The organism is Phocaeicola sartorii JCM 17136 = DSM 21941 (assembly GCF_054653615.1).
On sequence record NZ_BAAIFW010000006.1, the window covers coordinates 1266723 to 1315537 of the forward strand.

At 44.0% G+C, this 48815-nt stretch carries 37 protein-coding genes and 1 pseudogene (1 of these 38 only partly in view); 24 read left to right on the plus strand and 14 right to left on the minus strand.

Features of this window, described 5'->3' with window-relative positions:
- The 3 genes from ACYQ0C_RS22125 to ACYQ0C_RS22135 form a co-directional block, all read right to left on the minus strand.
- On the minus strand, positions 1-141 hold the 5' end (the start) of the coding sequence (locus tag ACYQ0C_RS22125) for a SusC/RagA family TonB-linked outer membrane protein (RefSeq protein WP_016275017.1). 2991 nt of this gene lie to the left of the window's left edge; only the first 141 of its 3132 coding nucleotides appear in the window; it begins with the start codon at positions 139-141; the stop codon falls past the left edge of the window.
- 325 nt (positions 142-466) lie between these two features.
- On the minus strand, positions 467-1579 hold the full coding sequence (gene dprA / locus ACYQ0C_RS22130; protein ID WP_016275018.1) for a DNA-processing protein DprA: 1113 nt from the start codon (positions 1577-1579) through the stop codon (positions 467-469).
- Positions 1576-1983 (minus strand): acyl-CoA thioesterase, encoded by a 408-nt coding sequence (locus tag ACYQ0C_RS22135; RefSeq protein ID WP_016275019.1) that lies wholly within the window; start codon positions 1981-1983, stop codon positions 1576-1578. The genes dprA and ACYQ0C_RS22135 overlap by 4 nt, the downstream gene beginning before the upstream one ends.
- 57 nt (positions 1984-2040) lie before the next feature.
- Between ACYQ0C_RS22135 and ACYQ0C_RS22140 the strand changes: the two genes are divergently transcribed.
- From ACYQ0C_RS22140 to ACYQ0C_RS22165, 6 genes are all read left to right on the plus strand, one after another.
- Entirely contained in the window at positions 2041-2958 is a 918-nt protein-coding gene (locus tag ACYQ0C_RS22140; protein WP_016275020.1) for a tRNA-dihydrouridine synthase family protein, read from the plus strand.
- Between the two features lie 247 nt (positions 2959-3205).
- The gene (locus tag ACYQ0C_RS22145) at positions 3206-4021 is read left to right on the plus strand and encodes an SPFH domain-containing protein (protein ID WP_016275021.1); all 816 of its coding nucleotides are present in this window, start codon (positions 3206-3208) and stop codon (positions 4019-4021) included.
- A gap of 104 nt (positions 4022-4125) precedes the next feature.
- Positions 4126-5280 (plus strand): lactaldehyde reductase, encoded by a 1155-nt coding sequence (gene fucO, locus ACYQ0C_RS22150; protein WP_016275022.1) that lies wholly within the window; start codon positions 4126-4128, stop codon positions 5278-5280.
- 203 nt (positions 5281-5483) lie between these two features.
- Positions 5484-8687 (plus strand): TonB-dependent receptor, encoded by a 3204-nt coding sequence (locus tag ACYQ0C_RS22155; RefSeq protein ID WP_025077067.1) that lies wholly within the window; start codon positions 5484-5486, stop codon positions 8685-8687.
- Positions 8688-8714: 27 nt separating this feature from the next.
- Positions 8715-9479, plus strand: coding sequence for a glycerophosphodiester phosphodiesterase (locus ACYQ0C_RS22160; RefSeq protein ID WP_016275024.1), 765 nt, complete (start codon positions 8715-8717; stop codon positions 9477-9479).
- An 89-nt stretch (positions 9480-9568) separates the two neighbouring features.
- Positions 9569-10225 carry a hypothetical protein gene (locus tag ACYQ0C_RS22165; RefSeq protein ID WP_016275025.1) on the plus strand — a complete coding sequence of 219 codons (657 nt, stop codon included), beginning with the start codon at positions 9569-9571 and terminating at the stop codon, positions 10223-10225.
- Positions 10226-10297: 72 nt separating this feature from the next.
- On the opposite strand, the gene ACYQ0C_RS22170 is transcribed toward ACYQ0C_RS22165, so the two are convergent.
- On the minus strand, positions 10298-11563 hold the full coding sequence (locus ACYQ0C_RS22170) for a DUF2851 family protein (RefSeq protein WP_016275026.1): 1266 nt from the start codon (positions 11561-11563) through the stop codon (positions 10298-10300).
- An 83-nt stretch (positions 11564-11646) separates the two neighbouring features.
- Here ACYQ0C_RS22170 and dapB point away from each other — a divergent pair, with 83 nt between their 5' ends.
- The 6 genes from dapB to uxuA are packed head-to-tail and all read left to right on the plus strand — an operon-like array spanning position 11647 to position 17433.
- A complete protein-coding gene (gene dapB / locus ACYQ0C_RS22175) occupies positions 11647-12402 on the plus strand; it encodes a 4-hydroxy-tetrahydrodipicolinate reductase (RefSeq protein WP_016275027.1) in 756 nt (251 codons plus the stop codon).
- 3 nt (positions 12403-12405) lie between these two features.
- Positions 12406-13830, plus strand: coding sequence for a signal peptidase I (gene lepB, locus ACYQ0C_RS22180; protein WP_016275028.1), 1425 nt, complete (start codon positions 12406-12408; stop codon positions 13828-13830).
- Between the two features lie 51 nt (positions 13831-13881).
- A complete protein-coding gene (gene lepB / locus ACYQ0C_RS22185) occupies positions 13882-14745 on the plus strand; it encodes a signal peptidase I (protein WP_025077068.1) in 864 nt (287 codons plus the stop codon).
- A complete protein-coding gene (locus ACYQ0C_RS22190) occupies positions 14745-15401 on the plus strand; it encodes a WbqC family protein (protein WP_016275030.1) in 657 nt (218 codons plus the stop codon). The genes lepB (ACYQ0C_RS22185) and ACYQ0C_RS22190 overlap by 1 nt, the downstream gene beginning before the upstream one ends.
- 4 nt (positions 15402-15405) lie before the next feature.
- Positions 15406-16218, plus strand: a complete 813-nt coding sequence (locus ACYQ0C_RS22195; protein WP_016275031.1) for an SDR family oxidoreductase — start codon at positions 15406-15408, stop codon at positions 16216-16218.
- 39 nt (positions 16219-16257) lie between these two features.
- Positions 16258-17433, plus strand: a complete 1176-nt coding sequence (gene uxuA, locus ACYQ0C_RS22200; protein WP_016275032.1) for a mannonate dehydratase — start codon at positions 16258-16260, stop codon at positions 17431-17433.
- Positions 17434-17646: 213 nt separating this feature from the next.
- On the opposite strand, the gene ACYQ0C_RS22205 is transcribed toward uxuA, so the two are convergent.
- Complete coding sequence (locus ACYQ0C_RS22205; RefSeq protein WP_025077069.1) at positions 17647-20100, minus strand: glycoside hydrolase family 95 protein; 2454 nt, start codon at positions 20098-20100, stop codon at positions 17647-17649.
- Between the two features lie 115 nt (positions 20101-20215).
- Positions 20216-21436: a M16 family metallopeptidase gene (locus ACYQ0C_RS22210; protein WP_025077070.1), complete on the minus strand. Its 1221-nt coding sequence runs from the start codon at positions 21434-21436 to the stop codon at positions 20216-20218.
- A gap of 104 nt (positions 21437-21540) precedes the next feature.
- Between ACYQ0C_RS22210 and ACYQ0C_RS22215 the strand changes: the two genes are divergently transcribed.
- The 4 genes from ACYQ0C_RS22215 to ACYQ0C_RS22230 all read left to right on the plus strand — a co-directional run bounded on the left by ACYQ0C_RS22215 (position 21541) and on the right by ACYQ0C_RS22230 (position 24804).
- Positions 21541-22074: an LOG family protein gene (locus tag ACYQ0C_RS22215; RefSeq protein WP_025081611.1), complete on the plus strand. Its 534-nt coding sequence runs from the start codon at positions 21541-21543 to the stop codon at positions 22072-22074.
- An 18-nt stretch (positions 22075-22092) separates the two neighbouring features.
- Complete coding sequence (locus ACYQ0C_RS22220; RefSeq protein ID WP_016275036.1) at positions 22093-22695, plus strand: SIS domain-containing protein; 603 nt, start codon at positions 22093-22095, stop codon at positions 22693-22695.
- Positions 22696-22803: 108 nt separating this feature from the next.
- Complete coding sequence (locus ACYQ0C_RS22225) at positions 22804-23724, plus strand: carbohydrate kinase family protein (RefSeq protein WP_016275037.1); 921 nt, start codon at positions 22804-22806, stop codon at positions 23722-23724.
- A gap of 42 nt (positions 23725-23766) precedes the next feature.
- Positions 23767-24804, plus strand: a complete 1038-nt coding sequence (locus ACYQ0C_RS22230) for a glycoside hydrolase family 18 protein (protein WP_016275038.1) — start codon at positions 23767-23769, stop codon at positions 24802-24804.
- Between the two features lie 5 nt (positions 24805-24809).
- On the opposite strand, the pseudogene ACYQ0C_RS22235 reads toward ACYQ0C_RS22230, so the two are convergent.
- The 3 genes and pseudogenes from ACYQ0C_RS22235 to ACYQ0C_RS22245 form a co-directional block, all read right to left on the minus strand.
- A pseudogene (locus ACYQ0C_RS22235) lies at positions 24810-27334 on the minus strand (M1 family metallopeptidase).
- A gap of 3 nt (positions 27335-27337) precedes the next feature.
- Entirely contained in the window at positions 27338-28465 is a 1128-nt protein-coding gene (gene mnmA / locus ACYQ0C_RS22240) for a tRNA 2-thiouridine(34) synthase MnmA (RefSeq protein WP_025077074.1), read from the minus strand.
- Complete coding sequence (locus ACYQ0C_RS22245; protein ID WP_025077075.1) at positions 28465-29244, minus strand: 4Fe-4S binding protein; 780 nt, start codon at positions 29242-29244, stop codon at positions 28465-28467. Before ACYQ0C_RS22245 ends, mnmA begins: the two co-directional genes overlap by 1 nt.
- A 593-nt stretch (positions 29245-29837) precedes the next feature.
- Here ACYQ0C_RS22245 and ACYQ0C_RS22250 point away from each other — a divergent pair.
- The 3 genes from ACYQ0C_RS22250 (at position 29838) to ACYQ0C_RS22260 (ending at position 34717) form a co-directional block, all read left to right on the plus strand.
- On the plus strand, positions 29838-30320 hold the full coding sequence (locus ACYQ0C_RS22250) for a helix-turn-helix domain-containing protein (protein WP_278702245.1): 483 nt from the start codon (positions 29838-29840) through the stop codon (positions 30318-30320).
- A 61-nt stretch (positions 30321-30381) separates the two neighbouring features.
- The gene (locus tag ACYQ0C_RS22255) at positions 30382-33513 is read left to right on the plus strand and encodes a PL29 family lyase N-terminal domain-containing protein (RefSeq protein ID WP_016275044.1); all 3132 of its coding nucleotides are present in this window, start codon (positions 30382-30384) and stop codon (positions 33511-33513) included.
- 88 nt (positions 33514-33601) lie between these two features.
- Positions 33602-34717, plus strand: coding sequence for a clostripain-related cysteine peptidase (locus ACYQ0C_RS22260; protein WP_016275046.1), 1116 nt, complete (start codon positions 33602-33604; stop codon positions 34715-34717).
- A gap of 291 nt (positions 34718-35008) precedes the next feature.
- Here the strand turns inward: ACYQ0C_RS22260 and ACYQ0C_RS22265 are convergent, their stop codons facing one another.
- Entirely contained in the window at positions 35009-37612 is a 2604-nt protein-coding gene (locus ACYQ0C_RS22265; protein ID WP_016275048.1) for a PL29 family lyase N-terminal domain-containing protein, read from the minus strand.
- A gap of 61 nt (positions 37613-37673) precedes the next feature.
- The gene (locus ACYQ0C_RS22270; RefSeq protein WP_244964618.1) at positions 37674-37901 is read right to left on the minus strand and encodes a helix-turn-helix domain-containing protein; all 228 of its coding nucleotides are present in this window, start codon (positions 37899-37901) and stop codon (positions 37674-37676) included.
- 291 nt (positions 37902-38192) lie between these two features.
- Between ACYQ0C_RS22270 and ACYQ0C_RS22275 the strand changes: the two genes are divergently transcribed.
- Positions 38193-38519: an AAA family ATPase gene (locus tag ACYQ0C_RS22275; protein ID WP_016275062.1), complete on the plus strand. Its 327-nt coding sequence runs from the start codon at positions 38193-38195 to the stop codon at positions 38517-38519.
- Here the strand turns inward: ACYQ0C_RS22275 and ACYQ0C_RS22280 are convergent.
- Positions 38498-39808: an ATP-binding protein gene (locus tag ACYQ0C_RS22280; RefSeq protein WP_016275061.1), complete on the minus strand. Its 1311-nt coding sequence runs from the start codon at positions 39806-39808 to the stop codon at positions 38498-38500. The genes ACYQ0C_RS22275 and ACYQ0C_RS22280 overlap by 22 nt on opposite strands.
- 1142 nt (positions 39809-40950) lie before the next feature.
- Between ACYQ0C_RS22280 and ACYQ0C_RS22285 the strand changes: the two genes are divergently transcribed.
- Positions 40951-42561, plus strand: coding sequence for a VapE domain-containing protein (locus ACYQ0C_RS22285; protein WP_016275059.1), 1611 nt, complete (start codon positions 40951-40953; stop codon positions 42559-42561).
- Positions 42562-42682: 121 nt separating this feature from the next.
- On the opposite strand, the gene ACYQ0C_RS22290 is transcribed toward ACYQ0C_RS22285, so the two are convergent.
- A complete protein-coding gene (locus ACYQ0C_RS22290; RefSeq protein ID WP_016275058.1) occupies positions 42683-43999 on the minus strand; it encodes a FimB/Mfa2 family fimbrial subunit in 1317 nt (438 codons plus the stop codon).
- The gene (locus ACYQ0C_RS22295; RefSeq protein WP_016275057.1) at positions 43996-44991 is read right to left on the minus strand and encodes a fimbrillin family protein; all 996 of its coding nucleotides are present in this window, start codon (positions 44989-44991) and stop codon (positions 43996-43998) included. The genes ACYQ0C_RS22290 and ACYQ0C_RS22295 overlap by 4 nt, the downstream gene beginning before the upstream one ends.
- A gap of 784 nt (positions 44992-45775) precedes the next feature.
- Here ACYQ0C_RS22295 and ACYQ0C_RS22300 point away from each other — a divergent pair.
- The 3 genes from ACYQ0C_RS22300 to ACYQ0C_RS22310 form a co-directional block, all read left to right on the plus strand.
- Positions 45776-46003 carry a helix-turn-helix domain-containing protein gene (locus ACYQ0C_RS22300; RefSeq protein ID WP_244964618.1) on the plus strand — a complete coding sequence of 76 codons (228 nt, stop codon included), beginning with the start codon at positions 45776-45778 and terminating at the stop codon, positions 46001-46003.
- A gap of 61 nt (positions 46004-46064) precedes the next feature.
- The gene (locus tag ACYQ0C_RS22305) at positions 46065-47507 is read left to right on the plus strand and encodes a hypothetical protein (protein WP_016275066.1); all 1443 of its coding nucleotides are present in this window, start codon (positions 46065-46067) and stop codon (positions 47505-47507) included.
- 111 nt (positions 47508-47618) lie between these two features.
- A partial coding sequence (locus ACYQ0C_RS22310) for a hypothetical protein (RefSeq protein WP_459976911.1) occupies positions 47619-48815 on the plus strand: 1197 nt, incomplete at its 3' end.

A 48815-nucleotide genomic window follows, 5' to 3' on the forward strand; every position in this document is an offset into this window, starting at 1 on the left:
AACCAGTATGGAGGCACCAATGACGGGTTCGCCATTATCTTCCGACACAACTGTACCATTAACAGTGATTGTTTGCTGGGCAAATGCAGCATAAACTCCGATAAGGAGCATCGTAATCAATGTGAATAATCTCTTTTTCATAAATTCTGTTACTTGGTTTTCACTATATATTTGTCTCTCGGTATTTATTGGCAATATCGTTTGGCGATCGTATTTTACATAGCTTGGAGGCAGGTCTTTTTAGCGTGCTTTATTCTTTAAAACGAAAGATAGATTAACATACCATTCCTTTATTTTGGCTTAGTAAACCAACGTTAACGAATTAGACGCGCCGTAAATATACATATATTTTTTATATTTTAAAGATAATAAGCAAAAAAAAGAGAGATTATGTGAAAAAAGACTGTGATTTTACATATAAATGCAAAATTGTTGAGTTTTAACTGTTGTAAAAAACTGTAAAGGATTAAATGATGCGGTAGATTCCTCCTGCCAATGCGCGAACGACTCCTTTCATCTCCAGTTCGAACAGCAGGGCACTCATTTTATGAACAGGGATATTTGTTTCTACTACTAATGTATTTATTTGCAATCCGTCTGGTATTTTCTGCAATAAGGTGACGATGGCTGTCTCTTCCGCGCTTAAATCAGGGAACAATTCCCGTTGCACCGTTTTCCCGGTTCCGGATTTGCCTTCCCATCCCATCGCTTTCACCAAGTCCTCGGCCGATGTGATGAGCATGGCTTGGTTTTTCCTGATCAGATTGTTGCAACCGATGGAATATTCATCGTTGCATCGTCCCGGGAAGGCGAAACAGTCCCGATGATAGCTTTCTGCCAGTTCGGCCGTAATGAGTGCCCCTCCTTTGGCGGCGGACTCGATGACGATGGTGGCGTCGCTCATGCCCGCCACAATGCGGTTGCGTTTCACGAAGTTCTGCCGGTCGGGGTTGGTTCCGCTGGCGAATTCGGTCAGCAAGCCTCCTTGTTCCAACATGCTGACGGCTGTCTTCCGGTGTTCGGCGGGATAAATGCGGTCCAGTCCGTGGGCCAGTACGCCTATGGTCTTGAACCGGTTCTGCAGGGCGGCGCGATGCGCGTGGATGTCAATGCCGTAAGCCAGTCCGCTTACTACCAGGGCGTCCGGACACAGTGCCGACAGGTCGGCAAGGAAACGGGCGCAGATATCCTGTCCGTAGGGTGTGGCGTGGCGGGTCCCCACCATGTTGATGACATGTCGTGCGTTCAGGTCGGCATTTCCCCGGTAGAACAGGGCCAGCGGAGCATCGTCACATTCGCGCAGACGGGCGGGATAACCTTCGTCATTTAAGGTGAGGCAGCGGATGTGGTTTCTCTCGCAGAAGATTAATTCCTGCTCGGCGCGCCGGAAGGCCTCCGGGTTATTCAAAGCAGTGACGACCTTGGTACTCACTCCGGGAACCAGTTGCGACAGTTCCTTGCGGTGCTCGAAGACGCGGGTGGCGCTTCCCAGGCTGCTGACTAATCTGAACGCGCCTGTCAGCCCCAGCCCCGGTATCCGGGTCAGTGCCAGGCTGCAAAGTTGTTCGTCTTGTGTCATTCGCTCAGGTAGGGTGCGAAAGTCTCGTCAAACAGCGCGCTGTCTCCCAGTCTGCCGTTTACCACGCATACGGATTCCACAGTGGCTTTGATAGCGACTTTCATATCGGGCAGCCGGAAGATATCCTGATAGAACACATATTTGATTCCTTCCTTTTTCAAATAAAGCTTGGATACAAACTCGTCACCGCTGCGCAGCGGAGTCTTGAACGCCATGGTGAGCCGCGCCACTACCGGATCGATCCCTTCTTCGTGCAGCCGCGCGAAGCTGACGCCTGCCGAGGTGAGAAACTCATGGCGCGTATGTTCCAGATAATGCTGATAGTTGGCGTTGTTCACAATGCCTTGAAGGTCGCATTCATAGTCGCGCACCTTCATCTTCAGTTCATAAATATACTTTTCCATAAGGCAAAGGTATAAGAAAAATGTGTTACTTTGCAGCTAAACTTAAAAAAGAAACGAATGAAATTGTATGCCGCCCCTTTGCAAGGCTTTACGGAAGCCCCTTGGCGAAACCTTCATCAGGAGGTTTTCGGTGGGATAGATGCCTATTATACTCCTTTTGTGCGGATAGAAAGAGGAGAGTTCCGTAACAAGGATGTCCGGGAGATTGCTTCCGGCAACAATACCGTGTCCCGGCTGATCCCCCAGCTGATTGCTTCCACACCTGCCGAACTGGAACGGCTGGCGGGCCTGTTCATCGAGAACGGTTACAAGGAAGCGGATGTCAACATGGGCTGTCCTTTTCCGTTGATTGCGGGAAAGCACAAGGGAGCGGGCATATTGCCCTATCCTGCTGAGGTGGAGGCTTTGCTGAGAGAACTGGTGCATTATCCCGAGCTGAGCTTTTCCGTAAAGATGAGACTGGGCTGGGAGCGTGCGGACGAGTGGCGCGTGCTGCTGCCTTTGCTGAATGCTGCCCCCTTGCGGCAGATTACGCTTCATCCGCGCATCGGGAAGCAGCAGTACAAAGGAGAAGTGGATAGGGAGTCGTTTGCCGCTTTCTATTCGGAATGCGCTCATCCGTTGGTGTATAACGGTGACTTGCTGACGGTGGATGATATCCGGAAGGTGGAAGAGGCATATCCTCGTCTGGAGGGCGTCATGCTGGGGCGAGGCTTGTTGGCCAATCCTGCCTTGGCCCGGGCGTTTGCTGACGGAACCCCCCTTTCTTCCCGGGAACTACTGGATAAGGTAAGGGTGTTTCACACGCGTCTTCTTCACTATTATGAAGCTCACTTGCAGGGAGAGGTGCAACTGCTGGGCAAGATGAAGCCTTATTGGGAATACCTGTTGCCCGATGCGGACAAGAAGATAAAGAAAGCGATCAAGAAGGCTACGACGATGGAGAAGTATCTGGCTGCGGTGAGCCGGCTGTAAGGATGGAACAGGGTCTCTGTACCTGGAAATCGGGCTTCCCTTCAGTCCGTTCGGCTCATCCAACCGTCTGTAAACTAGAGGTGTATTCTGACAGGAAACTGAAGGAAGATACGTGAAATGCGGCAGGGAGTGACATTTTGGGATTTCTGTCGTCTGTGTCAAGGGAATATGGTTACTTTTAGTCCTGACATTTGGTAAAACCGATTTTATTTCCGTTATTTACAGTTCTAATCAAAACGATAAATACATGAACACGTCAAAGACCAAAACAGGATTGAGAGTAGGAATTGGTGGAATTGCCGTCATCGGCATTCTCGTATTGTTTATCATGATGTTTGCCGTAGAGCGCATTGACTCCGGACAGACGGGGATCATTGTGAACCTGGCAGGCAGCGAGCGCGGTGTGGATGACGCCAAAGTGGAGACCGGATGGGTGATGTACAACCGTTTCACCAAGCAACTCTTCGAATATCCCGCCTTCGCACAGATTGTGGACTATGAGCCTTTTGATATTCAGGACAAGAAAGGAACGATCTTCCAGACTGATCCCACGATTGAATATTATATTGAACGCGAGAACGCCAAGGTAGTTTTCCTCCGTTATCGTAAAACGACAGAGGAACTGGAACAGTCCGTCATCTTGACCGAGGTGAAGAATGCCTACAAGGATGTGGCGGGTATGTACGAGACGGACTCGCTGATCAATAACCGTCCCGCTTTCGAAAAGGAAGTGGAAGTGTTGTTGAAAGAACGTTTGAGCCAGCGTGGTTTTACATTTACCAACATCCAGTCGTCTGTGAAGCCGAATGAGGTGCTTCAGGCGGCCATCGACGCTAAAAACACCGCTGTCCAGAACGCCCTGAAGGTGGAGAACGAGAAAAAGGCCGCTATAGCGGAGGCCGAGAAAGTGGTGGCTGCGGCCAAAGGAAAAGCGGACGCCAACCGCATTCTGCAACAATCCATCACTCCGGAACTGATCCAGCTCAAGGCAGTGGAGAAGTGGGACGGGAAATTGCCGCTTTCCACCAGCGGGAATACGTTGCCGTTCTTGCAATTGAAATAAAGCGCGGAATGCCAAAAAACATACGATAAGGATCTTTTTAAAGAGCCGTTTTCTCAGGAATTTGTGCTAAGTTTGCAGCAAAACCATATAATTGAAATAAAACCATGATTAACAGATTTGTATTGAACGAAGTATCTTACTTCGGCCCGGGTGCGCGTGAAGTGCTCCCACAAGAGATCAAACGCTTGGGTTTGCACAAGGCGTTTGTTGCCACAGACAAGGATTTGATTAAATTCGGTGTGGCCGATAAAGTGTTGAAAGTATTGGAGAATGCAGGTATTCCCTACGAAATATTCAGTGAAATCAAACCGAACCCTACTGTAAGCAATGTAAAGGCAGGTGTTGAGGCCTTTGCAAAATCGGGAGCGGACTTTATCCTGGCTATCGGTGGCGGTTCGTCTATCGATACTTCGAAAGCGATTGGCATCATCACCAATAATCCTGACTTCAGTGATGTGGTGTCATTGGAAGGGGTGGCTCCCACAAAGAAAAAATCAGTGCCTATCATCGCATTGCCCACTACCGCCGGTACTGCCGCCGAGGTGACCATCAACTATGTAATCACAGATGAAGAGAACCACAAGAAGATGGTTTGTGTAGACCCGAATGACATACCGGCCATTGCCATCGTGGATGCGGAACTGATGTACACCTTGCCAAAGGGCTTGACCGCTTCGACAGGTTTGGACGCACTGACCCACGCCATCGAAGGGCTGATTACCAAAGGTGCTTGGGAAATGAGCGATATGTTCGAGATTAAGGCTATCGAGATGATTGCCCGTTATCTGGAAACCGCTGTTTTCGAACCGACTAATGCGGAAGCGCGTAACGGTATGGCCGTGGCACAGTATATTGCAGGTATGGCCTTCTCTAATGTAGGTCTGGGCGTGGTTCACGGTATGGCTCATCCGCTGGGAGCTATCTTCGATGTTCCTCACGGTGTGGCCAATGCCTTGCTGTTGCCTGTCATCATGGAATTTAATGCTCCGGCTGCTTTGGCCAAGTATGTGGATATAGCCAAGGCGATGAATGTGTACAAGGACGGTATGAGCCAGGAAGAGGCTGCGAAGGCGGCTGTCGAGGCGGTGAAAGCCTTGTCTGTCAAGGTGGGTATCCCCCAGCATTTGTCCGAACTGGGCATAAAGGAAGAGGATTTGCCTCGTCTGGCCGCTTCGGCTATCGCCGATGTCTGTACGCCGGGCAACCCTCGTGAGGTGACGGAAGAAATTATTCTGGAACTTTACAAGAAGGCGTTCTAAGCGTCATTCTTTTGTAATAAAGACACAGGCGGTGTGTGGATGTGCGGGGCATATCCACACACTTTTTTTATCTCTTTGCCGTTGAAACAGCATTGTCATTTGCAGGCAATCTGTTCGTAACCCGTTCAGTATTCTTTTGCACTTGCAAATTAAATTTAATGAAAAGCAGGTATGATTGTAAAACTGTTATCAACCATTTGAACATGAAAACTCTTATGAAGGCAAAAAGATTGTTGTTGTTATTATGCTTATCGCTATTTGTGGCAGGATATGTATCCGCACAGGATTATCGGGCGATTGTAAAAGGTATTGTGACCGATGAAACCGGAGAGGGGGTTATCGGGGCCACGGTGATGGTGAAGAACGAATCTACCGGTTTCAGTGCCGGATCAATAACCAATGAAACGGGGGAATACATTGTGAAGCAGCTTCCGCTGGGTTCTCCTTACTCTGTCACCGTCAGCTATATAGGCTATGGCGACCAGAAAAAGACAGGATATACGCTGAACCAGGGTGATGTGCTCCGTCTGGATTTCCGGTTGAAGGAAGAAAGTGTGGTGATGGAGGCCGTACAGGTGGTGGCTAATTCATTGAAGAATTCTATCGCCACTACGGGGGCCGCTACTTCGGTGACGGCCAATGACCTGAACAAACTGCCGGTGAACGGGCGTAACTTTACTTCGCTCATTGACCTGTCACCGCTGAGTACAGGCTCCAGCCTGTCCGGCCAGCTGGCTTCTTCTACCAATTACACCATTGATGGCATGAGTGCCAAGGGGCCTACTTCGGGGGGAAGTACAACCAGCCGCAACGGGGTGCCATACGCCATTTCGATGGAGGCTATCCGTGAGTTCAAAGTCGTGACAAATGAATATGATGTGACTAACGGCCGTGCCGGAGGAGGTACGATCAGTACGGTGACCAAGTCGGGAACCAACCAGCTGCATGGCAGCGCTTTCACTTTCCTGCGCTCCGACTGGTTGTCCAGCGGGTATGATATCCGCGGCAACAAGCGGACCAATGATTTCTCCACTTATCAGTATGGAGCTTCCCTGGGTGGTGCATTGGTGAAAGACCGCGCCCACTTCTTTATTTCTTGGGACCATCAGGCCGATTCACGTCCGCTGTATATAGCCGATATTCATAATGCTGCCGATGAAAAGCGTTATAATCTGACTATGGAGACCAGAGACCGTTTTCTGGAAATAGCCCGCGATAAATACGGTGTGTCGGACCATCCTCAGTTTGGCTCTTTTGATAAAAAGCAGAATACCGATGCGGTATTTGCCCGTCTGGACTGGCAGATTAACGCCACGAACCTGTTGTCGTTTACTGATAATTTTGTAAGTGACAATAACAAGATGGGGCTGGGCGATAATAGTGCTGTCAATTTATATGAGGTGTATGGTGATGTGAAGTCGCTGAACAACAGTGCCACCGCTACCTTGCGTTCTGTATTGGGTCCGCGGAGTACCAACGAACTGAAACTGCAACATCTCTATACTTCCGAAAAGGCGATGCCGGGCGGAGAACTGCCTTCGGCCAATATTCCACGTGCCATTGTGGAACGCGTGGCTTCGGATATAGAGGGAAAGACCGCGACTACCACCATCCAGCTGGGCGGCCAGCGTTACAGTCCCGAGAATTTCTACAACCACGTACTTCAGTTGGTGGATAACTATTATTATAATACCAATAAAGTGAACTACACTTACGGTTTCGACTTGATGTACACTCACTTGAACTCCCGTTACGGCAGCGAAGCCAACGGCCGTTTCTATTTCACGGGCTTGGATAACTTTGAGGCATTGCAGCCCTATCGTTATGTACGTGAGGTGTATTTAGATAACAACGAAGACAATCAGCGTGTGCGCCAGAACATTTTGAATGCAGGGGTGTATGCACAGTTGCAGACTAAACTGTTTCCCGGATTTGAACTGATGGCAGGTTTGCGTCTGGACAATGCCACTTATTTCAATAAAGGCAATTTCAGCCAGCTGGTTTATGATGAACTGGGATTGCGTACAGACAACGGACTGGCTACTTTCCAAGTACAGCCCCGTGTACAGATAACCTGGGACTTCAATGACAAACATACGGATATCCTTCGTGTGGGGGGTGGCATCTTCGCATCGGATATCAACAACTATGCCATGATTAATAATATGGTATTTGATGGTACCAAGGTGATGTCCGTTGATATGACGAATACGGACGAAAATCCGAACATTGTGCCTGTTCCTGATTTTGAGAGTTATCGTAAAGACCCGTCCACCGCACCGGGTATTGACTTGCTGAAAGATCCTAAATACGCTTCCTATGCCGTGCCTACCATCAATATGAATGGCAAAGATGCCAAGGTGCCGGTGGTCTATAAGGCGAATATCTCGTACACCCACTTTTTCAGTGACCGTTTGAAGATGAGCATCGGCGGATATATGACTTTGGGACGTAACAACTATATGTATATAGACCGCAACATGGTGGACGATCCTTATTTCCGTCTGACAGCGGAAGGAAACCGTGGCGTATATGTCCCGGTTGCCAATATCTCGGAAAAAGGTGTTTCAACCTGGATGGACGGACGTAAGAGCGGGAAAGTAGGCCGTGTGCTCGAATTGGTCAGCGAAGGAAAAGTAAATCAGTTCGCTTTCACCGTAGATGGAACATGGCGTTACTATAAAGACGGTGAGCTGTCCTTCAGCTATACTTGGAACGATACGAAGGACAATACTTCCTATAATGGTAATGTAGCCAATTCTGCTACTCTTTCCCAAATGGTGGTTGACGATCCCCGTGATTTAAGCAAAATGACTTACTCCAACAATCAGTTCCGTCATAAACTGGTGGTTTATGGTTCGGCGCCTACTTTCTGGGGCATTACCGTGGGTGCCCGCTTTTCCGGCATCGGAGGAACACGCTATTCAATGATTGTGAATGGAAATGTGAACGGTGACTTTGTGAATAGCAATGACCTGGCTTATGTATATGATCCGAATAACAGCGCTACTCCCGATTATATTCGTGAAGGTATGAATGCGATATTGAACAATCCGGATGCGGAAAAGAGTGTGAAAGATTATATCCGCAAGAGTTTTGGTAAAGTGGCCGAACGGAACGGTGGCGTGAACGGTTTCTATGGCACTTTAGATCTTCGTCTGGCCAAGAAGTTCAAGACTTTCAAGAACCAGAATCTGGAAGTGTCTGTCGATATCTTCAATGTGGCCAATATGCTGAACAAGGATTGGGGGTCCGGTCATAACCTGGGGACACAGAGGATTTATAGTATCAAAGGATTTGATAAAGACGCCAAACAATATACTTATAATGTAAATGCCAATACAGGCGTATCCAGTCTGAACGGTACTCCTTTCCAGGTTCAGATAGGTTTGAGATATGGATTCTAATAGATAATGATTCAATAAGAAATAAAAATGAGACTAAGTAAATTAATGATGGCTTGCGCCATGTGTGTGGTTGCTTTGGCCGGGAGTGCCCAGACCAAAGTGATTGCCCACCGCGGATACTGGAAATGTGAAGGTTCTGCTCAAAACTCTATCGCCTCTCTGACTAAAGCGGCGGAGGCAAAGGTGTATGGTTCGGAATTTGATGTACAAATGACGAAGGACAGGGAAATTGTAGTCAATCATGACGACAGTATTCAGGGAATTTGTATTTTTGACACTCCTTTTGCCGGGTTGAAGGCATTGAAACTGAGTAATGGCGAGACGCTGCCCACCTTGGATGATTATCTGGAAACGGGCAAAAAGCTGGCCGATATCCAACTGATATTGGAAATAAAGCCCCACAGAACGAAGGAAGCGGAAAATGAAGCGGTGAAAATCATTGTAGATAAAGTAAAGAAGAGGCAGATGGAGAAGCAGGTGGAATACATTTCATTCAGCATGAACATTTGTGAACAGTTGGTGAGACTGACTCCGGATTCGGAAATAGCTTATCTGAAAAGTGATGTGGTTCCTGAAGACCTGAAGGCGAAGGGGATTAATGGCATTGATTATTATGTCAAGGTGTTGGCTGAAAAACCGGAATGGATTGCCGAAGCACAGCGGGCGGGCATGAAGGTGAATGTGTGGACTGTCAATGATATGGAGATGGTCCGGGAAATGATTGACCGGAAAGTGGATTATATTACCACCGATTATCCATTGGAAACCGGGAAACTGATTCAGGGGAACTGACAGGGGATTCTTAATGGAAATGTAATTCCTTTCAAATAAAGATGTAATGGATATACGATACTTTTGCACTGTAATAAAAAAAGGATAGTATGAAAGCTGGTTTATTAAAGAAAATCTCATGGATTTGGGGATTGGCATTATGTGTGACAGGTCCTGTGTCTGCATCGTCTGTTGATGATGAGGGTGCGGACAAGGCAAACAACAGTCTGGTGAAGGTGCTTGTCATAGGGCTTCACGACAATGTGGAATCCAATTATTTCCCCGGCAGTATGATTACTGAGGAGACAGGGATACCGACTGATAGTATAGATTATACATATAATCAGGTTATTGCGAGGAATATTATCGCATCTAATAAGAATAAGAAATATCAGTTCGTGACTGCAGAAAAGGCGGCGGCCATCAGCAGTTTGCTGGATAAGATCAGACTGGAAGGTGAAGAAGAGGAGAAATATGCAGACCTTAGCCAGGTGGATGACAGCCGGTATGAACAACTGATAAAGGATACGGATTCGGATTATGTGTTATTCTTGAACCAGCATTACCTGAAATGGCAGGAAAAGCCTTTGCGTACTTTGTTTCATATCACCAGTTATTCTTTGTTTGATAAGAATCAGCAAGAAGTTACCCGAGGTAATCATTACTTTACCAGCATGAATTTGGAAAGTAAAGATAAACTGAGTAAGGATAGCCGGAAAAGTTCTTCAAAAATCGTTTCCACCATAGTGAAGAACTTGTCGAAGTGATGCCGTTATTCAGGTAGACAATCTTAATGATAGAAAAGGGAGGATGAAGCTCGGGACTTCATCCTCCCTTTTCTATTTTCTTTTCAGATATGCATACCCTATCCGGCAATACAGGCATTTTTTCTTGTCGCAATATTCTTTCTTTAACTGTATTAAGGCCTGGCTGTCGGCGGCATTGGAGGCCTTCATGCCGCATTGTTCCCACATGCGGGTGATGTAATTGTTCTCCGCTTTCAGCTCTTCTAGGAAACTGCCGGCACGTGCGCAAAGCGTTTCATTTCCTTTATGCAGTCCGTAAGCATAGAGAAAAGTCACTACCGTGTTGATAATGAGCAAATCCAGTGAGGAGTTGCTTAGAGTCTTCGGACGGGAAGGGGAGGAACCGCCAAATGTGTAATGAGTGAGCCAGTACTCCGAAGTCCCTCCCTTCAGAACCTCTCTGACTCCTTGCAGTGTCTCCGTTTCCATGATGCGCGAGAGAAGCCCGTAGGCGCGATGATAAAGACAAGCCAACTGTGCAATCCGTATATGCGGAAAATTGGCGGGACGCAACCGGAGAAAGCGCCATTGGGAGACGTCCATCGGAACAAGCTCGAATTTATGTTGCAGATAAGCATACTCTTTTTTCAGCCGGAGATAATATCCGTCTCCGTCAGGGTCTTCCAGAATGCCGGCTTGCCCGAAGAAGATGGCTTCTATCTGGAACAGGTTGTCGCGATGCTTGTCTACCGCCCGCAAGGGAAGCTGGCGAGCCCAGGCTTCGAAAGCGTCTCCGTTCAGTCCGAAGCCGAAATTACGTGCCAGTGTGATAAAAAAGGCATCTTCCCAATTGCCTTGGCAGCGTTTTAACCGTTCATTCAGCAAGATTGCTTTCTGTTCGAACCTTTCTATCTGCAAGGCAGACATCCACGAATGGACGCTGAAAGAGGAGAGGGAGGGAATGATGCGGTAACAAGGAGGGTAACTGTCTGTTTCCAGCAGCTCTTTGTAGTTGGCGCGGACAGACTCCGGACAGGCAAGTCGCATTTGGGGAATCTTTTCCCCGTTACTTCCGTTGATTTCGGTATCTATATCGGAGGCTATATGTAGAATGACGGAGTTGTAACCGGCATCTGTATGATGTCCGTGCTTGAACCAATCCGAGGATTTCTCGTGTATCTCGATATTTCCCACCCAAAGTACACCGTCCAGCTTGAGCTTGGCGTTAAAAAAATCGGGACCGGCGTCGGTGTTCGCCAGTCCCGTATCTATAACTTCCACTTGTTGGCCGGTTGTCGTTTTCAGTTCTTTAAGAGGAAATATTTTATGTTTCCACACATAGTGTAATAGTTGTTCCATGTTAATGAGGTGTAAATGTTTGGCAAATGTAATGGTTTACAACGAAAAACGCTATCTTTGTGGCTAAAATAACATTCGTAATTATGAAAATAGCATTAATAGGATACGGAAAGATGGGCAAGGAGATTGAAAAGGTTGCAGTTGCCCGCGGACATGAGATTGTAAGTATTATAGATGTTGATAATCAAGATGATTTCAACTCGGAAGCATTTAAATCGGCCGATGTGGCCATTGAGTTTACCAATCCGATGGTGGCATACGATAATTATATGAAGACCTTTGCAGCCGGTGTCAAACTGGTATCGGGCAGTACCGGATGGATGGACAAACATGGCGATGAGGTGAAGGAATTATGCACGAAAGGCGGAAAAACCCTGTTCTGGTCGTCTAACTTCAGTCTGGGTGTTGCTATTTTCTCGGCTGTAAATAAATACTTGGCTAAAATCATGAATAACTTTCCCGCTTACGAAGTTTCTATGACCGAAACTCATCATATTCATAAGCTGGATGCACCGAGCGGAACAGCCATTACGCTGGCCGAAGGGATTCTGGAAAATATGAACAGTAAGAGTAAATGGGTGAAAGGAACTTTGACTGCACCGGACGGAACTGTTTCCGGAAGTACGGAATGCGCAGAGAATGAATTTCCTGTCAGCTCTATTCGTGAAGGGGAGGTGTTTGGTATCCATACCATCCGTTACGACTCCGAGGCGGACAGCATCTCGATAACCCATGACGCCAAGAACCGGAAAGGTTTTGCCTTGGGGGCTGTCCTGGCAGCGGAATATACATCCAGACATGAGGGGTTATTAGGAATGAGTGATTTATTTCAGTTTTAGGATATGATAAAAGCAACACGTACACAGTGGATCAAGTTTGCCGTTGTCCTGGCGCTTTACCTGATATTTCTTGTTTGGTTGAGAAGCTGGCTGGGACTGGTGGTTGTACCGTTTATCTTTGATGCGTATATCACAAAGAAGATTCCATGGACTTGGTGGAGAAAGTCCAAGAACCGTCATGTAGTGACCGTCATGGGATGGGTGGATGCTATTGTATTCGCACTGGTGGCAGTCTATTTTGTCAATCTCTATTTTTTCCAGAACTATGTGATCCCTTCTTCCTCACTGGAAAAGTCATTGCTGACGGGGGATTATCTGTTTGTGAGCAAAATGAGTTACGGCCCCCGTGTGCCTCAGACTCCGCTGCACATGCCGTTGGCGCAACATACACTGCCGGTCTTTAACTGTAAATCGTACCTTGAGCATCCGCAATGGGACTATAAGCGGGTGAAAGGTTTGGGAGAGGTGCAGTTGAATGATATCGTTGTCTTTAACTTTCCGGCCGGAGATACAGTTGCTACCGGTGTACCCAATGATGATATTTACCGTCTGAGCTATGGCGCAGGCAAGGAACTGGCGAAACCGATGGATCTGGCTTCCATGACTTCGGAGCAGCAACGGGTGGTTTATGATTATTATTATCAGTTGGGACGGGAGTATCTGAAAGAGAACCCACAGAATTTCGGTGAGATAATCAGCCGTCCGGTCGACCGTCGCGAGAACTATGTAAAACGGTGTGTGGGCTTGCCCGGACAGACGTTGGAGATAAAGAACCGTATCATTTATCTGGACGGAAAAGCTAATAAAGAACCTGATAATGTGCAGTATCGTTATCTGGTGAAGACCAAGCGTCCTATTCCCGATGACTTGGCGCATGAGTTAGGCATCAGCAAGGAGGATATGATGATGTATTATACGGATGCTTCTGTTTATAATATGCCGCTGACAGAAAAGGCGAAAGCAGGTCTGCTTGCCCGTAAGGATGTGGTGGTCGGTATTGAAAACACACCGGCTGATGATGCGGGAGGCTTGTATCCGCTGAATATGTATAAGAACTGGACGACGGATAATTATGGGCCGGTATGGATTCCGAAAAAAGGGGAAACGGTGAAACTCACGTTGGAGAATCTGCCTGTTTACGAGCGCCCTATCCATGCCTACGAGGGCAATGAACTGGCTGTGAAAGATGGAAAGATCTATATCAACGGCAAGGAGACCGATGAATATACTTTCAAGATGGATTATTACTGGATGATGGGGGATAACCGCCATAACTCGGCCGATTCCCGTTTCTGGGGATTCGTGCCCGAAGACCATGTGGTAGGAAAGCCCATCTTTATCTGGCTGTCACTGGATAATGACCGTGGCTGGCTGGATGGAAAGATACGTTGGAACCGATTGTTTACCTTTGTGGATAACATTAAATAAGTTGGGATAAAAAAATTGAGCATGCCCCGTATTCCTGTATGGATCAAAGCAATGCTTACTGCTGTCATTCTGGTACTGCTGGTAAAGACATTTGCTTTCACCTCCTGCACCATTCCCTCTACCGGTATGGAGAATAGCCTTTATCAAGGGGAAAGGGTTTTGGTGAATAAGTGGAGTTATGGGTTTCGTGTGCCTTTTTCTACTTGGCGGTGGCTGGGAAAAACTGCCGGAAAGGGGGATATTGTATTGTTCAATAACCCTAATCCCCGGTCTCCGCAGATTTCGGTGGGCAATCGGGAGGTATTTATAAGCCGTGTGGTAGGAGTGCCCGGAGATACGTTGATGCTGAATGATGAACTGTGGGTGACTGACGAGCAGGTACTGAGTCCGGATAGTAAATCTTTGTATGTTTATCCTTATACGGAAGAAGAAACGATGCAGGCCGTCATGCGGCAATTGAACATTCAGGGGAACAGCCTGGTAGGGTATGCCGGAGGGAAGTACATACGTACTTTCAGTCATTATGAATATTATCTGTTGAAACAGAAACTGGCAGATAAAGTGGATTTGGTTCCTCTTTATCAAAAGGATATAAGCAAGAGCCATCCCTTTGTGATTCCGGAAAAAGGGAAACCTGTCAAGGTATATCCTTGGAATGTGACCTTGTTGTGCAACACTATTGTCCGTCACGAAGGGAAAATGGCTTCTGTCAGGGGAGATACCCTGTATGTGGGGGGGAAACCTGTAGAGGCTTATATGTTTAATAAAAATTATTACTGGATGGCATCCAATAATCCGGTGAATCTGTGCGATTCACGTTTGTTCGGGTTGGTGCCCGATGATCATTTGATCGGTAAAACTTGGCGCATTTGGTTTTCATCCGGAAAAGGACGCATTTTTCAACGAGTGCAATAATGGAGAATACGATATATGTAAGTTCGGCCTATCTGGCCCCGGTGGAATATTATACAAAGCTGTTCGCCTGTGAGAAAATCTATGTGGAACAGTATGACAATTATGTGAAACAGACTTATCGCAACCGTTGTGTCATAGCGGCAGCCGATGGTCCGTTGGCGCTGACTATCCCTACCGAAAAGAGCGAGACACCCAAATGTCTGATGAAGGATGTCCGCATCTCGGATCATGGCAATTGGCGTCATATACATTGGAATGCTTTGGTGGCCGCATATAGAAACAGTCCATTCTTTGAGTACTATGCTGATGATTTCCACGTCTTTTATGAAAAGAAATATGTCTTCTTGTGGGATTATAATCAAGAGATTTGTTCCTTGATATGCGATTTGATTGATATCCATCCCTGTATGGAAGGTACAACGGAATATCGCACGGAATTTGTTCCGGGCGAGGTTGATTTTCGTGAGATTATTCATCCGAAGCGCGACTGGCGTGAGGCGGATGCTGACTTTTGTCCTAAACCTTACTATCAAGTTTTTGATGCCAAATATGGTTTTCTACCGAATTTGAGCATCGTCGATCTTTTGTTTAATATGGGGCCGGAGAGCCTGATTGTTTTGCGAGATAGTGTTAAAGGTATAAACCATAAAAAGTAATATCATGAATAATTTGTTTAGTGTAAAAGACCAGGTGGTGGTAATCACCGGTGGAACAGGGGTTTTGGGAAAGGCTATTGCCGCCCATTTGGCGGAAGAAGGCGCCAAGGTTGTTATATTAGGCCGTAAGGAGGAAGTAGGGAATGCCATTGTAAGCGAGATCAAGGCTAAAGGTGGTGAAGCCATGTTTCTTGTAACCAATGTGTTGGATGAGGCTGTATTGGAGCAGAACCTGAAGGATATTCTGGCAGCATACGGTCGTGTGGACGCATTGTTGAATGCGGCTGGAGGCAATATGCCGGGTGCTACGATTGCTCCGACAGGCAATTTCTTTGATTTGAAGGTTGATGAGTTTCAGAAAGTGCTTAACTTGAATCTTACCGGAACAGTTCTGCCTACACAGGTTTTTTTGAAGCCGATGGTGGAACAGAAGAAAGGGGCTATCGTGAACTTCTCTTCCATGGCGGCGTTCCGTCCGATGACCCGTGTATGCGGTTATGCGGCTGCGAAGGCGGGAATCTCTAATTTTACTGCGTTCATGGCCAATGAAGTGGCTACGAAATTTGGTGAAGGCATCCGCGTGAATGCCATTGCTCCGGGATTCTTTCTGACCGAGCAGAACCGTACCTTGTTGACCAACGAAGACGGTACATATACACAGCGTGGTAATGATGTGATCCGCCAGACTCCGTTCAAGCGTTTCGGTAAAGCGGAGGAACTGTGTGGAACCATCCAGTATCTCATCAGCGATGCCAGCAGCTTTGTAACCGGCACAGTAGCCGTAGTGGATGGTGGCTTCAATGCATTTGCCATGTAACAAGTCTTTATTTTTTAATTCTCAATTTTTAGATTAGATATGATTTTATGTGAGCAAACATGGCGCTGGTACGGACCGAATGATCCCGTATCATTGTGGGACATCAAACAAGCCGGAGCAACCGGTATTGTCAATGCCTTACATCATATTCCCAACGGTGAGGTATGGACGGTAGAGGAAATAATGAAGCGCAAGAAATTGATTGAAGAAGCAGGGTTAACTTGGAGTGTTGTAGAGTCCGTGCCCGTACACGAACATATCAAGACACAGACAGGAGACTATCTGAGGTATATCGAGAACTATAAACAGAGCTTGCGCAATCTGGCTGCATGCGGTATTTATATTGTAACTTATAACTTCATGCCTGTATTGGATTGGACTCGTACGGATCTGGCATATACATTGCCCGATGGTTCCAAGGCATTGCGTTTTGAGCGGGCTGCTTTTGTAGCGTTCGATCTGTTCATCTTGAAACGTCCGGGAGCTGAAAAGGAATACTCGGCCGAAGAGATAGAAAAGGCAAAAGCTCGTCTGGCGCAAATGGATGAGGAAGAGATTCATCGTCTGACACGGAATATGATTGCAGGACTGCCCGGTTCGGAGGAAAGTTTTACATTGGAGCAATTTCAGAAAGAACTGGACCGTTACAAGGATATTGATGCGGACCAACTTCGTAGTAACTTGATTTTCTTCTTGAAAGAAATCTGTCCGGTAGCCGATGAGGTGGGAGTCAAGCTGGTTATTCATCCGGACGATCCGCCTATGGCTATCCTGGGGTTGCCACGCATTATGAGTACGGAGGCAGATTTCAAGCAGTTGGTGGAAGCTGTACCTAATCCGTCAAACGGTCTTTGTCTGTGCTGCGGTTCGTTTGGCGTATCTGCTCAGAATGATTTGCCGGGTATCATGGAACGTTGGGGAGACCGTATCAACTTTGTCCATTTGCGCAGTACCCAACGGGATGCGGAAGGCAACTTCTATGAAGCGAATCATTTGGAAGGTGATGTGGACATGTATCATGTAGTTAAGAATCTGTTGAAAGTGCAGCAACGTCGTGGAGTATCTATTCCGATGCGTCCGGATCATGGTCATCAGATGATAGATGATTTGAACAAGAAAACAAATCCGGGTTATTCGTGTCTGGGACGTATGCGCGGATTGGCCGAACTTCGTGGTTTGGAAAGAGGAATAGCGATGAGTATGGAAGCAGAGTAATCTCTTTTTTAGCCTATAGAAAGAAGACCTGAATGTCTTCCGGTGATAAGACCATATCCGGAAGCTTTCAGGTCTTCTTTTATTTAAATAAATGTGAAGGTTAATATTTTCAAGTCTTAGACTAAGCTCTTTACCTAAAGGTAGAAAACGCTTGGGCAGGCTGGTCTTGCCTCCCCTAAATGAGCGTTTTCCTTTTCCGGTGAGGAACGGGCTTTATTGTTTCTTCAGCTTTCCGTTCTCGGTTGTTATTCTATAGGTCTTTCCTTTGCCCGTTTTGAAAGTCAGGGTCTCGCCTTTATGTCTTACCTGGCAAGTTGCTCCGGCCTTGGAAAAGATGACAGCTTCTTCCAGTGCACCGTTTTTCCAGGTAATGTCAACTTCGAAATTACCTTTGGCGCAAAGTCCCTTTACAGCACCTTCTTTCCATGCGTCCGGCAGGGCGGGAAGCAATTGGATGAATCCCATGTGACTTTGCAACAGCATTTCCGTGATACCGGCGGTTCCGCCAAAGTTACCGTCAATCTGGAAAGGTGGATGAGTATCCCATAAATTGTCCAAAGTCCCGTTTTTCAATAAGTTGCCGAATAGTTTGTAGGCGTGGTTACCGTCTTGCAGGCGTGCCCATTGGTTTAGTTTCCATCCCATGCTCCATCCGGTAGCTCCGTCTCCACGGTGTTCCAATACGACTTTTGCGGCAGTCGCCAGTTGGGGGGTGGTGATAGGTGAGACCGTATGCCCCGGATGCAAGCCAAACAGATGGTTTACATGGCGGTGCTCGTCTTTAGGGTCATCTATATCCTCCGACCATTCCATCAGCTGGCCATAACGTCCTATCTGGTAAGGGACAAGATGATCTAAGACATGCTGCCATTGCTTGCGTTCTTTGGCGTCTACTCCCAAGACTTTGCTTGCGTCGATGGCGTCCAGCAGTATCTCGCGTGCCACGGCATGTGAGAAAGTCGCCCCTTGGTCTATGGGACCGTGTTCGGGGGAAGTGGAAGGAGCGGCAGTGTAGGTTCCGTCCGGTTTGTGCCACAGATAGTCCACTGTGAAATTCGCGCTGCTCTTTATCAGTTCATAAGCGGTCTCCTTCAAGAACTTCTTGTCGCGGGTATAGTCATAGTACTCCCACAGGTGGGTTGCCAGCCAGGGACCTGCCACTGGACTAAAGTTCCACGACATGTCTTCGCTGGAAAGCGGAGCGGTGAACCCGAATATATTGCCCGAGATGGAGGCTGTCCAGCCGCGTGCTCCAAAATAGGCCTGAGCGGTCTTTTCGCCCGGCTTTTCCAAAGTACGGATAAAGTCAACCAAAGGTAACACACATTCATCCAAGTTGGTGGAGCATGCGGGCCAATAGTTCATTTGCAGGTTGATGTTATTGTGATAATCCACGCGCCACGGGCCGTCCAGGTTGTTGTGCCACAAGCCTTGCAGGTTTGCGGGCAGATTTCCGGGGCGGGAACTGGCTATGAGCAGATAACGTCCGAATTGGTAATACAGTTCCTCCAACTGATAGTCGGGTTGTCCTTTGCGGTAACGTGCCAGACGCTGATAGGTGGGCAGGTCTTTCACGGCAGGATATTGCAAGGTCATGGGAGCGTGCGGGTTCAAGTGCAGCTGTACCCTGCCGAACAGGTTGGTATAGTCTGCCAGATGGTTCCGATAGAGTTCCTCATAACTTTTGGCGGCCGCTTGTTTCATCATGGCCAAAGTCGTTTCTGCAGGGTCTGTGCCTACATAGGTTTTAGGGTTTGTAAAGTCCGGGTTGAAATTGATTTTATAATCAGTGTCTCCGGTGATGAGAAATACTACCTCATCGGCTCCGTTGACAATGATTTTCCCGTCTTTTACAGTCATTTCTCCTCCTTTGTGGGTGGCATGGATGCGGAGGGCGAATCTCATTTGGTTGTTGTTCAGCTTTCCGGTGTACAGCAGACCGTTGTTTCCATCGGCTTGAATTTTCCCCGTAGCTTCTGAGTTGGGACAGTAGCTGAAAGCGATGTTCTGCATTTCCGGGCGGTTGGCAGTAAATTTCATCACCATCACACTGTCCGGATAGGAGATGAAATAGTTGCGCTGGTAATCCACTCCGTCTTTATGGAAAGAGACTGTGGCTAGTGCGGAATCCAGTGATAAGGCGCGTCGGTAGTCGTTCATGCCTATTTCGCTCAGTCCGGTTTCTACATATATCTCTCCCATAGTGGTAAAAGCTCCGAAGCGAAACGGATTTTCGGCATTCTCCTCGTATTCGGCCAGTCCGTTGAAGTTTTTGCGGGTCAGTTCTGCCGCTTTTTTCTGGTCTCCTTCTGTGAAAGCCTGCCGTATGTCTTTCAATACATGAGCTGATTGTTTGTTCACGTTCCAGTAGTAGTCGGCTCCTCCTGCGGTGTTGGGGCCTCCTTTCCATAAGGTCTTTTCGTTCAATGTGATTCGTTCGGCACAGATGGAGCCCATGATGTTGGCCCCCAGGCTGCCGTTTCCCAGTGGAAGCGAGGTGCTTTCCCATTCTTTGTCGGGATTGTAGCCGCTTCCGCTAGCCTTTAACCAGATTGCGCGGTTTTCCAATGTATTGGGTTGGTCAAACCAAATGGTATAGCCGGAGTTTTGTGCCTGTGTATTGGCGGTCAGTAGGGTTCCGGCGAGAATAAGTAGCAGTTTTTTCATGATATTCATATTGGTTTTTGATATATAATAGTGAAATGGCTTGAACGGTTTTATTTTGCAAAGATACAATTAGATTTGAGAATCTAAGGATTACAGGGTGGTAAATGTCTTTTTATTATAGGTATATCAAGGTCGAAAGATAATTTTCATCGAACATTTCATTGGCGATATCCCATAGGCTCTCTGCCGTCAGCATTTCTATCCGTTTGAATACTTCTTTCGGCTCTTCAAATTTGCCATAGTGCAAGAACGTCTTTCCCATATCCAATGCGTTGTTTTCAAAATTGTCTCCGGCAACTCCTATTTGTCCGATGATTTGTTTTTTTGCGGCACTCAGTTGCGAGGAACTTAGCTTGCTGTCACGCAGCTTTTTCAATTCTTTATGAACCAGTCCGATGCAGCGCTCCACATCTTCCGGATCTGTTCCGAAATAAATGCAGAACACCCCTGTGTCTGTGTATGAGGTCAGATTGGCTTCTACGTTATAGACCAGTCCCCGACGTTCGCGCAGAGAGACGTTCAGCCGGCTGTTCATGCCCGGTCCGCCCAGCAGGTTGTTGAGCAGGTAAAGTCCGGTCCGCTTTTCATTATACGCATTATATCCCCGACTGCCTATCATTACATGCGCCTGATGTGTTTCTTTGTTCAGTGTCAACGTTTTGGGAATATAGAGAAAAGGTTCTGCCCGTTGGCGTTCGGTCATGGAAAAAGGAATATCGGCTGTTATTTTCTCTATGGTGCGTATCACTTTTTTAAAATCTATATTTCCTTGAATGAAAAAGATCATATTGGTAGGTTTGTAAAAACGTGAAGTGAAATTCAAGGCATGTTCACTCTTGAATCTACGCAATAAGTCTGGTTTCCCCAAAATGTTTCTTCCCAAAGGATGATCGGGAAAAATCAATTCTTCAAAATCATCGAAAATCAGTTCTGACGGACTGTCTTCATAACTTTGTATCTCGTCAATTATTACTTCCACTTCTTTGTCAATCTCATGCTGGGGGAAGATGCTGTGAAATACAATATCTGCCAGCAGCTCTGCAGCTCTTGAAAAATGTTCTGCCAAGAAAGCGCTGTATATCACAGTCTCTTCCTTATTTGTATATGCATTTAAATCTCCGCCTACATTTTCCATGCGGTTCAGGATGTGCCATGCATGTCTTTTTTGTGTTCCTTTAAAGATAAGGTGTTCCACGAAATGGGCCATTCCCTGTTCCTGTTCGTTTTCATCACGGGTTCCGGCATCGACGGCAAATCCGCAATAGGCTACATTAGACTGGTTGGGAGCGTGAATGATGCGCAACCCGTTGGGTAAGGTGAAAGTGTTATATGACATTGTTTTTTGCTTCAAATAAGTTTTGATTGGCAAAAATACAACAAAAGTTATTGCCGTTCTTCAAAAAATGCAGATATTTGTATTTACTAACAGAAAACAAGATGATGGATAAAATTGCTATTTTCTGTTCCGCATCCGAGAATATAGAGCCTGTGTTCTTTGAAAAAGCGCGCGAGTTGGGCATCTGGATGGGACAAAACAAGAAGACGTTGGTATATGGAGGTGCCAATATCGGGCTGATGGAGTGTATCGCCAAGGTAGCTAAAGACAACGGCTCAATGATAATAGGGGTTATTCCGACCAAATTGGAAGAGCGTGGACGAACCAGTGACTTGGTGGATGTGACTTTCCGGACGGATAATTTGAGTGACCGTAAAGATGTGATGCTGAACGAATCGGATGTGGCGGTAGCCTTGCCGGGAGGAGTGGGCACACTGGATGAGATTTTTCATGTGATGGCGGCAGCTACATTGGATTATCATCAGAAGAAAGTGATTTTTTATAATATAAATGGCTTTTGGAATGGCATTCTCGACTTTTTGAACGGATTGGAGGAGAAACGTTTTGCTCACCATCCGCTAAATAGCTATTTTGCTGTGGCCAATAACTTGAGAGAACTAATCGAACTACTTAAATAATATTCATGTAAACCTATTATGATGACATCTATACACGAATTGTTGCAAAAAGAGGCTCAGGCCGTTCTGAATATTCCTATAACTGACGCTTATGAAAAAGCAGTGGAACTGATTGTGGAGCAAATACACCGTAAAAAAGGGAAATTGGTAACTACCGGTATGGGTAAAGCCGGACAAATAGCTATGAATATAGCTACGACTTTTTGTTCTACGGGCATTCCGGCTGTGTTTTTACATCCCAGTGAAGCACAGCATGGAGATTTGGGGATTTTGCAGGAGAATGATTTATTGCTTCTGATTTCTAATTCAGGAAAGACCCGGGAGATTGTGGAGTTGACGCAACTTGCACATAGTTTGAACCCGAACTTGAAATATATTGTTATTACTGGAAATGCGGATAGTCCATTAGCTAGAGAATCTGATATCTGTTTATGTACGGGACATCCTGATGAAGTATGTGTGTTAGGTATGACTCCTACGACTTCAACAACGGTTATGACTGTGATAGGTGATATTCTGGTGGTGGAAACCATGAAAAAGACTGGTTTTACCATTGAAGAGTACAGCAAGCGGCATCACGGAGGGTACTTGGGTGAACGTTCGCGCGAGTTGAGTAAGTAAGATAAATGAGATAGAACCGGAACGCAAAGGACGCAAATAGAATTTCATGAAAGAATTGGTTTTATTCGCGTTCGGGTTTTATGTATCTATTAAATCGTAAATACAAAGATGAGAAAAGTAATTGGTATAGGTGAAACCATTCTGGATATTCTTTTTAAAGAGAATCAGCCTACAGCGGCAGTTCCTGGTGGCTCTGTTTTCAATGGAATTATTTCATTGGGACGTTTGGGGGTCAATGTAAGTTTTATCAGTGAGACGGGAAATGATAAAGTGGGTGATATCATTCTGAAGTTTATGAGAGAAAACGGAGTAAGCACAGACCATGTGAATGTGTTTCCTGAAGGAAAATCACCTGTATCTTTAGCTTTTCTGAACGAACATAATGATGCTGAGTATCTTTTTTATAAGGATTATCCCCGGTTGAGGCTGGATGTGACAATGCCCGAAATCCATCGGGATGATATTGTGATGATTGGTTCTTATTATGCTGTTACTCCTCAGTTGCGTGACAAGGTGAAAGAGCTGTTGGATTATGCTCGCGGGCAAGGGGCTATCATTTATTATGATGTGAATTTCCGCAGTACTCACAGAAATGAGGCGATAAAGTTGCTGCCCACTATTCTTGAGAATTTTGAATATGCTGATATTATTCGTGGCTCCATTGAGGATTTTGAGAACATGTTCGGATTGACGGATGCGGATAAGATTTATAAAAGTAAGATTGAATTTTATTGTCCTCATTTTATTTGTACTCATGGTGGAAAAGAAATCCGTCTTTGTACAAAGGGGATAAAGAAATATTATGAGGTAGAGCCGTTGCAGACTGTCAGTACAGTGGGGGCGGGAGATAATTTTAATGCCGGAGTAGTTTTCGGACTATTGAAATACCGTATCCGCAGGGATGATCTGGATGAATTGTCGGAAGAGGACTGGGATCATGTAATCCGTTGTGGCAAGGATTTCAGTGCTAATGTGTGCATGAGTCTGAATAATTCGATCTCAAAAGAGTACGCTGCCGGTTACCAATAAATCGAATGGTTTTGATTGTTTTATAATCCCTCTTATTTATGTATGAGAATCTTTAAACTGATTGCAGGTCTTTTCTTTTTGTTGCTGGCGGTGGCCTGTCAGGACAAAAAGCGGTCTTCGCAGATTAAGACAGCGGAGAATGAGTCGGAATATGTGGTTCTGGCATACGTCACATCATGGGGGGAAAGTACGCCCGATCCGGCGTGTCTGACTCACATTAATTATGCCTTCGGACATGTTACAGATGACTTCAAGGGGATACGTATAGATAATGAATCGCGCTTGCAAATGGTAGTGGGGCTGCGCGGGAAGAAACCGTCCTTGAAAGTCTTGCTTTCTGTAGGCGGATGGGGAAGCAGCCGGTTCAGTGAAATGGCGCATACGGACAGTACCCGCATGGCATTTGCGGCAGATTGTAAACGGGTGATAGACCATTTCAACTTGGATGGAATTGATATAGACTGGGAATATCCGGGAATAGGAGCTGCCGGGATCTCTTTCTCACCGGAGGATACTGATAACTTTTCTTTGCTGATGAGGGATGTGCGTCATGCCATCGGTAAAGACAAATTGCTGACCATCGCTACACAGGCAGGTGCCAGATATTACAATTTAAAGGCTGTTGAACCTTATGTGGATTACATCAATATCATGACATACGATATGGAAGAATCCCCCAATCACCACTCTGCATTGTACCACTCGGAAATGACTGAGGAATGGTCTTGTGATGATGCGGTTGCTGCCCATGTAGCCGCAGGTTTTCCTGTCGGACGCCTGGTACTGGGCATTCCGTTCTATGGGCATGGGACGAATGAAGCTCCGGAGTTGTTGGATTACCGCCATATTATCTCTTTGGACTCTTTACAGAGCTGCTGGGATAGTGTGGCACAGGTGCCTTATATGATAAACTCGCAGGGACGTGTGGTTGTTAATTATGAAAATGCTCGGTCCATCGCATTCAAATGCCAGTTCCTGCATCAGAAAGGGATGTTGGGAGCTATGTACTGGGACTATGACAGTGATGACGAAAAGGGTACATTACGCCATGCCGTTTATCAAGGCGTAATGAACCCCTGACTTTCTCAATTCATTTTCTCTTTATCTGCATATTTCCTATAAAGAGGATAGGCGGCTTGCAGAATTTTGTTCTTTAACAAGGGGGGATAGTCAGGATGAGTTGACAGAAAAGTTTCCACTTCCCGGTATGCCGCCTCGCTGCTGTGGTTTCTTAATAAGGCTCCTACCCAGTTGCGGGGGAAAAAGATATCTCCGGTGCGTTGAACCTCCACTAGTTCTTCTAATGCCGGACGGATATATTTCACCGCATAATCTTTTCTTGCAGAATGATTCAGATAGCTTAACGTTGTAGCCGCCCAAGGCTCTATTCTTCTGTTTTCTGCTTGCAGCAAAGACTGGAACAGGCTGTCTAATTTCAATGTGTCGGCAGTCATGGCACGTGAGATGAAGTCGAACTGGCGTAAACGGTCCGGATTATTGATACGTTGACGCTGTATCTCGAGTATTCTTTTTCCTTGTCCGGACATGCGTAAGGACAATTCATAGGCCAGGGCGGTATAGTCTCTTTCATTCAATTGTCTGGAATTTTGAGTCTCCCATAAAGTATAAAGATGCTGGAGCAGGGCAGGACTTGTTGCTTCTGCAATAAGAAGCCGTAACAACTGGATGCGGCAAGAAGGGATTGGGTGAGAATGGCTGAGTGCATAAAGCTCATTTTCTACCTTGTCGCGTTCTTCCTGGGATATCTCCTGCAGAGGAGCGGACAGATAATTGGTTAATGTTGAGGCTGTCAGCGGATTCTTCTCTCGATGTATTCCGTTGAGTAATGCGTTTATCCATGCAGTATCCGGAATGTTTTTTGCCTGATAGTTTTCATGCATCATCATTAAAACGGCCTGTCGGGTCGTTTCATTCTCTATTTCTTGCCAGTGCTCCAGCAGCCAATGGAGACTGTTGCTGCAGGAACAAGCAAACCATATCCTCTGCCATCCGTATTGGGCAGGATATGGGTAGGGGTAAAGGGCAGTGTGAGGTGGTATTGACTGTTTGTCAGATTGGCTTCTATTGTTGTGTCCCTCTCTCCGCAAAGAGTGATGTTAAACTTCTGAGGCCAGTTTAGCCCCCTTTGATAAGGGTCTTGCTGACGTATGGTCAGTTGGTTGCCGGATCTTTCAAAATTGATGACCGGCATACCTTTCTGGTTTACCCATGCATCGCTGAAAGCAGATAAATCTTGCTCAGTCTTACTGTCCAGAATTTGTATCAAGTCATCCCAGGTGGCGTTGGCGTAAGCGTAAGTTTTTAAATATTCTTGAATTCCTTCCCGAAATGCTTCTTTTCCCATTAATTCCACCAGCTTTACCATCATGACAGGAGCTTTGTTATAAATGATCTGTCCATAAATTAATCCTGCATTTTGAAGGTTGTCCAGCGGTTGCCGGATAGCAGTGGTTCCGGGGGTACGATCTTCTGACAAGGATGCGGCTGTATAAGTCTTCATCCAATTCAGTTGGTGATTGATTTGTGGGAATAATGGTTCGGTAATCAGGGCGGCAAAATAATTGGCAAAAACCTCTTTTGTCCAGACATCATCAAACCAGTTCATCGTTACTAAATCACCGAACCACATGTGAGCGGTCTCGTGGGCGATTAATTGGGTCCGACGAAGCTCTTCGTCAGGGGTCGGGTTATTGCTTAGGAACATTTGCGTGTCATTATATAAGGTGGCGCCGGTGTGTTCCATCCCTCCATATTGGAACCCCGGCAAGATGATGAAATCATATTTGGCAAAGGGATAGGGGACATCGGTGTATTCTTCCAGCCAGTTCAGCGAAGCAGCCACTTGTTTGAAGATGGTATCTAGCTGGGCCACTTTGTCGGGATCTGTTTCACGGTAATATGCTGAAATTTTCCGGTCTCCTTCTGTATATTCCTTCTGTTCCAGTTTGCCGGCAACAAAAGAAAAGAGATAGGTGCTTAATGGTTCGGTTGGGGCAAAAGTCACTGTCTTGCCGGTGGATTTTATCTCCTCTTTAGTAATATAGGTATTAGAAACGGCCTTCCATTCCGTTGGTACATCCAGTTGCAAGGTAAATGTGGCTTTCAGGTTGGGCTGTTCAAAACAAGGGAATAAGGTGCGGGCACGGTCGGGCACTAATAACGTATATAGAAACTCATCGTTTCTGTTTAGTGACTGGTTTCCGGCAATAAATTGAATGGTGATATCGTTCTTACCTTTTATAATATTGTTTTTAGGCAGAATGATATGTTCGTTACGGAAATCATAATGGGATGTTTGTCCATTAACGGATACCGATTTGATTTTTTCGGACTCTTCTCTGAAGTCGAGAATGATCTCTTGTGGCATATCCAGATTAAATTCAATGGTAATCTTTCCATTTACCGGAACTGATTTTTGTTCAGGGATGGCGAAGTATAGTTTATACTTCAACTCTTTAATTTCCTGTTTGCGTAGTGCTGCCAGTTCCTGGGAAACACCCTTGTCATAAAGGTGAGGATTGTTTGTTGGCTGATGACAGCTGCATAATAAGCAGCACATAAGAATAAGATTTCCGATATATGTTTTCATCATCTAAAGTTTATCTTGATTATCGGCGGCCATTTTTCGGATGCCGCGCTGTGAAGCTATGAATGCACCTCCCAGTACTCGTTTCCCCTCATAAAAGACAGCTGACTGTCCGGGTGCGATGGCAGATGCTTCGGAAAGAAAACGAATCAATAATTGCTTTTCATTCAATACAAGAACATGGCATGGAATAGGTTTGCTACGATAGCGGATGCGTACAGCCAAATCCTTACAGTCCAATAATTCCTGCATATCTGTTATGTGGTAGTCTTCCACCAGCATGTATTCTGTTTTAAGTTCTTCGGCATCCCCCAGCATAACTGTATTTTTTTCAGCATTGATGCGTAATACGTATGCCGGATGCCCTAAGGCTATTTCCAGACCTTTGCGTTGGCCTATCGTATAATAAGGAAACCCTTTATGCTGGCCTATTTTGACCCCTTTACTGTTTACAAACCATCCCGGACCTACTTGTGCGTCAATATCCGGACATTGTGCGCGCAGAAAGTCCCGATAATCTCCTTCTATAAAGCAGATTTCCATGCTTTCACCTCCACGGGCCTTTGCCTCAAATCCCTTCTGACGGAGATATTCCCGTACCTCTTGCTTGGTATAAGTTCCCAATGGAAAGAGAAAGCGTTGAAGTATCTCCTGAGGAAGTTTCCATAAAAAGTAGGATTGATCCTTTGTCTGGTCATCTCCCGCTACGATATACAGTTTCCCCTTACGTTCTTCCAATCTGCAATAATGTCCGGTAGCGATATGTGCACAATTCGTCTGGTCGGCCCATTCACAGAGAATCCGTTCTTTGAATAGCGGGTTGCAAAGCACACAAGGGTTGGGGGTTCTTCCCTGCATATATTCATCAATAAAGTGTTTTACGATAATCTGTTTGAACTCTTTCCGCACATCCGCTACATGGTGCTCTATCCCCAGCCGTTCTGCCAAAGCTCTTGCCTCCAATACATCATCAGGTTCATTTTGGCCAGGAGTGGAAAAGCGGGAAGGGACATCCCACGTCCTCATGGTTACTCCTACCACTTCATATCCTTGTTCTTGCAGCATGATACAGGTGGCGGAGCTGTCTATTCCGCCACTCATCCCTACCAGGACTCTTTTATCTCTGTTACTCATTATATAAATAATTCAGGTTCACGACGTGCCGCACATTTTTCGTGTAGCATGGGGGTGTAAGGAGTGTTAAAAACCCGTGCGCCATTGGGGCATTCTTTTACGCAAGCACAGCATTTGATACATTGGGCAATCTCTGTCTCTATTTTGCCTTCATCGCTTAATGCAATGGCATGAGTAGGGCATACTTCGATGCATTCGCCACAGGCGAAACATTCTTCCGTGCAGACTGGGGCGGCAGGAGTAGAGGGGCCTACAAAGCGATAAGGCACATTTCCTCTCATGTAGAAATCGGACAATGTTTCGTCTTTCTCCAGTTTTGCCAAACAGTCTTTCCCAAATTGTTCTGCAATCTGTAAATCGGTGGCGTCCGGACGGCCTTCTGCGATGGGCATATCCGGACGGCTATAGCTGTGCTCACCAATAAAGGCACCGGCTGCCAACGGGATAAATCCCAATTGAATTGTTTCATCTCTTAATTCGACCAATGCATCTTCGTAATCGCGGTTGCCATATACTGTGACTAAAATAACCGGAGCGTTACTCCCTTTTAATCTTCGTAACCGTTGTAATGCTATTGGGGCTACCCTTCCTGCATATACGGGAACTGCAATGATAGTGATAGAATCTTTGATTTCTATCGGGCTACTATTCTCATCTGTAGTGAGGTCTATTTCTATTCTTCTCCCCATACCTATACTCTCTCCGATGGCACGGGCTATTTTCGCGGACGTATGTGTAGGCGAAAAAAAGACGATGTGATTGCTTGTATATGTTTTCATAGACGCAAATATAGTGACTTTTGTCCAAAGGTAACCAATATATAGATAAGATGTACAAGTATATCGAGGATTATTATAATGTGAATGTAAAATATGATTGTCGGAATGATATCCTATGGCTTCTGTTAATAGAAGTGACACAGTAGTAGATGTAGGTTAAATTATGCTTATCGGTGAACAATAAAAAGCCTGTGTTTATGGAGGTTAAATAATTTTTAACCGGAAAATAGATGACATGATATTATGTAGCAATTGCTGGCCTTTACTGGTCAAAATTGTTGTATAAAAGGAGAATATCAGACTTCCGGTTTTCTTTTTGTCGAGAAAAAAGTGCGTTTTGTCTGTTGTAAGCCTTGCTTTGCCAATGTGTTTATACTATATATATTAAGGTATATAGTGAAAGTAATTACTGACTTTAATGTACTTTTAAGGCTTTCTATAGTTGTTTGTGAGGTAAAGAATATATAGATATTCCTATTTCTTAAAATATTCCTGTATTTTATAAAGATTTTTAGTGGAAACTCTTGCAGAATAGAGTAAAATGGGTACTTTTGTCCGATGAAATTATGGCTATTATAGAAACAGATTAAAATATGGATGCTCTATTTCAAACGCAAAGCAATGAGCTTTCTACTACAACGCAGAAAGAAAAGCTGTTTAAAGATGCAGAACGGCAGTGGAATATACTGTCCTCTGAGAAAGGAGCGTCCGGAAGAAAAGTTGATTTTGAAATCTATAAAAGCATTTTGTATAACCTAGAAATCAGAAAAGTATATTTGGATTCAAAGCTCTCTTTAGAAAAGTTTAGTTCAATAGTCGGCACGAATACGACCTACCTGAGTAATACGGTGAACAACTACTTCGGCTGCAACTTCAAGCGGTTGATAAACTCCTACAGGGTTGCCCGCGCCAAGGAGCTGCTGGAGGGTGATGAGTGCCCTGTGAGCGAGCTTTTCAGCCGTTGCGGGTTCGCCTCGAAGAGCGTGTTCTATGTGGCGTTCGGGAAGATGGTCGGCATGACTCCCCTGCAATATATATCGCAGAGCCGGAATCCTTTTGTTGTCCAACGCAATTAAGTCCTTTTATAACAATAAACATTTTGAGTTTTTAAATTTATAAATTTAAAGTTTTTCTATTATGAACAAAAAATTTTTAAGTGCAATCCTGTTCGGTGCCTTGATGGTGACCTCGACAGGAACATTTGTATCTTGTAAAGACTATGATGACGACATCGACCGCTTGGATCAAGAAATATCCAATGTGAAAGATGCAATCAAGGCCCTTGAAGACAAAGTAGGCTCAGGCAAATATGTCGAAAGCTGTACTCCGTTCACTGATGGTAATGGTGGTTATGAAATCAAATTCAGTGATGGAGAGACCATTAAATTATACAATGGTGCAAAAGGAGAACAAGGTGAACCGGGCAAACCAGGTACTCCGGGTACTCCAGGTACTTCTGCTGATGATTATGTAGTATCAGTAGAAGAAGGTGAATCAGCTTATGAATTAGTTATTACTTATGCTGATGGCACTAAAAAGACTATCAGTATGCCTAAAGCTACTTCTGTAGTTAGCGGAGTTAAGTTTATCCCTACTTTCCTTTCTGAAGGTGAAGCTGCCAGAATCCATTTCCCTACCATCGTTACTGATAGTGTGTCAGGTAAAACAGAGATTGCAGGTGCAGATTGGAGTGCAAATAACTTTAGTACATTTAAAATCGTTTACTCAGGTAAGGCAGACGTGAAGTATCAGGTAAATCCTAACAGCGTATCATTCAAGGATATGGAAGTGGTAGGATTTGTTCGTGATACTGCTGAAATATGGAACTACAATACGAATAACAAGAATTGGGAATTGTTCAATGCTGGACAAAAACTGTACACTGATGGAAAAATCACCGTTGATTCTTATAAAGAAGGACATGGTATGTTGAACTTCCGTGTAAAGGACTGGGCTTTTGCTGAACAATCTAATCTGGACGAAAGAACAGTATATTCATTGAGAATTAAGAACAATGACCAAATCGTTCATTCTGATTTTATTCCCGCCAAGCATGAAGTAATTTTGCAGAAAAACGTACATTTGGTTAAAGTAGCTGATGCATTTGACCAAACTAACGCTCCTGCTCAGATTAAAAATGCAATTGCTCCTAACAAGGTAAATTATAGAGAATTCATCAAAGATGAACATTATCTTAACACCTTGAATCCGACCGGTACTGAAGAGGCTAAATTGAAAGCTTATCAAGCAGATAAAGCTAAGTTCGAAGGTAATGCTGAAAACCAGTTATATAAAGGAGATGCTGAATCTAAAGATGATGCAAACCGTATTGTTGTAGAACTGAATTACACAGGTGATGGACATTCAAAAAATTTGAAAGACATCGTAACTTCATTCTTTGACAAACGTATGGGTAGAGCCCAAGACGCTCAGTATCCTTTGATGGATAATGGTTTTGATGACTATTCATTGGTGTTTGAACCGGTTGACTTCTATTATGATGGCGTTAACCAGACAAAACGCTATTTGGACGTTACCAAAGATGGTGTTGCTACAGTAAAACAAACTCCGGACCCGATTTGGGGCGCAGAAACAGATGCCAACCACACAGCTGCTATAGACAGAACTCCTATTGTTCGTGTGAAACTAGTAGCACCGGGTGAAGACAATGGTAATGTAGTTAAAACAGCAATCATCAAGATTCACATTGTACGCAATGCAGTTGTTGCTCCTGAAATTAATATTACAGAAACAAAAGATGTCACTCTGAAACATATCAATCAAGTTCTTGATATGGATATGGATAAGATATTCAACCATAAAGATGTACAGTTGAGTAAAGACGAATTCCGTAAAACTTATGATTTCGTTCCTGAATTTGCAACGGCAGATGAGGCTAAACAACACGCTGTATATGCATGGGATGGAAAGAATAATGCAGACTATTCATTAGATCCGAACTTTAAACCTGAAGAATACAATCAGCTGTTCGTTACAGTGAAGAATACAGCATTCTCTCGTCATGACGATCACGACGTTTACACTGTTAAGGGTACATACAAGCCAAATGCTGATCATAAGGGATTATCTGACATCCATGTTACTTATACTATTAATGTGAAGTATCCGGATGTAGTTGCTCCTGAAAAGACTAAGTTGAACTGGGTAGATGATTCTTACTTCATTGCTCACGGTAGATACGATAACTTTGATGCTCCTACGACTTATGAAATGGTTGCAGCATTGAATGACGAATTCGATTTGATCAACTATAATCCTTATAAGGGTCAGACTCATGATAAGGATTGGGCTAGAGCTACCTTGTCATTCGAATTGGTTGACCAGCATAATAACGCATCTAAGATAGATGACGGTCACGATTCCGGTATCCGTTTGTATCAAGGTAAAGACAACAAGTGGTATATCGCTTTGGAGGCAACAGACGAAGGACGTGCTTGGATCAATGCTGCTGACGCTGAAGATTTGAAGAAGATCAAAATGCGTGCTGTAGTAAGCTTCAACGAAGATGTTGACGGATTGTATGGTACTTGCAACAAGGAAGCCAATGCTCATAACAAGTATGCTAAAGAAGCTTACAATAACTTCTCTTGCAATACTATCAATATGATAAACAATACTCCTTGGGCTGAAGATAACCATACTACTAATTATACTGGTGCTCCTGCTCCTGAAAATGGACGTTCTACAGTGGTTATCGATGAATTTGAAGTTGCATTTGTAACTCCGATGGTATTCCACGCTTACGAAGCAGGTCCTTTGTTTGACAAGTACCAAGAAGCTGAAAATACAGTATCATTGAAGGATGCATTCTTCTTGTCAGATTATCTGTGGTCTGAAGGTGCTCAGGCACAATTCAATAACAACCATGTTATCTATGACCACAAAGATATGGCTGAGAATAATACTTTGGTTCAGACAGGTGATCAAGCTGGTTGGTCAAATAAACTGGTAGTTGACAATAATGTATTCGATGTTAATACAACTGTTAACTTCAAGGTTTCTAAGGCATACTTTGCTGACGGAAGTGAACTGGATGCTGAAAACATGAATAAGATCAAACTTGATAATACTAAGCAGACTATCACATGGATCAACAATGGTGAAGATATTGCTCAACCATTTACTATTGAAGTAGAAGTTTGTGTAAATCACAAGTGGGGCGGTATCTGCGACCATACTTGGAAGAATAGTCTTGGACATTCTGTTGGAACTATCCAAATCCAAGTTAAGAAGCACAATGACAAGTAATTAATACGCTCATTGTTTATTTAAAAAGAGGGGGGCAAAATGTTCCCCTCTTTTAGTTTTTACAATCGTTTATTCAATTATATTGTGTATGAAGTATATATATGCTGTCTGTTTTCTGTTATTAGTATGTGGCTGTCATAAAGAAAATGACACTCCCGCTGTTTTACCTGCACGGACACTATTGGTTTATCTGGGAGGAGATAATAATCTTGATGCGGAAACCTATGACAAACTTGTTCAAATTAAAAATGGATGGGAAGACGAGACAGATGGAAAAATAATAGTGTATCAGGATACACCATTTAAGGACTCTCCACGATTGATGGAAATTGATGGAAAAAGTGAGAAAGGCTATATTACCATACATACCTATGACCAAGAAAACTCAGCCTCCCCTCAAGTGCTTAAACGAGTTATAAACGACGTAACTCGGCTTTATCCTGCTAAAAGCTACGGTTTAATCGTGTTTTCCCATGGCAGTGGCTGGCTTCCTCCACATACATTGGTTAATGGCTCGCGGTCTATCATCATCGATAATGATAATGAAATGGAAATAACAGATTTTGCTATGGCCCTCCCGGACCATTTATTTGAATTCATAATCTTTGAAGCATGTAATATGGCAGGTATTGAGGTGGCTTATGAATTAAGAAATAAAGCAGCATATATCATGGCTTCCTCTGCCCCAGTAGTATCTCCGGGATTCACTCCTATCTATGCCGGCAGTATTTCCTGTCTGCTTGAAGAAACTGCTGATTTGCAAAGATTTGCAGAAAATTATTTTCATTATTGGAATTTGATGGAAGGCGATAAACGTTCTGCTACCATTAGCATAATAAAAACTGCCGGATTATCAAATTTAGCGAATTTGATACGACAGATCAATACAGAAATATCTGGTTCTTTCCTCCCGGTCGGTAACCTTCAAAATTATGATGGAGTTTTAAAAGCCCCATTCTATTTTTTTGATTTTGCTCAATATTATCAATCATTATCAGATGAAGATACATACAATGCACTTCAAGAATATATCAGCCAATGTGTGGTTTACAAAAGGAATACTCCTTTTTATGCTACGGAAGAAGGAATATTCCCTATCACAGCATTTTCAGGTATGACCACTTTTATTATGCAGAGAGAACTTAATGACTTAAATGAGGAATATACAAAACTACAATGGTATAAAGATACTAATACACATTAGAGAATATGTAGGATAACTTTCTATGGAATGACATTTGGGGAAAATCTTTTATCAGTTCAAAGAGATAAGACATATATAAAGATCTACTACTTTTTTACATCAATAGAATACAATTTAATTATTATAATATACAGAAATTATCAGCTCAAAGGAATAGAATTAACAGAAGAAATTATTACTAAACATTGATGTTACTATTCAAAGAAATAAAGAACTAAGATAGTTATTCTATAAGTTAAAAGGGGCTGTCCCTAAAAAACAGCCCCTTTATATTATATACCAATTTTAATATTATTCGAATGCAATTGTAGCGGTTGTCACAATGCCTGCGAAGTCAGTGAATGTTAGAACTAAAGTACCCTTATCACCGATTTGGGCATTTACCAATTTAATACCTTCGCTAACAGAAGTGGCAGTAACATTATTCAAGCCGTCTACGCCATAAGCTACCTTAACTTTGTCTGCAGCAGTAGAATTAGATTCTTGAACAGTTACACCTTCGATTACAGGAATGCTATTACATACAGCAGATTCTCCCTTACCATACTGTAATGCCAAACCATTCTTCTTATTATTAGCAATAGTAAGTTTAGCGATAGTAAAGTCCGCACCAACCTTAGCAGTTGCACCAGCTACATTATCAGTATAGTAAACCAACTTAGCACCTTCAAAGATAGACATGATCTTAGTAGTGAACTTAGAAGACTTAACAGTCAAGTCATTTACACCTCCAAATGTATAAGAAGCTACAACACCCAATTCATTAACTTTCAAAGTCTTATTAGTATTTTGGATATTCTTTAGAGTTACAGAAGCACTTGATTGGTCTTCTATAACATCCTTATTATCCACTTTGTCAATTGTCAACTTGATATCATTTACAGCAGCCTTTGTATTGGGAAGGAATGCTCTTGTGAAGTTTACCACAGGTTTATTAGCAACTGAAGCTGCCAAACGGGCAACAAACTTACCATCTTCCCAAGCAGTTGTGTTCTTGAACAGTTTATTCCAAGTAGGCAGAGCAACTGTTACAGGAATTGTAACTGTCTTGATTGTGCTAACGGCAGTACCTGATTTTTGATCCTTGATTGTCAAAGTCAAATTATAGTTACCTGGCTTAGCCTTACCATTAACATTACCATTTACGGCAATCTTCATCCAACGGATATTGCGAGCATCTGAGCTAGCTAATACTACTTCACCATCATTTGCTGATCCATCTACAAATTTATCAGCAGGTTTACCATCCTTATCAGTATAGAATGTTACATTAGTAGAAGTCAAGTCATTTGCCAAGAAATTAACTTGATCTTTAACATTTTCAACAGTAATCTGAGTTAAGTTATCAATTTCTTCAGCATTAGCAGCAGACAAGCTAGAGAAAGCATCCTTCAAATCTACAACAATAGCATTTAAAACTCCGCTGTCATCCAAACCTAATTCATAAGTAGTAGCAGCGATAGTTTGAGTATCATCAGATTTAACACCACCAATCTTCAATGTTATGTTTTTGGTTGTTTCCTTTCCGTCAACACTCATGATATGGACAGTAGCAATCACTTCTTCTGCTTTTGCAGATTCTTTAATAGACAGATTCATACCATTAGCAGAAACGCCTAACTTTTCAGCTTTTGCTGTCTGAGTACCTTCAAAAGCAATGTAACCATCATAGAACTTAGAATCTGAGCAAACTAATGATGAAGAGCCAACAGGTACTTCAATATTACTGTTGTTGTCCAGTGGTTTGTCATGATTGTTTCCTATTGATTTCAGGTTAGTTGTACTCAAAGTAATACCATTTCCAACTGTTGTAGCATTATTTGTAATGGCATTATTTTCAGCCACTTTTACAGCAATTGAATAACCGGTATAAACTTTACCATTAATACGTAAAGCGTACAATTTTGCATTATAGCTGGAATTATCCCATGCACCAAATACTTTTGTAATATTATCTTTAGTAACATCACTCTTCAAAGTGATAGCCAAATTCCATTTGCCATTAGTTGCAGCAGCTCTAGGAGCGGTTGCAGCACCATCAGTACTATTCGGAGTGGCAACGATATTAACGGGAGCGATATCACCTTTTGTGTCAATTAATTCAAGTGTCATGCCTGATAAATCCACACTAGCGGGAGTAACAGATAATAATCCTTCAGCAGGTGCTATTTGTCCAATCATCAACTGATTCGCTGCAATATTTCCTTTGGGTCCTTTCCAATCAATCTTTCCATTGCTCTTATAGCCCCAATCAAGCCCAGTTACAGAAGTAGTGCTGGTAGTAGCTCCGAATGTTAGATCGCCAATCATAATTTCTGTAATTGTAGAAGAGGCAGTCGGTAATTTGATAACCTTTTCACCATCAGCACTATATACAGTCAATGTATAGCCTGTAGCTTCAGTTCCAGTAACAATAATACCAGATACAGGGATATTTGTATTTTCATATTCACCCTTTTCATTCAAAGTGTACCAATATCCACCTTCTGCTTTAACAGGAGCTTTTGCTGCATCTTTGGCAGGAAAAATACCTGTACCTTTACCATCAATCTTCAATTCACCAGTCTTTTCATCAACAGTAACTTGCTGAGCATCTTTACCCGGAGTTCCAGGAGCACCAGCTTCACCATCTTTTACATCCAAAGTAACGGTTACAGTACTTCCTTTAGAGAAAGTAAAAGTCATTCCTTTACCATCAGCGGTCTTAGTGATACCTGTTACATAATCACCATTCTCTACTTTTGTCTGCAAAGCTGCCAGCTGAGATTTCAAATCGGTCAACGTAGCGTTGATCTCATCGATCTCGTCATCATAGTCTTTACAAGATACAAACGTTCCTGTCGAGGTCACCATCAAGGCACCGAACAGGATTGCACTTAAAAATTTTTTGTTCATAATAGAAAAACTTTAAATTTATAAATTTAAAAACTCAAAATGTTTATTGTTATAAAAGGACTTAATTGCGTTGGACAACAAAAGGATTCCGGCTCTGCGATATATATTGCAGGGGAGTCATGCCGACCATCTTCCCGAACGCCACATAGAACACGCTCTTCGAGGCGAACCCGCAACGGCTGAAAAGCTCGCTCACAGGGCACTCATCACCCTCCAGCAGCTCCTTGGCGCGGGCAACCCTGTAGGAGTTTATCAGCCGCTTGAAGTTGCAGCCGAAGTAGTTGTTCACCGTATTACTCAGGTAGGTCGTATTCGTGCCGGAAACAAAAGAAGACTTATATCGTTATAAATCAGCGATGTAACCACCAAATAAAAAGCCATTCCGTCTATTGGTTATCTATAGAAGATCTAAATAGATTTTTATATGTTATCAACGGAGGACAGTTTGTACGAATAATTACATTTATTGAGGACATGGAAGGTCTTCAATTAGCTTAAAATGCACTTTGATAGCGTAAAATAGACAAATAGATGCACCGCCAGAGTGCAGGCCATATTTGCATGTTAAATTCAATATAGCATGAAAAAGTCACAAGAGCATTTCGAAAAATTATTAAAAGAAACAAATACGAGTTTCTATCGTTATCTGTATTCCAAGATAAATTGGAACAGCCGTATGATAGGTATTACCGGTCCTAGAGGAGTAGGCAAAACCACTTTGATGCTTCAACATATAAAAGAAGAACTGTATAGAAAAACCAATGTAATGAAAGACGATATTGAAGCCGGATATATGAATGTCGTATCCTTATGGCAATTGGGTGCTGAAAGTCGTATCATAAAATATAAAATACGCCAGAAGTGTGAATACCTTTATTCCATGCCTTACATATCCTCCAATGAATAGCTTGTATATTCTATCTGATATCTTTTTAACTCGCCTATAAGTTTTTGGGATTTTTCTTTCAAGACCGGCATAGATATTTTATTCCGGTTAATCTTTACCTCTGCTATCCGGGCTGTACGGTCAATACGGTTTACAGCTACGATATCAATTTCATTTTCTCCTTTTGAGTCCCACCAGTTTCCTATTATCGTGAAACGCTCCTCTTCCCATAGCTTTTGTTGGAAATATCGCTCCAATACCAGACCAGAATAAACATCATACCCTTTCTTTACAATATCCAATAATAAATCCGACCGGTGATTCTCCACCAAATCAAGGTTAGGATAGATAAAGCGAAACCAGAACTGTAGAAAATTGTCATTCAGCTTGTACTTGACTCCCTTGCTCCGTTCAGATGCAAAGATGGGACGCATCTTCTTCAAAAGGGTATAATTGATTTCAAGGTTACGCAGATAGGCACTTGTGGTGATACCTAAAACTGAATCAATCTCACCGGATGTGTTTTTTCCGTCAGCTATCAGGCTCAAGATAGAATAGTAAACGGCCCCCTCTTTTCTAAATTCCATATTAATCAAGTCATTCCCTTCTGTAAGAAAAGGCATGTATTCATTGGTAAAGCAAGTGAGCATCCGTTCTTTCTTGAAAGCCCCTTCGTCCATTAATGTTTCTATATATTTTGCCACCCCACCGGTCAGCATATAAAGACAAAGTAGATCTGCCGGAGTATAAGCCGGATAATAATGCCTTAGAATTTGTTTCTGTGTTGCTATGCTGAACGGCTGCAAGTCCAGACGCTTGGTCATCCGTCCATACATGGCTGATTTTTTATCCTCAAACAGTTCTTTCATCAGTGAATAAATGGAGCCGCAAGTAATGAAGTTTATTTTCATATCCGGCTTGTATTTATCCCATAATTCTTGCATGTCAGCAAAAATACTCTTGCGTACATAAAAGAACTCCTGTACTTCATCTATTACCAGGTTCAACTGGTTCTGAGTGGCATACGAAAACAGAATATCAAAAATATCACGCATAGAACGTACCGATCCATAGACAGATATACCAAGTTCCCTCTGTATCTGTCTTTGTATAGAACTGCAGAAGGTGGCTTCCGCCTCATTTTTCGCCAATATATAAAGGCATTGCCTACCTTGAAAATTCCGTCTTATCAGACTGGTCTTGCCGATTCGGCGTCTGCCCATGACTATGGTGAACCGTGCCGATGATGCGGACAATTCTTCCTCCCTTCTGAGTATCTCTAATTCTTTCTCTCTGCCAAAGAAATCCATATATTATTAATATTTAGTCGCTTATAAAAATAATAACGATTATAATAACCATGGTTATTTTTGCAAATATACCTTTGTTTATTTGGAGCAGCAAGAATTGTGATATAATTTATCTGAAAAAGTACCGAAAAAAATAATCGAATTTGATAGACTGAAGGAAAAGGCTATCCGGGATCTCATTTTCCGGCTGCATGACGCAATAATTTATCTTGAGTATAGAAATGCCGGGAGGATTATTGTTACATAGCCTGAAAGATATAAATCTTTCGTGCCGATAATAAATCAGGTTCAAAACATGGATGGTGATCTGTTCATTCGCAGGTGGGAATGCTGAGATTATCTTCATATTAAATGCCTCAGCGATAAAACCCGATTGTTCCTTTTCTCCTTTCATCTACCGCTGAAACTCCCTGCCCATAGGCGTTCCGGCTATGAAGGGGCTCCTGTCATTGCCCTGTCAGCCTCCTTTCAGCCTGCTCTTTCACATTTTTTGTGAAGGGACAAAACGATACGGGCTGAAATGGACGTGAGGGGAAGTGGTTTCAGCTTTAACCGGCTGATTTTCTGTGCATATTACATAAGATGACAGGATGAGGGGAAAAGGGAGCGTATCGGATTAGTGGGGGAGTAATACACGGAACAGACCAGGTCTGTAAGCTGGACAGGCTAAGTCTGTACGTTGAACAGGCTAAGTCTGTGCACTGAACAAGCTGGCGTGTTTTAAAAACGTATAGTTGTTTTTTAAAAGCCTGAAGATGTTTTCTTAAAAGTTGAAGGCGTATTTTTTAAAGCTCAAGGTGTATTTTAAAAACATAAAGGCGTATTCAACAATAACATTAGTAACGTATAAGCCCCGACATTAGTAACGTGTCAGCCCGCATGTTAGTAACGTGTAAGCCCACACGTACATAAGCATCGGGGCACACATACGCAAGCATCGGCCTACACATACGTATGTATTGCGCCCTGTATCCATTGAATTTTGCCCCAAGTTCCATTAAATCCTGCACCAAGTCCCATCGGATCTTGCCCCAAGTTTCATCGAATCCTGCACCAAGTTCCATACCCTATTACCCGCCCCTCTTGACAAACGCCTTTTTATGTTGTATATTTGTAGTTTGCCAAACTAAAAAAGGTAACCTATGAATGTATTCGCCACTCTCAAAACAGTCTTCTTCGGAAGCAAATTCCTGTCAAGCCCTGTTTCCACCGAGGGAACATTGCGCCGTGATCTCGTATCCGCCCTCAACGGAGTGATGCCGCTTTGCCGCACTATCCCCGGTGTGCGTCTGGCACTGGATATCCGCGAGGGGCAGCTGGCTCTGGTACTGAACTGGACTCCGCGCACCGACGGGAAGGCACCCACGGGCAGTTACCACTACATCGTGTCAGTCGAAGACGGAGTGAGAGAAGTGGCCGGATCACAGGTGCTCCTCGCTGAAAACGGCAAGGACAACTTGCCGGAAAATGTGGACGTTTCCCACAAACGCCCGGCAGCCTCAACCGAAAAAGCAAAGGAACATTCCGCCCATACGAAAGACGTTCAAAAGAAAACGGAACAAGCACCCTCGGAAAACACCGGCAGGAAGGCAAAATCACGTACCCTGATGCAGGAAGTGACCGCTTTCCTCACCTCCCGCTACCGTTTCCGCTTCAATGTCCTTACCGAGGAAACCGAGGTGGCGGACGTAGCAGACAACATTCCCGACACCCACCTGCGCTACACCAAGGTGGACGAGCGATGGATGAACTCGCTCAGTATGGAAGCCATCGAAACAGGCATAGACTGCTGGGACAGGGACATCCAACGCTTTGTGCGCTCGCGCCGCATCAGCGAATACCATCCCTTCACCGCCTACTTTGAGCACCTCCCCGAATGGGACGGAACGGACCGGGTATCCGCACTCGCCCGCCGGGTGTCCGAAGACCCGGTATGGGTGAACGGTTTCCACCGCTGGATGCTGGGGCTCTCCGCCCAATGGATGCAGCTTAATCCGGATAATAACCGCGCCAACAGTGTGGCCCCCCTGCTGGTGAGCAGCCGTCAGGGACTGGGGAAAAGTACGTTCTGCCGCCTGCTGATGCCCGATACGCTGAAAGCCTACTACACGGAAAGTTACGACCTCAGCTCCCCGGCATCCGCCGAAGCCAGACTGGCCGCCTACGGCCTGATCAACCTGGATGAGTTTGACAAACTAGGCGCATCCAAAATGCCCTTGCTGAAGAACCTGATGCAGGCCTCCGCACTGAACATCCGCAAGGCCTACAAACGCAGTGCATCGGCACTTCCCCGCATCGCCTCGTTCATCGGCACCAGCAACCGGGAGGACCTGCTGGTGGACCGTACCGGCTCACGACGCTTCCTCTGTGTCAGCCTGGAACACGCCATAGACTGCGCCACGCCCGTAGAGCACAAGCAGCTGTACGCCCAGCTCAAGGCGGAGCTTCTGTCCGGTGAGCGAAGCTGGTTCAACAAGGAAGAGGAACAAGCCATGCAGCAGCACAACGCCCTGTTCTACAAGCACATACCCGAAGAGGAAGTATTCCGCCTCTGCTTCCGTTTTGCCACCGAAGAGGACCATCCGCAGGAAGTGCTGACCCTTTCCGCCACCCAGTTGTTCGAGCGCATGAAAGCCGCCCATCCTTCGGTCATGAGGGGCATGACCGCCTACAGTCTGAGCCGTATCCTGCCCCAGCTGGGCGAACGGGTGCATACCGCCAAGGGGAATGTGTACCGCGTGGTGGCATGCTAAACATTCAAGCCATATACACAGTCTGCTCATTGGAGAATATGCAAACATACATTCACACTTCCGGACAATAAAGTTTGGAAGCGTGAATGCCATTCTTTCTATTTTTCAGCCTGCTGCCGAGTCAGCCGGCATTATAATGAACGCTGCGTACCAAACGTATTTTGTATTTTACCGTACTTCCCGCCTGTAAGAATTTGGATGAGGTTTTAAATCCGAATGCATAGATAACTCCGTTAAAGTCATATACATATCGTTTCTCGATATCCAACAGCGGGTCTCCGTTTTGCAATCCCTCTATCGTTTCATTCAGCTCATCCAGTGATACGCCACAGAACGTATCATGCAACACCTTCGCCTCCTCCTCAGACGGGAGATACCATCCGTTTGCTTCCTCCTCCTTTATGATATTCCGCACATCGGAAGCCAGACCACCCCACTCATCCAGACTCATCAACAAAACATCCGCTCCCGTGGGACTTGCATTCTCTATACCGGCAACAATTCCTCCATTCCAGATATTGCCAATCTCGGGCAGCCCGGAAAGATCCGGATTGGCAGGAGGATTCTCATCACCGCTGTTATCTTCCCCTGCACCGCCAAAATCAAATTTAACATCTACCGGATCCTTCCATTCACCTGATATCAAACTGCCCCCCACCGTGACATCGCCCGAATAGCTGCCCCCGATATTTAATGGCACATTGGCTTCCGGCTTTCCATTGAAAGTGTATCCAAACGTCTTTGTCTGGCTGTCATCTTCCAGGGTTATGGAGAAAACCGTCTGAGAGCCGCTCCCCGGAAAAATATAAAAGGGAGGGGCGCTCCAAGTACCATCCGATTCCAACTCACAAGCAATTTCCGTGCTCTTGTCTTTGCCGGAGTATTCCCTTGTGAACGACAGGGAAGAATATAGAGGTGAAATCTGCAAACTGACTTTCTTGACATTTGACGGTATGTCCGCCAAACTGACATTAACTAAAGACACAGCATAATAGAGGGTGACGGAAACAGAAATGTTCTTTTTATTGGTTATGGTAACCGTTGAGGTTCCCAGCATCAGCGCACGTGAGCTGCTGTTGTTTTCTTTCATAACAATCACATCGTCAAGGCAAGGATTTTCCGGAACGGTATATTCCTCTCCCAGACCGGCTATTGCAACAATGGTGTATCGGGCAGGAGGCAGCTTCATTTCGATCGGGCCGTTGTCTGTCATTTTCAGGCTGGCAGAACAGCTGCCATTTTCTGCAAAGGCATAGATATAAGCCGGATAATTAATCTGGGATTCTCCGCTGGACCGGGCTGATATCTTCAGAGGAAGATTTGTTTGCGATACTCCATCCTCCTCGTCTTCTTCATCGTACATCGGGCGTTGGCAAGAAACGGCAGACAGCAGTAATAAAAACAGCAGTACCTTTAATTCAGTTAATCTATAATTCATAGCACATTATTTATTTGTGGATTTATTTCTTCCCCGTCTATAATTATATCCTCCTCCTCATTTCCCGGAGTCCAGCCCGAAATACTTCCTCCCGTGATAATTACATTTCCGTCTTTCACAACGATATTGTATTTGTGGATACATCCGGACAATAAGCCCGTGGACAGGTCTTCGCGCCGTGCTATGTATTGTTTGTTGTTACGGGTATATTCAATGACGAGACTGACAGGATGGCTTGTCACAGTCTTCGGGGCTATGTTTTCATCCCGCCCGCCTCCGTTCAGGATAAAATAGAAGGAAGCATCCTGATTGTTCATGGTATGCGACGGAGTGATCTGGAAGGTTTCCTTGGCAGTTCCGCTGATGGTGACGCTGTTCGTTCCAAAGGAATAGTACCCTTGAGTCATCAGTTCATTCCCCTCCAGTCTGATTTTATCAATAACGGCTTGTGCCATATCCCCTTCACCTTTTATGTTTATCTTCAATAGTGACAAAATGTGCTTGAACGCATACTCGCCCGAAAAGGCAACATTTCCAAGGTCGGTATTATAGGAAAGTTTCCTGGACGCTACCAGAAAGTCATATTGGTCTATATTTTCCCAAGTTCCGTCCTGAGTGTCGAGGGAAGGCATTTTTATATTTTCCTTGCTTTCGGTTTCGGAAGCGGAGTAGGGATAATACGCGCAAAAAGTATGTTCCCCGTTTTTATCTTTCCAGAAAACACTCTTTTCTGTTGTCCAGGAAGTTCCGTCGAACCCCCAGCGGACAGCACTGTCATCGTCCATAAAGACACCTATTTTGTCGTTCTTGCCAAAGTTGGCGGCAGTGTTTTCATTGTCTTGCAGGTAGCGTGCTCCGGAGGCTGTCTTTCCAATCCTTGCCATAATAGATACCGTGTACTCTTTTTCTTGTAGCTGTTCTGCCTCTTCACTGTTTTGACAGGCAGAGAGGCATAGGATCGTCAGTAACGATGCATACAGTAATTTTTTCATTCTTTTATTTTATAATAGTGAGGGGCAAGGAATCAGCTTGTCCGTTAAAATTAAAATGAGGACAAGTTGAATTGGTCAAGGATTAAAGCGTATCCGCTTGTTGTCGGTAAGAAATAGAACCTGTATCCGGCTGCGAAAGTAATTCATTATTTGCAAAAAGAAAAACAAATAGGTGAAAATATGAAAAAATAAATAAGCAAAAACATAAGCGGCCCAACTGTTTGATTGATATACGCCAACAGGAAAAATGTCTGGAATGATTGCTAATTATATAAATGTCAAATACTTGGCAATACGTCTTGTTTAGTGACCAACAACTATTATCCAACGAATGATATCTCCAATAATATTCAGTAAACAGACATCATATATTCATAAATCATTCAGTATATTGAAAGATAATTCGTGTTTTCGTTGCTGTAAGCAAACAGAATATGGAGAAAAGAGTTATTGAAAGTTTGGAGCGGGTCTTATTCAATTGACAGGGTTACAACCCCAAAAGGGAAAGATTTCCGACTGATAAATCTTCCTTTTTATTATGTGAATTGCTTGCCGCTTATTCTTCAGTCGATAGCTTTATGTTCCTTTGAACAAAAAAATGCAACGCTGACGTTGTAATCTATTTTTTCTATCCCTATAATTTCATATCAGTAACGAACTCTAGTAGAATCCATCTAAATAGAGTTCGTTTTGCTTTTTGTCATACTAAGAGATAAATACTTAATTATCAATACAGTATATACGATTTGTTTCCGGCACGAATACGACCTACTTGAGTAATACGGTGAACAACTATTTCGGCTGCAACTTCAAGCGGTTGATAAACTCCTACAGGGTTGCCCGCGCCAAGGAGCTGCTGGAGGGTGATGAGTGCCCTGTGAGCGAGCTTTTCAGCCGTTGCGGGTTCGCCTCGAAGAGCGTGTTCTATGTGGCGTTCGGGAAGATGGTCGGCATGACTCCCCTGCAATATATATCGCAGAGCCGGAATCCTTTTGTTGTCCAACGCAATTAAGTCCTTTTATAACAATAAACATTTTGAGTTTTTAAATTTATAAATTTAAAGTTTTTCTATTATGAATAAAAAATTTTTAAGTGCAATCCTGTTCGGTGCCTTGATGGTGACCTCGACAGGAACATTTGTATCTTGTAAAGATTACGATGATGATGTCACTGAACTTTGGGATGCCATCAACGGTCAAAAGACCGATTGGACAGCTAAAGTTACTGCTGTAGAGACATCTATCTCCAACTTGCAATCTGCTCAGACTGCATTGGAAGGTAAAATAGCGGAAACAAAAGATGCTGCTGAAAAAGCCGCTTTAGAGGCTCAGAAAGCCGCTATTGCTGCAGCTTCTGCTGAGTTGGCTACCGTGAAGGCTGAATTGGAAGCTTCCATCGCAAAATTGCAGGATGCCAATGAAGAAGAAATGACTAAAATCAAAGCAGAAGTCGAAAAGACTGTTGCCGCTATCGCTGAGGCTAATGGTAAGATAGCAGCCCTTCAGGCTTTCCAGTCAACTACTGAGGAAACTTTAAAAGCTTTGGCGGATGCTGATGCCACCTTGGCCGGAACTTTGAATACCTTGGATGCTGAGGTTAAAGCTAATGCTGTTGAAATAGGTAAGAATAAAGTGGCTATCGAAGCTCAACAAACAGCCTTGGCAGAATACATCCAATCCAATGATGCTGCCGTAGATGCTAGTAAAGCTGAGATCGAAAAGATTCAAACAGAGTTGAAAAAGCATCAGGAAGTGTTAGATAAATTGAATGCTTTCGATGTAAAAGAAACACAAGATGCAATTGCTCAATTGCAAAAAGATGTACAGAAGAACGCTGAAGAAATTACTACTATCAACAACAAGTTGGAAGTGTTATCTGCCGCTATTTATAAAGGTGTGACTCATGTTTCATTGATAGCAGGTCATTCTACCACTGAGGGAGCTTTCAATTGGAAATTGGAACTTCTTTCTGCCGAAGCTGTAAGAACATGGACTTTCGGTGACAAGCTGACAGGTGCTATTTCTTTTGAAAAAGGCGCTCGTTCTACTTTCACACAAAACTTCCTGATTCGTGTGTCTCCTACAGACGCTGTAATTTCAGCTGAAAACATCAAGCTGATTAATTCACAGGGTGCTGATATGGAAGGAATGGTTTCTGTCAGCGACGTGAAACCTTATACAGGATTGCTGACTCGTGGTATTTCTGCTAACGGTCTTTGGGAAGTTTCTGTTGAAATGAACAAAGAATACGATGCGGAAGCATTCAAAGCTGCTACTCAGGCAAAAGATGACAATGGAAACTATCCTGAAAAGCCTAATTACATTCTTTATGCAGTTAGCTTGAACACTACCTTGGATGCGGAAAAGGGTGCTTATTCTAGAAATGTAGTTTCTGAATACAGTCTTACCTTCGTTACTGATAATAAAAAGCCCGCTGACGAACTGATATTTGCAGTCGATAAGAAAAACGTTGAGAATATTGCTAACCGTTATGACGTAAAAACTGATTATAAATGAAGTAAGGGTGCACAAGCAGAACCTATCTTCAAAACTGATGGTGATAAAACAATTAATGTAACAGCAGATGCTAGCGACGACCGTGATGGAACAACTGAGAAGGCTTATGCTGTGACTTTGAACAAACCATTCACTGTAGCTCTTGGAAAGTTTGAACAGAGTGAATTTAAAGCAAGCGAGAATATCAGAGGCTTCTATGTAACGATTGATTATGATCGTGCCGGTGATTCAGACAGTAGCGAAAAAGTAGCATGGAAGAAGTATGCAGAAACAATCAAGGGATTGGATACAGTTACCGAAACCGGTTCTATTGATTTGACTATCACTGATGCAGATGCTTTGACAGACTATATTTGCTTCCGTGTATATGCTGTAAACCACGATGGTTCTTTGGTTGACCCTGATGGAAAAGCATTTGAAGTCGTGGTAGGCGAAGCTGCTGAAGAACTTGCTTCTTACAACTGTACTTGGACTTGGAAAAGCGCTCTTGAGAATGAAATTACTTTGGCACCTGTTGCAGAAGATGTATTTGGTGATTGGGTTGAGAATGTAGCAAAAGCCAATCAACCCCTTGAAGCTCCAGCTGATACGATCATATTGGGTGAAGAAAAAGCTAAACCTGCAATTAAGGGATTGCAATATTATGATGAAAATAAAGACGAAATCGTAATATCTTCGGCTTCTGACTTTAGAAGCAAAGCTAAGAATATTAAATATGTAAGTGCTGTATCTAATAGTGCCGCAAATGCAACTTGGTATGATAATGGCAAGAAATATACTCAAGCATTCGGATTCTACAACGACAGAGGTCAATTGCTGAAAACATTAACAATCAGTTTGACTAAAGTTATGCCTTCATTCCCTGCTTCCATCAAGCCATATACAGGAATCCTTCAAGATGGTACTTTGTTGAAGATCTATCCGAAATTGGACGGTGATGATGACGTAGTTTATGATCTGGATAATGTATGGCATGGTATATCCAAGGAAACTACATTTGCACAAATATTGGCTGATGATGAAGAAGCAACAGTTACCTATGTAGGCAGAGGAGATAATGGTGAGGATGACTTCAGTGACAATAAACCTGCATTAAAAGCTCCGAAGTCTATCTTGGATCCAGAATCGGAAACCTTTGAAACTAAGTTCCCGATGATTGTTACTTACAACTATGGTGAAATCAGTGAATGGGTAAAAGACTTGAAATATAGTTGGATTGTGGAAGGTACTAACTTTGATGTAGTATTTGGTAACTATGTTCACGATTGTACATTCGCTTGGGGAACTAAACCGGTATTGACCTATCCG

Coding starts and splice junctions, on each gene's coding strand:
- ACYQ0C_RS22140 (WP_016275020.1), top strand. CDS start 2,041: ATGAAATTGTATGCCGCCCCTTTGCAAGGCTTTACGGAAGCCCCTTGG.
- dapB (WP_016275027.1), top strand. CDS start 11,647: ATGAAAATAGCATTAATAGGATACGGAAAGATGGGCAAGGAGATTGAA.
- ACYQ0C_RS22205 (WP_025077069.1), bottom strand. CDS start 20,100: ATGAAAAAACTGCTACTTATTCTCGCCGGAACCCTACTGACCGCCAAT.
- ACYQ0C_RS22290 (WP_016275058.1), bottom strand. CDS start 43,999: ATGAATTATAGATTAACTGAATTAAAGGTACTGCTGTTTTTATTACTG.
- ACYQ0C_RS22155 (WP_025077067.1), top strand. CDS start 5,484: ATGAAAACTCTTATGAAGGCAAAAAGATTGTTGTTGTTATTATGCTTA.
- lepB (WP_025077068.1), top strand. CDS start 13,882: ATGCTTACTGCTGTCATTCTGGTACTGCTGGTAAAGACATTTGCTTTC.
- ACYQ0C_RS22230 (WP_016275038.1), top strand. CDS start 23,767: ATGAGAATCTTTAAACTGATTGCAGGTCTTTTCTTTTTGTTGCTGGCG.
- dprA (WP_016275018.1), bottom strand. CDS start 1,579: ATGACACAAGACGAACAACTTTGCAGCCTGGCACTGACCCGGATACCG.
- ACYQ0C_RS22260 (WP_016275046.1), top strand. CDS start 33,602: ATGAAGTATATATATGCTGTCTGTTTTCTGTTATTAGTATGTGGCTGT.
- ACYQ0C_RS22215 (WP_025081611.1), top strand. CDS start 21,541: ATGGATAAAATTGCTATTTTCTGTTCCGCATCCGAGAATATAGAGCCT.
- mnmA (WP_025077074.1), bottom strand. CDS start 28,465: ATGAGTAACAGAGATAAAAGAGTCCTGGTAGGGATGAGTGGCGGAATA.
- ACYQ0C_RS22160 (WP_016275024.1), top strand. CDS start 8,715: ATGAGACTAAGTAAATTAATGATGGCTTGCGCCATGTGTGTGGTTGCT.
- ACYQ0C_RS22210 (WP_025077070.1), bottom strand. CDS start 21,436: ATGTCATATAACACTTTCACCTTACCCAACGGGTTGCGCATCATTCAC.
- ACYQ0C_RS22275 (WP_016275062.1), top strand. CDS start 38,193: ATGAAAAAGTCACAAGAGCATTTCGAAAAATTATTAAAAGAAACAAAT.
- ACYQ0C_RS22250 (WP_278702245.1), top strand. CDS start 29,838: ATGGATGCTCTATTTCAAACGCAAAGCAATGAGCTTTCTACTACAACG.
- ACYQ0C_RS22170 (WP_016275026.1), bottom strand. CDS start 11,563: ATGGAACAACTATTACACTATGTGTGGAAACATAAAATATTTCCTCTT.
- ACYQ0C_RS22255 (WP_016275044.1), top strand. CDS start 30,382: ATGAACAAAAAATTTTTAAGTGCAATCCTGTTCGGTGCCTTGATGGTG.
- ACYQ0C_RS22135 (WP_016275019.1), bottom strand. CDS start 1,983: ATGGAAAAGTATATTTATGAACTGAAGATGAAGGTGCGCGACTATGAA.
- ACYQ0C_RS22165 (WP_016275025.1), top strand. CDS start 9,569: ATGAAAGCTGGTTTATTAAAGAAAATCTCATGGATTTGGGGATTGGCA.
- ACYQ0C_RS22265 (WP_016275048.1), bottom strand. CDS start 37,612: ATGAACAAAAAATTTTTAAGTGCAATCCTGTTCGGTGCCTTGATGGTG.
- lepB (WP_016275028.1), top strand. CDS start 12,406: ATGATAAAAGCAACACGTACACAGTGGATCAAGTTTGCCGTTGTCCTG.
- ACYQ0C_RS22280 (WP_016275061.1), bottom strand. CDS start 39,808: ATGGATTTCTTTGGCAGAGAGAAAGAATTAGAGATACTCAGAAGGGAG.
- ACYQ0C_RS22145 (WP_016275021.1), top strand. CDS start 3,206: ATGAACACGTCAAAGACCAAAACAGGATTGAGAGTAGGAATTGGTGGA.
- fucO (WP_016275022.1), top strand. CDS start 4,126: ATGATTAACAGATTTGTATTGAACGAAGTATCTTACTTCGGCCCGGGT.
- ACYQ0C_RS22305 (WP_016275066.1), top strand. CDS start 46,065: ATGAATAAAAAATTTTTAAGTGCAATCCTGTTCGGTGCCTTGATGGTG.
- uxuA (WP_016275032.1), top strand. CDS start 16,258: ATGATTTTATGTGAGCAAACATGGCGCTGGTACGGACCGAATGATCCC.
- ACYQ0C_RS22285 (WP_016275059.1), top strand. CDS start 40,951: ATGAATGTATTCGCCACTCTCAAAACAGTCTTCTTCGGAAGCAAATTC.
- ACYQ0C_RS22295 (WP_016275057.1), bottom strand. CDS start 44,991: ATGAAAAAATTACTGTATGCATCGTTACTGACGATCCTATGCCTCTCT.
- ACYQ0C_RS22220 (WP_016275036.1), top strand. CDS start 22,093: ATGATGACATCTATACACGAATTGTTGCAAAAAGAGGCTCAGGCCGTT.
- ACYQ0C_RS22225 (WP_016275037.1), top strand. CDS start 22,804: ATGAGAAAAGTAATTGGTATAGGTGAAACCATTCTGGATATTCTTTTT.
- ACYQ0C_RS22195 (WP_016275031.1), top strand. CDS start 15,406: ATGAATAATTTGTTTAGTGTAAAAGACCAGGTGGTGGTAATCACCGGT.
- ACYQ0C_RS22190 (WP_016275030.1), top strand. CDS start 14,745: ATGGAGAATACGATATATGTAAGTTCGGCCTATCTGGCCCCGGTGGAA.
- ACYQ0C_RS22245 (WP_025077075.1), bottom strand. CDS start 29,244: ATGAAAACATATACAAGCAATCACATCGTCTTTTTTTCGCCTACACAT.